This is a genomic window from Phytoactinopolyspora alkaliphila (assembly GCF_010550695.1).
Lineage (GTDB): Bacteria > Actinomycetota > Actinomycetes > Jiangellales > Jiangellaceae > Phytoactinopolyspora > Phytoactinopolyspora alkaliphila.
Map to the genome: position 1 here is coordinate 1 of NZ_JAAGOB010000009.1, position 57,671 is coordinate 57,671.

At 67.9% G+C, this 57,671-nt stretch carries 52 protein-coding genes (1 of these 52 running past the window's edge); 9 read left to right on the forward strand and 43 right to left on the reverse strand.

Annotated elements, in window-relative coordinates:
* Positions 1–218 precede the first annotated feature (218 nt).
* The 3 genes from G1H11_RS16630 to G1H11_RS16640 all read right to left on the reverse strand — a co-directional run bounded on the left by G1H11_RS16630 (position 219) and on the right by G1H11_RS16640 (position 4,148).
* Positions 219–2,438, reverse strand: a complete 2,220-nt coding sequence (locus G1H11_RS16630; RefSeq protein WP_163819728.1) for an MMPL family transporter — start codon at positions 2,436–2,438, stop codon at positions 219–221.
* A gap of 150 nt (positions 2,439–2,588) precedes the next feature.
* Positions 2,589–3,200 carry an acyl-CoA-like ligand-binding transcription factor gene (locus tag G1H11_RS16635; protein WP_163819729.1) on the reverse strand — a complete coding sequence of 204 codons (612 nt, stop codon included), beginning with the start codon at positions 3,198–3,200 and terminating at the stop codon, positions 2,589–2,591.
* A gap of 87 nt (positions 3,201–3,287) precedes the next feature.
* Entirely contained in the window at positions 3,288–4,148 is an 861-nt protein-coding gene (locus G1H11_RS16640; protein ID WP_216843834.1) for an N-acyl homoserine lactonase family protein, read from the reverse strand.
* A gap of 86 nt (positions 4,149–4,234) precedes the next feature.
* Between G1H11_RS16640 and G1H11_RS16645 the strand changes: the two genes are divergently transcribed.
* The 3 genes from G1H11_RS16645 to sppA all read left to right on the forward strand — a co-directional run bounded on the left by G1H11_RS16645 (position 4,235) and on the right by sppA (position 7,719).
* Positions 4,235–5,080, forward strand: a complete 846-nt coding sequence (locus G1H11_RS16645; protein WP_163819730.1) for an alpha/beta fold hydrolase — start codon at positions 4,235–4,237, stop codon at positions 5,078–5,080.
* The gene (locus G1H11_RS16650) at positions 5,052–5,993 is read left to right on the forward strand and encodes an NAD(P)-binding domain-containing protein (protein ID WP_163819731.1); all 942 of its coding nucleotides are present in this window, start codon (positions 5,052–5,054) and stop codon (positions 5,991–5,993) included. The genes G1H11_RS16645 and G1H11_RS16650 overlap by 29 nt, the downstream gene beginning before the upstream one ends.
* Before the next feature lie 67 nt (positions 5,994–6,060).
* A complete protein-coding gene (gene sppA, locus G1H11_RS16655; protein ID WP_163819732.1) occupies positions 6,061–7,719 on the forward strand; it encodes a signal peptide peptidase SppA in 1,659 nt (552 codons plus the stop codon).
* Between the two features lie 229 nt (positions 7,720–7,948).
* Here sppA and G1H11_RS16660 read toward each other — a convergent pair whose 3' ends face one another.
* The 16 genes from G1H11_RS16660 to G1H11_RS16735 form a co-directional block, all read right to left on the reverse strand.
* Complete coding sequence (locus tag G1H11_RS16660) at positions 7,949–8,893, reverse strand: S66 peptidase family protein (protein ID WP_163819733.1); 945 nt, start codon at positions 8,891–8,893, stop codon at positions 7,949–7,951.
* A 148-nt stretch (positions 8,894–9,041) separates the two neighbouring features.
* Positions 9,042–11,144, reverse strand: a complete 2,103-nt coding sequence (locus G1H11_RS16665) for a prolyl oligopeptidase family serine peptidase (protein ID WP_163819734.1) — start codon at positions 11,142–11,144, stop codon at positions 9,042–9,044.
* 115 nt (positions 11,145–11,259) lie between these two features.
* On the reverse strand, positions 11,260–12,603 hold the full coding sequence (locus tag G1H11_RS16670; RefSeq protein ID WP_163819735.1) for a M20/M25/M40 family metallo-hydrolase: 1,344 nt from the start codon (positions 12,601–12,603) through the stop codon (positions 11,260–11,262).
* The gene (locus tag G1H11_RS16675; protein ID WP_163819736.1) at positions 12,596–13,429 is read right to left on the reverse strand and encodes a M55 family metallopeptidase; all 834 of its coding nucleotides are present in this window, start codon (positions 13,427–13,429) and stop codon (positions 12,596–12,598) included. The genes G1H11_RS16670 and G1H11_RS16675 overlap by 8 nt, the downstream gene beginning before the upstream one ends.
* 117 nt (positions 13,430–13,546) lie before the next feature.
* The gene (locus tag G1H11_RS16680) at positions 13,547–14,605 is read right to left on the reverse strand and encodes a DivIVA domain-containing protein (RefSeq protein ID WP_281352424.1); all 1,059 of its coding nucleotides are present in this window, start codon (positions 14,603–14,605) and stop codon (positions 13,547–13,549) included.
* A 189-nt stretch (positions 14,606–14,794) separates the two neighbouring features.
* Positions 14,795–15,916, reverse strand: a complete 1,122-nt coding sequence (gene rlmN / locus G1H11_RS16685) for a dual-specificity RNA methyltransferase RlmN (RefSeq protein WP_163819738.1) — start codon at positions 15,914–15,916, stop codon at positions 14,795–14,797.
* 295 nt (positions 15,917–16,211) lie between these two features.
* Positions 16,212–17,081, reverse strand: coding sequence for a phosphatidate cytidylyltransferase (locus G1H11_RS16690; protein WP_163819739.1), 870 nt, complete (start codon positions 17,079–17,081; stop codon positions 16,212–16,214).
* A gap of 88 nt (positions 17,082–17,169) precedes the next feature.
* A complete protein-coding gene (frr, locus tag G1H11_RS16695; RefSeq protein WP_163819740.1) occupies positions 17,170–17,727 on the reverse strand; it encodes a ribosome recycling factor in 558 nt (185 codons plus the stop codon).
* Between the two features lie 80 nt (positions 17,728–17,807).
* Entirely contained in the window at positions 17,808–18,644 is an 837-nt protein-coding gene (gene pyrH / locus G1H11_RS16700; protein ID WP_163819741.1) for a UMP kinase, read from the reverse strand.
* Between the two features lie 106 nt (positions 18,645–18,750).
* The gene (gene tsf / locus G1H11_RS16705; RefSeq protein WP_163819742.1) at positions 18,751–19,569 is read right to left on the reverse strand and encodes a translation elongation factor Ts; all 819 of its coding nucleotides are present in this window, start codon (positions 19,567–19,569) and stop codon (positions 18,751–18,753) included.
* A gap of 173 nt (positions 19,570–19,742) precedes the next feature.
* On the reverse strand, positions 19,743–20,687 hold the full coding sequence (gene rpsB / locus G1H11_RS16710) for a 30S ribosomal protein S2 (protein ID WP_163819914.1): 945 nt from the start codon (positions 20,685–20,687) through the stop codon (positions 19,743–19,745).
* A 248-nt stretch (positions 20,688–20,935) separates the two neighbouring features.
* On the reverse strand, positions 20,936–22,006 hold the full coding sequence (locus G1H11_RS16715) for an ABC transporter ATP-binding protein (protein WP_163819743.1): 1,071 nt from the start codon (positions 22,004–22,006) through the stop codon (positions 20,936–20,938).
* Positions 22,006–23,058 carry an ABC transporter ATP-binding protein gene (locus tag G1H11_RS16720; RefSeq protein WP_163819744.1) on the reverse strand — a complete coding sequence of 351 codons (1,053 nt, stop codon included), beginning with the start codon at positions 23,056–23,058 and terminating at the stop codon, positions 22,006–22,008. The genes G1H11_RS16715 and G1H11_RS16720 overlap by 1 nt, the downstream gene beginning before the upstream one ends.
* Complete coding sequence (locus G1H11_RS16725; RefSeq protein ID WP_425501245.1) at positions 23,055–23,936, reverse strand: ABC transporter permease; 882 nt, start codon at positions 23,934–23,936, stop codon at positions 23,055–23,057. Before G1H11_RS16725 ends, G1H11_RS16720 begins: the two co-directional genes overlap by 4 nt.
* A 121-nt stretch (positions 23,937–24,057) precedes the next feature.
* Entirely contained in the window at positions 24,058–25,014 is a 957-nt protein-coding gene (locus tag G1H11_RS16730; RefSeq protein WP_163819745.1) for an ABC transporter permease, read from the reverse strand.
* Positions 25,015–25,075: 61 nt separating this feature from the next.
* Complete coding sequence (locus tag G1H11_RS16735; RefSeq protein ID WP_163819916.1) at positions 25,076–26,653, reverse strand: ABC transporter substrate-binding protein; 1,578 nt, start codon at positions 26,651–26,653, stop codon at positions 25,076–25,078.
* A 292-nt stretch (positions 26,654–26,945) separates the two neighbouring features.
* Between G1H11_RS16735 and G1H11_RS16740 the strand changes: the two genes are divergently transcribed.
* The 4 genes from G1H11_RS16740 to G1H11_RS16755 all read left to right on the forward strand — a co-directional run bounded on the left by G1H11_RS16740 (position 26,946) and on the right by G1H11_RS16755 (position 30,501).
* Positions 26,946–28,103: a peptidoglycan DD-metalloendopeptidase family protein gene (locus tag G1H11_RS16740; RefSeq protein ID WP_163819746.1), complete on the forward strand. Its 1,158-nt coding sequence runs from the start codon at positions 26,946–26,948 to the stop codon at positions 28,101–28,103.
* A 61-nt stretch (positions 28,104–28,164) separates the two neighbouring features.
* Positions 28,165–28,863 carry an SDR family oxidoreductase gene (locus tag G1H11_RS16745; protein WP_163819747.1) on the forward strand — a complete coding sequence of 233 codons (699 nt, stop codon included), beginning with the start codon at positions 28,165–28,167 and terminating at the stop codon, positions 28,861–28,863.
* 27 nt (positions 28,864–28,890) lie between these two features.
* Entirely contained in the window at positions 28,891–29,388 is a 498-nt protein-coding gene (locus tag G1H11_RS16750; RefSeq protein ID WP_163819748.1) for a 2,4'-dihydroxyacetophenone dioxygenase family protein, read from the forward strand.
* Between the two features lie 150 nt (positions 29,389–29,538).
* Positions 29,539–30,501 (forward strand): LysR family transcriptional regulator, encoded by a 963-nt coding sequence (locus G1H11_RS16755; protein WP_163819749.1) that lies wholly within the window; start codon positions 29,539–29,541, stop codon positions 30,499–30,501.
* A gap of 60 nt (positions 30,502–30,561) precedes the next feature.
* On the opposite strand, the gene G1H11_RS16760 is transcribed toward G1H11_RS16755, so the two are convergent.
* The 21 genes from G1H11_RS16760 to G1H11_RS16860 all read right to left on the reverse strand — a co-directional run bounded on the left by G1H11_RS16760 (position 30,562) and on the right by G1H11_RS16860 (position 47,881).
* Positions 30,562–31,461 (reverse strand): tyrosine recombinase XerC, encoded by a 900-nt coding sequence (locus G1H11_RS16760; RefSeq protein ID WP_163819917.1) that lies wholly within the window; start codon positions 31,459–31,461, stop codon positions 30,562–30,564.
* A gap of 150 nt (positions 31,462–31,611) precedes the next feature.
* Positions 31,612–32,748 (reverse strand): DNA-processing protein DprA, encoded by a 1,137-nt coding sequence (gene dprA, locus G1H11_RS16765; RefSeq protein ID WP_163819750.1) that lies wholly within the window; start codon positions 32,746–32,748, stop codon positions 31,612–31,614.
* A complete protein-coding gene (locus tag G1H11_RS16770; protein ID WP_163819751.1) occupies positions 32,745–34,274 on the reverse strand; it encodes a YifB family Mg chelatase-like AAA ATPase in 1,530 nt (509 codons plus the stop codon). The genes dprA and G1H11_RS16770 overlap by 4 nt, the downstream gene beginning before the upstream one ends.
* The gene (locus G1H11_RS16775; protein ID WP_163819752.1) at positions 34,274–34,630 is read right to left on the reverse strand and encodes a YraN family protein; all 357 of its coding nucleotides are present in this window, start codon (positions 34,628–34,630) and stop codon (positions 34,274–34,276) included. Before G1H11_RS16775 ends, G1H11_RS16770 begins: the two co-directional genes overlap by 1 nt.
* Before the next feature lie 141 nt (positions 34,631–34,771).
* Positions 34,772–35,083 carry a DUF2469 domain-containing protein gene (locus G1H11_RS16780; protein ID WP_163819753.1) on the reverse strand — a complete coding sequence of 104 codons (312 nt, stop codon included), beginning with the start codon at positions 35,081–35,083 and terminating at the stop codon, positions 34,772–34,774.
* Positions 35,073–35,813, reverse strand: coding sequence for a ribonuclease HII (locus tag G1H11_RS16785; RefSeq protein WP_163819754.1), 741 nt, complete (start codon positions 35,811–35,813; stop codon positions 35,073–35,075). Before G1H11_RS16785 ends, G1H11_RS16780 begins: the two co-directional genes overlap by 11 nt.
* Before the next feature lie 127 nt (positions 35,814–35,940).
* Complete coding sequence (gene lepB, locus G1H11_RS16790; protein WP_163819755.1) at positions 35,941–36,654, reverse strand: signal peptidase I; 714 nt, start codon at positions 36,652–36,654, stop codon at positions 35,941–35,943.
* Between the two features lie 22 nt (positions 36,655–36,676).
* Positions 36,677–37,027: a 50S ribosomal protein L19 gene (gene rplS / locus G1H11_RS16795; RefSeq protein WP_163819756.1), complete on the reverse strand. Its 351-nt coding sequence runs from the start codon at positions 37,025–37,027 to the stop codon at positions 36,677–36,679.
* 177 nt (positions 37,028–37,204) lie between these two features.
* Positions 37,205–37,978 carry a tRNA (guanosine(37)-N1)-methyltransferase TrmD gene (gene trmD, locus G1H11_RS16800; RefSeq protein ID WP_163819757.1) on the reverse strand — a complete coding sequence of 258 codons (774 nt, stop codon included), beginning with the start codon at positions 37,976–37,978 and terminating at the stop codon, positions 37,205–37,207.
* Positions 37,975–38,595, reverse strand: coding sequence for a ribosome maturation factor RimM (rimM, locus tag G1H11_RS16805; protein ID WP_163819918.1), 621 nt, complete (start codon positions 38,593–38,595; stop codon positions 37,975–37,977). The genes trmD and rimM overlap by 4 nt, the downstream gene beginning before the upstream one ends.
* A 165-nt stretch (positions 38,596–38,760) precedes the next feature.
* Positions 38,761–38,997 (reverse strand): RNA-binding protein, encoded by a 237-nt coding sequence (locus G1H11_RS16810; RefSeq protein ID WP_163819758.1) that lies wholly within the window; start codon positions 38,995–38,997, stop codon positions 38,761–38,763.
* Positions 38,998–39,001: 4 nt separating this feature from the next.
* The gene (gene rpsP / locus G1H11_RS16815; protein ID WP_163819759.1) at positions 39,002–39,628 is read right to left on the reverse strand and encodes a 30S ribosomal protein S16; all 627 of its coding nucleotides are present in this window, start codon (positions 39,626–39,628) and stop codon (positions 39,002–39,004) included.
* Positions 39,629–39,853: 225 nt separating this feature from the next.
* Positions 39,854–40,093: a hypothetical protein gene (locus tag G1H11_RS16820; RefSeq protein ID WP_163819760.1), complete on the reverse strand. Its 240-nt coding sequence runs from the start codon at positions 40,091–40,093 to the stop codon at positions 39,854–39,856.
* Between the two features lie 45 nt (positions 40,094–40,138).
* Positions 40,139–41,575 carry an MFS transporter gene (locus G1H11_RS16825; protein ID WP_163819761.1) on the reverse strand — a complete coding sequence of 479 codons (1,437 nt, stop codon included), beginning with the start codon at positions 41,573–41,575 and terminating at the stop codon, positions 40,139–40,141.
* Positions 41,572–42,189, reverse strand: coding sequence for an ArsR/SmtB family transcription factor (locus G1H11_RS16830; RefSeq protein ID WP_163819762.1), 618 nt, complete (start codon positions 42,187–42,189; stop codon positions 41,572–41,574). Before G1H11_RS16830 ends, G1H11_RS16825 begins: the two co-directional genes overlap by 4 nt.
* Positions 42,190–42,387: 198 nt before the next feature.
* Complete coding sequence (locus G1H11_RS16835; RefSeq protein ID WP_343074872.1) at positions 42,388–43,485, reverse strand: amidohydrolase family protein; 1,098 nt, start codon at positions 43,483–43,485, stop codon at positions 42,388–42,390.
* Between the two features lie 184 nt (positions 43,486–43,669).
* Positions 43,670–45,274 (reverse strand): signal recognition particle protein, encoded by a 1,605-nt coding sequence (ffh, locus tag G1H11_RS16840; protein ID WP_163819763.1) that lies wholly within the window; start codon positions 45,272–45,274, stop codon positions 43,670–43,672.
* Positions 45,275–45,450: 176 nt separating this feature from the next.
* Positions 45,451–46,074, reverse strand: a complete 624-nt coding sequence (locus G1H11_RS16845; protein ID WP_163819764.1) for an HhH-GDP family DNA glycosylase — start codon at positions 46,072–46,074, stop codon at positions 45,451–45,453.
* Between the two features lie 6 nt (positions 46,075–46,080).
* Positions 46,081–46,278 (reverse strand): CsbD family protein, encoded by a 198-nt coding sequence (locus tag G1H11_RS16850; RefSeq protein WP_163819765.1) that lies wholly within the window; start codon positions 46,276–46,278, stop codon positions 46,081–46,083.
* 95 nt (positions 46,279–46,373) lie between these two features.
* Positions 46,374–47,564, reverse strand: a complete 1,191-nt coding sequence (gene ftsY, locus G1H11_RS16855) for a signal recognition particle-docking protein FtsY (protein ID WP_163819766.1) — start codon at positions 47,562–47,564, stop codon at positions 46,374–46,376.
* Between the two features lie 35 nt (positions 47,565–47,599).
* Positions 47,600–47,881, reverse strand: coding sequence for a hypothetical protein (locus G1H11_RS16860; protein WP_163819767.1), 282 nt, complete (start codon positions 47,879–47,881; stop codon positions 47,600–47,602).
* A 246-nt stretch (positions 47,882–48,127) separates the two neighbouring features.
* On the opposite strand from G1H11_RS16860, the gene G1H11_RS16865 reads away from it, so the two are divergent.
* Together G1H11_RS16865 and G1H11_RS16870 are read left to right on the forward strand one after the other, a co-directional pair.
* Positions 48,128–49,102 carry an ATP-binding cassette domain-containing protein gene (locus G1H11_RS16865; protein ID WP_163819768.1) on the forward strand — a complete coding sequence of 325 codons (975 nt, stop codon included), beginning with the start codon at positions 48,128–48,130 and terminating at the stop codon, positions 49,100–49,102.
* A 62-nt stretch (positions 49,103–49,164) separates the two neighbouring features.
* Positions 49,165–49,992, forward strand: coding sequence for an ABC transporter permease (locus tag G1H11_RS16870; RefSeq protein WP_163819769.1), 828 nt, complete (start codon positions 49,165–49,167; stop codon positions 49,990–49,992).
* A 6-nt stretch (positions 49,993–49,998) separates the two neighbouring features.
* Here G1H11_RS16870 and G1H11_RS16875 read toward each other — a convergent pair whose 3' ends face one another.
* The 3 genes from G1H11_RS16875 to G1H11_RS16885 form a co-directional block, all read right to left on the reverse strand.
* The gene (locus G1H11_RS16875; RefSeq protein WP_163819770.1) at positions 49,999–53,352 is read right to left on the reverse strand and encodes a BTAD domain-containing putative transcriptional regulator; all 3,354 of its coding nucleotides are present in this window, start codon (positions 53,350–53,352) and stop codon (positions 49,999–50,001) included.
* 151 nt (positions 53,353–53,503) lie between these two features.
* On the reverse strand, positions 53,504–57,079 hold the full coding sequence (locus tag G1H11_RS16880) for a hypothetical protein (RefSeq protein ID WP_163819771.1): 3,576 nt from the start codon (positions 57,077–57,079) through the stop codon (positions 53,504–53,506).
* Positions 57,080–57,118: 39 nt separating this feature from the next.
* Positions 57,119–57,671, reverse strand: the 3' portion of a protein-coding gene (locus G1H11_RS16885; protein ID WP_163819772.1) for an ABC transporter substrate-binding protein. 836 nt of this gene lie beyond the right edge of the window; 553 of the gene's 1,389 nt are visible here — the last part of the coding sequence; the start codon falls outside the window, past its right edge; the stop codon is at positions 57,119–57,121.

Below are 57,671 nucleotides of genomic sequence, written 5' to 3' on the forward strand. Positions count from 1 at the left end.
CCGAACTGAACAACCGACCCCGCAAAACCCTGAGCTGGAAAACCCCAGCCGAAGCACTCAACAAGCTACTCTCAGAACCATTCAATCCACCCGGTGTTGCACTCACCACTTGAATCCGCCCATGGTGAAGCACGAGAAAACATGGTTTACATGATCATTTAGGGGACGGCCGGCGACATCAGTCACCGGCCGTCCCGTGTCGAGCGTGGGAGATCTTCTCAGCTGCCGACGGCCACAGGCTCGCGGTCCTCGGGCTTCTTGTCCAGCGCCGTGCGGAGCTTCTCGCCCTCGACGTCGACGTTGGGCAGGATCCGGTCCAGCCAGCGCGGCAGCCACCAGGCCCGGTGGCCGAGCAGCGTCAGGATCGCGGGCACGATGGTCATCCGGACGACGAACGCGTCGAACGCCACCGCGACGGCGAGCGCGAGCCCAACCTGCATGATGAAGTCCTCGCCACCGAGCACGAAGGCGCCGAAGACGCTGATCATGATGATCGCCGCCGCGGTGACCACCCGGCTACCGTGCTGGAAACCGGTGACCACGGCAGCCGTGGGCGAAGCGCCGTGCACATACTCTTCCCGCATCCGGGTGACCAGGAAGACCTCGTAGTCCATCGCCAAGCCGAACACCACGCCGATCAGGAAGATCGGCAGCATGCTGATGATCGGCCCCGTCTGGTCGATTCCCAGCAGGCTGGCGAACCAGCCCCATTGGAAGATCGCTACGATCAGCCCGAAGGTCGCACCCATGGTGACCAGGAAGCCGAGCGCCGCCTTGAGCGGGACCAGGATCGATCGGAACACCAGCAGCAGGAGGATGAAGGACAGTCCGACCACGACTCCGAGGTACGGGGCCATCGCCTCGGACATCTTCTCGGAGAAGTCGATCACGATGGCCGTGTTGCCGGTCACCACCATGGTCGCCCCGGTACCGGCCTCCAGCCCGCCGCTGGCATCACGGATGGCGTCGACAAGCTCTTCGGTCTCCGCGCTTGACGGTCCGCTCTGCGGGATCACGCTGATGATGGCAGTGTCGCCGGCGGCGTTGGGCATGGGCGGCGACACCATGACGACGTCGTCGAGTGCCTCGATCTCCGCGACCGCTCCGTCGAACGCGCCTTGCGGGTTCTCTGTGCCGGCGGCGTCGACGACGACCATCAGCTGGCTGTTGAACCCTTCGCCGAAGCCTTCGGAGACGAGGTCGTACGCCTTGCGCTGAGTGGTGTCCTCCGACATCGACTCCTCACCCGGCAGGCCGAGTCGCAAGTCCAGCACGGGCGCGGCCAGCCCCAGCATCCCGACCACAGCGACAAGCACCACGGTCTTGGGCCGGCGGGTGACCAAGCCGACCCAGCGCTTGCCGAGGCTCGGCTTGCCATCGGCGTCGTCGGCCTCGGGGTCGCGGGCCTTCAGCCCGGGGATCCGGCCGCCGATGACCCGGTGCTTGGCGAAGCCCAGCAAGGCCGGCAGGAACGTCAGGGCGATCAGCACAGCGATACCCACCGCGAACGCCGCGGCGAGGCCCATCTCGGTGAGCATTGGAATTCCGACGATGCCGAGGCCGGACAGGGCGATCATGACCGTCAGACCGGCGAACACCACCGCCGAGCCCGCGGTGCCGAGTGCCCGGCCCGCCGCCTCGCTTCCTTCGCGGCCGATAGCCAGCTCGTGCCGATAGCGAGAGACGATGAACAGGGCGTAGTCGATGGCCACGGCCAGCCCCAGCATCATCGCCAGCACGGAGGTGTCGCTGCCGATGTCGAGGAAGCCGGTGGCCGCGGTGATGGCCGAGATGGCGATGCCGACCCCGACGATCGCATTGAGCAGCGGCAGCCCGGCGGCCACGAGTGAGCCGAATGTGATGATCAGCACCACGGCCGCCACTCCGAGGCCGATCAGCTCACTGCCGGCCTCGGCATCCCACTCCTCGACCGCCTCGCCGCTCAGTTCGACGGTCAGCCCGGCGTCCCGGCCCTCTTGCGCGGCGTCGAACAACGCGTCCTTGGCCTCTTCGCTCAAGTCGCCCCACTGCACCGAGTAGTCGACATCGGCGAAGGCGATGCGGTTGTCAGGCTCGGACACGGTGCCCGTCTCGAACGGGTCGGTGACCGTGGCCACCTGCGGGGCGCCGCTGAGCGTCGAGATCGCTTCGTCGACGACGGCCCGGTTCTCCGGGTCGGCGAGGGATTCCCCCTCCGGCGCGGCGAACACCATCCGCGCCGCGGTGTTGTCAGCGCTCGGCGCTTCCGGGAACCGCTCCGCCAGCAGATCGAACGCCTGCTGGGACTCGGTACCCGGTATCTCGAAGGAATCGGACGGGTCGTCGGCGAGGGTCGACGCCCCCACGCCGGCCAGCACGAACATGGCGAGCCAGATCAGGGCGACGAATCCACGTCGCCGGTATGAGAACCGGCCTAGCCGATACAGGAAGGTTGCCACAGGGATACTCCACTCAAGTCCATAAAGTCAGTCATAGAAGACCACGGTGTAGCTGTGATCTGCCTGAGAGCAGACGTGGTGCGGGTAACGGCGTCATCTGGCTGGACGGCTTGGAGCGGCGATCATGACGCGCCGGTCCGCCGCAGCGGGTCAATGTGCTGGGTGCTCGGGCTGTGGCAGACCGGCTCGCATCAGTGCGAAGGCCTGCCGGATGTGATCGGCCAGCTGCCCGGCCGACGGGTTGGCGATCCAGGCTTCCTTGGCCGCGGCGATGCACACGGCCACCGCGCTGGCCTGCAGTCGCGGGTACAAGTCCTGTGCGTCAGTCCTCGTGCGTTCCGCGATGATCTCCGCGAGACGTTCGCCCAGGGCCTTCATCGCGCCGAGTTCCTGCATGAGCAGGGCCGCGTTCTCGTGGATGAACGTCGTCTGGGCGACGAACTCGTCGTTCATGTGTCCGTCGTCGTCAGCCATTCCCACGGTGATGTGCAGAAGCGAGTCCCAGATCGGTTCATCCGCTGGTCTCGCACGCAGCGCCTCGACCATCTCCTGCCCCCGGTCGGTGAGGACGCTGACGATGGCCTCCTCCTTGCTTGAGAAGTAATTGTGAAACGTACGAGGCGAGACGTCGGCCAGCGCGCCGATCGATTCCGCCGTGACGTGAGCGACGCCGTGCTCCATTGCCAGCTTGATGGCCGCCTCACCCAGTGCCCTGCGGGTGGCCGCCTTCTTGCGCTCACGCAAGCCCTGCTCAGTGCTCACGAGATGAGACGGTACAGGACGTGACAGCCACTCGCACAATGCACATTCAGCAAACTTTCAGGTTGAGCATGTTGCTAGTGACTGGCATCACATTGCGGCTGCCAGACGCTCCGCCGCACCGGGGTCATGGGACGGGAGGATCACCAGGTCCCGCAAGGCCGCACGCAGCTTGTTGACCTGCTGCATCGTGACGCGGGTCTGCTTCCTGTCGCACATGCCGGAGGGCTGGCCAGACGCCAGCAAAGCCTCGTCGTAGGTGAGATCGCCGACGAGCAGAAGCGATGCCTTGCCCGGGCGCCGGACAAGCATCGACAGGGATCCCGGCGTGTGTCCCAGCGTGGGCAACAGCAGGACGCTGCGATCGCCGAACAGGTCGTAACCGTGCGAGAAGGGCTCCAGCCGCGGCTCGGCGAGTGGCTCGTAGCCGATCCGGTTCCACCTCAGACCCGGCAGGTCGATGTGTTTCCGGTACAGCCCGCGAGCTTCCGGCCGTCGTCGCTCCAGACCCGCCCACTCATCGCGGCTCACCACGATGCTGGCATGGGCGAGAAGTGGAAGCCCGCCGATGTGATCGGGATGGAGGTGGGAGATCACCGCCGTCTCCACGTCACCGAGGCGATAGCCCAGGCGGATGAGCCCGGCGGTGAGAGTCTGGTCCGGCGGGATGTCGAAGCGAGCGATCCGGGAGTTCACCAGCCTGTCGAGCCGGCCCGGGAAGTACCGCGGATCGGTGACCGACGTACGGTCCTGTCCCGTATCGAACAGGACCACACCGTCACGATGCTCGATCACAAACGCGCTGACCGGCCGCGGCGCCGTCCATCGCGTCGACGTGAACAGCCAGAGCGGCATCGGTTTGCGGGTGGGTCCCACGTGTTCCGGGCGCATCCGCACCGACCCGGTGCTGATCACGGCCACCCGGGCGATCGGGTCCGGCGACGAACTCACGGCGGCCTCCTGACCTTGTGATGCGCACTGCAGATGATCGCAGGCGAAGCCTATGATCAACAAGGCGGGCAGAAGGGAGGCCGGTGGTGATCGAGAGAACCGAGGGGTATTTCCGGACGTCCGACGCGGAGTCGATCTGGTTCGAGACCGCTGGCAGCGGCCCGCCACTCGTGCTGGCGCACGGACTCGGGGGCAACGCGGTGGTGTGGTTCCAGCAACTCCCGCATTTCGCCTCGAGATTCCAGGTGGTCACCTGGGATCAGCGAGGCTTCGGCCGTTCGTCGAACGCGTCCGGACGCTCCGGCCCCGAGACGTCGGTCTCCGACCAGCTGGAACTGCTGGACCATCTGGGTATCGAGTCCGCCCACCTGGTAGGACAGTCGCTCGGCGGCTGGGTGGTGCTCGGCGCCGCGCTGGCCGCACCGGGCCGCGTCCGCTCACTCGTCTTGTCCAGCAGCACCGGCGGCATCCCACCGGTACACGGCCCGGACGTCGACACCGGTCCCGTCCGCGCGCCCCACGGTACCCGGCCGCTAGGCGTGCATCCCGCCATCGGCGACCGGTTGCCGGCCGCCGACCCTGCCCGGGCCTACCTCTATCAGAGCCTGAGCACTTTCGGCCGCAGACCGCCCGACGCCGAGTTCGCGACGATGCTGGCGGACTTGGTCCACGAACCCGCGGCATTCACCGACTTCGAGATACCGACCCTGTTCGTCTGTGGCTCTCGCGACCCGGTCATGACGCCGTCACACGTCCGCGACGTCGCCTCCCGGCTGCACAGGGCCACCGTGGTGGAACTCGATCTGAGCCATTCGACGTACTTCGAGGATCCGGTGGCATGGAACACCGTGGTAGACGACTTCCTCTCGCGATCAGCCAGAAACCGCAAGACGGGGGGTCATCGTGAGCAGCACACTGATTCTCGACCATGATCAGACACGCCGAGCGCTGCCGCCGGACGCATTGCTGCCCGCGGTCCGAACCGCATTGATCGCCACCAGCCGGAACGAGGCCTCGACGCCTCCGCGTATCGCCGCGATCGCCCCCGCCGGAATCCTCGGCGCCATGCCCGGATATGTGGCCGGCCTCGGCCTCGCCGGCAAGTTCGTCGCCATCTTCCGCCCCGGCGGACCCACGGGCCCTAGTACTCATCACGGAATCGTCGCGCTGTTCGATGAGAACGACGGTCACGTGCTGGCCCTGATGAGCGGCGAGGCCGTCACCGCGGCCCGGACCGCCGCCAGTGCCACCGTCGCGTTCCAGGAACTCGCACCGTCCACCGTCGGCCGGATCGCCGTCATCGGCGCGGGCGTGCAGGCACACGCTCAGCTTGAACTGCTTCACCACCTCGGTCTCACGGCCGAGATCGTGGTGGCGTCCCGCTCGCAGGACTCCGCGACACACCTGGCGCAGCGGTACGGGACCGCGACCGCACGCACCATCCAGGAGGCGGTGTGCAGCGCGGACGTGGTCTTCTGCTGCACGGACGCCGACCATCCCGTCCTGCGGCACCCATGGCTGCGCTCACCTGCGCACATCAGCTCGGTCGGCGGGTCTAGGGGCCATGAACTCGATCGCTCGACGGTGACGGGAGGGACGCTGTACGTCGAGTGGCCCGGTGCCGTGTCGCACGCTCCACCGGCCGGTGCCCATGAACTGCAAGACGTCTCTCCTGACCGCGCAGCCCTCCTCGGCTCCGTGCTGTCGGGGGATCATCCCGGGCGAACCGGCGACGAGCTCACGGTATTCAAGTCCACGGGTTACGCGGCCCTCGACGTCGCCGCGGCATCCGTGGCGTATCAAAGAGCCACAGAACTCGGTTTCGGCACCCGGATAGACATGTGAGCAGCGGCCCGGGCCCCCGCCGACGCTTCCAGGGCCGGGACCGCGCGGCTCGTCATACCCTGGTCGCATGCCTGCCGTTCCCCTCGTGCTCGAACTCGAGCTCAACACTCCCCTGATCACCAGTCCGCCGCAGGATCCGCTGTCGGCCGTGCGAGCCCGCAACCGCACCCACCTCAGCGACCTGATCGAAGGTCTTCGCCGGGCCGCGAAAGACCCGAAGGTCGCTGGGCTGATAGCGCAGTGCGACGGCGGCACGCAGCCGCCGGCCGTGGTCCAGGAGATCCGGGATGCCGTCGCCGGTTTCCGCCGGTCCGGCAAGCCGGCCGTGGCGTGGGCGCGGAGCTTCGGCGAACTCGGTCCCGGCACCACCGGCTACTACCTCGCCACCGCCTTCGACGAGATCTGGCTACAGCCGTCCGGGGACGTCGGGCTCACCGGCTACAGCGCGCGAGCAGTCTTTCTGCGCGAAGCGCTTGACCGGGCCGGCCTCCAGCCGGACCTGAGCCAGCGGCACGAGTACAAGAACGCTGCCGACATGTTTGTACGCTCTCAGTTCAGCGACGCGCACCGCGAGGCGCTCACTAGGATCGTGGAGTCCACCGGCGAGCAGGTCTTCGATGCCGTCGCCGCGGCCCGCGGCCTGTCGACGGACCGGCTGCGAAACATCGTCGACGGTGGACCGCTGAGCGCCACGGACGCCCGCGACGCCGGCCTGGTGGATCACGTCGGTTACCGCGATGAGGTGTACACCGCGATGGCACGGCGTCTCGGCGGCCGGATGCGCCTGCGCTACGTCGGCAGGTACAACCACGCTGCGGGCAAGGCCCAGATTCTCCGGCTGCCCGTGCACCGCAGCCGCGGAAACGTCGCCGTGATCTACGGCAAAGGCCCCATCGCCGTGGGTCGCAGCTCGGCGAGCCCCTTCAGCGAGGGCTCGATCGGGGCAGACACGCTCAGCGCGAACCTGCGGGCGGCCGCAGCCGACAAGAACGTCAAGGCGATCGTCTTCCGGGTGGACAGCCCCGGCGGGTCCTACGTCGCCTCCGACACCATCCGCCGCGAGATCCTCCTCGCCCGCCGGACGAAGCCGGTGATCGCCTCGATGGGCTCCGTCGCGGGCTCCGGCGGCTATTTCGTCACCATGTGCGCGGACGTCGTGGTGGCATCGCCGGCGACCATCACCGGCTCGATCGGCGTCGTCGGCGGCAAGGTCGTCCCGAAGCGACTGCTGGAGCGCCTCGGCATCCGGGTGGGCAGCGTGAGCACCGGCGCACAGGCAGGTATGTTCGCCGCCGACGAGCCGTTCACTCAGGAGCAGTGGGAGATCCTCAACGGGTGGATGGACCGGGTATACGACGACTTCACCGCCAAGGTCGCCGAGGACCGCGGACTGAGCCGCGAGGCGGTCGACGACGTCGCCAGAGGCCGGATCTGGACCGGGGCCGACGCGCGGGACCGTGGTCTGGTCGATGAACTCGGCGGGCTGAGCACCGCTATCCGGATAGCGCGCGACCGCGGTCGGCTGCCGGACCGGGACGACCTGTCCGACGTGCAGGGGTATCCCAAGGTGCCGTTCCTGGAACGTCTGCGACCGGCCGAATCGAGCCAGTCACCGGCCGCGGCGTCGAGCTCCCTGAACCCGTGGGGCACACTCGCGCATCTCGCCACGGCACTCGGATTACCCGCTGCCGGTCCGCTGAGCATGCCGTTCGTGCCATCCGTGTGACCCGCCAGTGAGTGAACGACATCGCATCTAAGGACTTTCGGCCCTATGGGCGGCAACTGTTTGTCCGATAAAACACTCTTGGACGACCACTAGGCCACCCGGCACCTCGGGTGGCGGACATGGAAGCGGGACCGGCCCCAGGGGGATGGGCCGGTCCCGTTTCTCACCAGCCTAGGCGCAATAGGGTCGTCTCACCACCTGGCTGTTCCCGGCAACGTGGCCGGACCCGTCAGATCAGCGCTGGTTCGTCCAGAGTGAGCGTGGCGGCCTCAACGTCGATGGTGGCGGTGACGCCGAGGGGAATGGTCAGTGTGCTGGGACCGTGCCCGAACTCCATGCCGCTGACGATGGGAACGTCGAAGGCGGCGAATCGGTCGACGACGACGTGGTCCAGGGGATCGGAGTCGGTCCACGTGCCGAGCACCACGCCCGCTACGCCGTCCAGCCACCCGGTCCGCAGCATATGGGTCAGGTAGCGGTCGAACCGGTACGCGTCCTCACCGATCTCCTCCAGCACGAGGATCCCGCCGGTGACGTGGGGCCGCCCGGTGGGCGTGGCCAGTTCCGCCGCGAGAAGGCTCACGCAACCGCCGACCGTCACACCGGTGACCTTCCCGCCCGAGCCCGCGGAGTGTGCGCCCGCGATGGTCCGAGCGCCCGGCGAGGAGATGGTGGTCACCGACTCCGGCTCGAAGAGCGTACGCCGCAGATGCTCCGCGGTCCCCGCGTCCTCGATGAAGGCGTCGACCGCCACCATCGGCGCGTGCAGCGTGGCCACGCCGAGACAGTTCGCGAACGCCTCGTGCAGCGCGGTGATGTCACTGTAACCGGCGAAGACCTTCGGCTCGGCCTGCGCCATCGCCGACCAGTCGACCAGATCCAGCATCCGCTGGGCGCCGTAGCCGCCACGGGCGCACAACACCGCGGAGACCGACGGGTCGCACCACGCCTCCTGCAGGTCTGCGGCGCGCGACTGGTCGTCGCCCGCGAGATAGTCGAACTGCTCGTCGCGGCCGGTGACATGTGGCGCCAGGACCACCTCCAGTCCCCATCCGCGGAGGATCTCGCAGCCGGCGTCGAGCCGGTCCTTGGGGACCGGCCCACTCGGCGCCACCACAGCGACACGGTCGCCGGGGCTAAGTCGGCGTGGCCTAGTCAGCGGTTGCAAGTTCATCGGCTCATCCTGAAGTCTGTCGTGTGGTCCACCGCGGCGCGTCGTCACCACGGTTTAAGCTCGTCAGCGGCAGGCACGCCACCGTACCATCACCGCCACGGAACGGCACCCCACCTACCGGCTCGCCGACCCGCGATTCCGCGCCAGGTCAGCGCGTGAGTTCGAGGGGCGCCACGTCCGGTGCGTCGAAGCCGAACACCTGCGAGTACAAGGAGAGCTCCGCTTCCAGTGCGGCGACGATGGTCTCGTCCCGGCGGAAACCGTGCTGCTCTCCTTCGAACGTCAGGTAAGCGTGCGCGACCCCCCGGCCCCGCATCGCCTGAACGTACCGCTCAGCCTGGACGGGCGGGCAGATCTCGTCCTCAAGCCCCTGGAGCAGCAGGAACGGCACCGAGACCCGATCCGGTGCGTTCATCGGCGATCGGTCCCGGTATCGCTGTTCCGCCTCCGGCCACGGCCCCACAAGGCTCTCGAGATACTGCGACTCGAAATCATGTGTCTCTCCCGTGCGCCAGCCGCTGAGATCCAGGATCGGGTACATGATGACACCACAGCTGAATGTATCCGCGAAGGTCAGCGCAGCAGCCGACGTCCAGCCGCCCGCACTGCCGCCACGGATGGCCAGGCGGGCCGGGTCGGCGAGGCCTTCCCCGGCCATAGCGCGGGCCACGGCCACACAGTCCTCGACGTCGACGACGCCCCAGCTGTGCCGCAGCCGGTTGCGGTACTCCCGGCCGAAGCCGGTGGAGCCGCCGTAGTTGACCTCCACCACGCCGATCCCCCGGCTGGTGAAGTAGGCGACCTCAAGGTCGTGCACCATGGGCACGCGGCTCGTCGGCCCGCCGTGCACGAACACCACGTACGGAGGCAGTTCGCCGGCCGGTCCGGCGAACGCCTCGTTGCGCGGACGGTAGACGTTCGCGTGCACTTCCCGGCCCTGTGCGCCGGTGAAGATGCGAGCCTCCGGTTCCGGCGAGTACTGCTCGCTGACCTTCCACAACGCGACCGCGTCGAGCTGTGACTCGCCCGTGTGCGGCGAAGAGCGGCCGTCGTAGAGCGGATCGGTGAGCGCCAGGGTCTTGCGGCCCACGGTCGCGGCCATCATCACCTGATACGGGTCGGCGGGACCGCCGGCCACGCCCAGGACGGCAGAGCCCTCCGCGGACAGCGTAGGTGCCCACTCGGTGTGATCGTCGTCCAGCGGCAGGAGTTCCCCGGACACCGTGTCGAGGACGCTGAGGCGCGTGGCGGCCCGGCCATGGATGACGGCGACCCGGCCGCGCGCGAGCGGGGCGAACCATTGCATGCCCAGTTGCCACAACGGTCCGCCGAACTCCTCCTCCAGCGGGCACAGGTTGACCGGCTCACCGTTCGGGCCAGATTCCACGTCCACACTCACCCGGTGCAGGTTCCACCATCCGGTCGGATCGGCCACGTACAGAAGCGAGTCCTCGGATTGCCACTCGGCCTGGACCACGGCTACGTCCGGCCCTCCGGCGACCGTCACCGGGGCGTGGACGGTCCCGCCCTCACCGATCCGCGCCACCCGGAGGACGGTCGAGTCCCAGGGCATCGACGGGTGGTCCCAGCCGATCCAGGACAGCCGGCGCCCGTCGGGTGCCACCCGGGGGCAGGCCAGGAAATGAGTATCGACGACGAGTACCTGGACGCCCGCCGGGTCGTCGGCGGCGGAACCGTCGACAGGCACGGCCACGATAGACCGGCTGACATCTGTGGGCGCCGGGCCGGTGTGCTCCTCCCGGATGCACCACACCTCCTGCCCACCGGGAGCCACCACGGGCTCGACGTAGCGCAGGCCGGCGGGGTGCTGCGGCTGTGGGGTCAGTGGCCGCGGCGTCTCGTCCGTTCCCGGCTGGTATCGGTACAGCCGCTGATCAGAGAACTCCGCGAACACGACGACGGGGCCTGGGTCGCCAGGCACCAGCACGTACGCGCGGCCGCCGTACTCGTGGACCCGGCTGCGCACGTTCCACGGCGGTGGGAGCACGACCTCGTCGTGCGCCACCACAGGCTGTGCCGGGCTCGTCGCCTCGCCGCTCTCGGCCGGCGGGGAACCCTCGACCCGGCGAAGAAGCGCGATGCGCCCTCCCTCCGCGGGCATCGGCTCCGCCCACCACGGCTGCGACTTGTGCAGACTGACCCAGGTGGGGCGGCCAGCAGTACGAGCCACCATCCGGGCGTCGATCGGGGATTGCCAGGCTCCGTACGGCGCGGTCTTCTGCTCGTCCATTCTCCGGCTGTTCCTTTCGCTGATCGTTTCGCGCGATGTTGCCACGTCGTGGTGCGTGTCCCCCGCGCCGGTCCTGTCGTGTCCCGTCGAAGCGCGGCCGGACAAGGGCGGGCGTTCAGCCCACTGTGGACAGGAAGCGGTCCAGCACCCGCGCGCCGAACCTCAGGCCTTCGACCGGAACCCGCTCGTCGACACCATGCACCAAGGGGGCGAGATCGAGATCCGGCGGAAGCAGCAACGGGGCGAACCCGTAGCCGGTGATACCCAGCCGGGAGAACTGCTTGGCATCCGTTCCGCCGCCCATGCAGTAGGGCACGACGTCGGCATCCGGATCCTCCGCCCGCAGCGCTTCAGCCATCGCCAGGAACGTCGGCGAATCCACAGGAGCCGACAGCGGAATCTCCGTGTGGTAGTACTCCCAGTCGACGCGAGGCCCGGTCAGCATGTCGATGGTCTTCTCGAACTCCTCCCTGGCACCCGGCACGACCCGCCCGTCGACGCGCGCGGCGGCCAGCTCCGGGATCACGTTGACCTTGTACCCGGCCTCCGGCATCGTCGGATTGGCACTGTTGCGCACGGTGGTCTCGACCAGGTGCCGCGCCGGGCCGAACCGGTCCAGAAGGGCGTCGACATCGAATTCGGGATCATCCAGATCGACCGGGATGTCCAGGGCACGTCCGATACCCGCGAGCGCGGCCCGCACGGTGGGCGACAATCGCACCGGCCACTCGTACGCGTCGATCCGGGCGATCGCTGCCGCGAGAGCTCCGACGGCGTTGTCCCGGTTCACCTTCGAGCCATGCCCCGCGGTGCCGTGTGCGGTCAGCTTCAGCCAGGCCGTGCCGCGCTCGCCCGCACCGACCGGATAGAGCCTGCGGCCGTTCGCGTGAAAGGTGTACCCGCCGGACTCGCTGATCCCCTCGGTGCAGCCCTCGAACAGCTCCGGGCGGTGCTCCGCCAGCCAGCCCGCGCCGTAGGCGGCGGTGTCCTCCTCGTCGGCGGTGAAGGCGAACACGACGTCCCGGCGCGGGCGGCGGCCGGAGAAGCCCCAGCCGCGAGCGACGGTCAGCATCATCGCGACCATGTCCTTCATGTCCACCGCGCCGCGGCCCCACACCATGCCGTCGCGAATCTCGCCGGAGAAGGGGTCGACGCTCCACTCCGTGGGATCGGCCGGGACGACGTCCAGGTGACCGTGGACGAGCAGGCCCGGCAGCCCCGGTTCGGTGCCTGCCACGCGGGTGACCAGGTTGGCCCGCCCAGGCGCCGATTCCACCAGCGTGGACTCGATTCCCGCCTCGGCTAGCCGCTCGGCGACGTACTCCGCAGCCGGCCGCTCCTGGCCGTCCCCGCCGCCGCGGTTGGTGGTGTCGATCCGAATCAGCTCGCTGGCCAGCGTCACAACGTCCGGCCCTTCCGGATGCTGGGTGTGCATGCTCGTCCCGTCGGTGTCAGCCATAGTTCCGTTCGATCGCATTGGAGATGAGTGTGGTGACGGCCTTAAAACAGCGGATCATGTCGTAAGCGGTGCCCGACGTGTACCGGACCCGGCGGGGCCCCACCAGCTCCACGGTGGGGACCATGCAGGCCAGATCGGCGAGCTGGGTGGCGTCGACCTCCACCTCGACGGTGAACGGCCCTTCGTCGGCCGGATCATGCCGGGCCGCCAGCGAGGTGGCGGCCTTCGCAGCTGCGCGGATGTCGGCGAACGTCCGGGCCGGAGGACGGCATCTCGCCGCGTATCGCGACACGTGGTCCTTGACGGCCACCGTACGGGCCTCCGGAGCGTAGGACGCGGCGTCAGCGCAGGCTCGATCGTCGCCTGTGACCAGGACAACCGGCGTTCCGTATTCCGCCACGACCAGAGCATTCAGGCGTCCCTCGCTGGCGGGCGCGTCGTTCACCCACACACCCGTGATGGAATTGGCCAGATAGGTGTGGGCCAGCACGCCCGGCATGCCGGCACCCGCGTGGTAGCCGACGAAGGCCGCCCCGTCGACGTCTCCGGATTGCACGCCCTCCACCATGGTGAGCGATTTGTGCCGCCCGGTGATCATCTCGGCGCGTTCGTCGAGCTGCTCCAGCAGAAGATTGCGCATGGTGGCGTGGGCCTCGTTCACCAGGACCTCCACCGCGCCGCCGTCATAGAACCCCGCGATGGCGGCATTGACGTCGGAGGTGAACATGGCGCGGCACCGCTGCCACTCTTCGGTCCCGGGTTCGACGTCCGCCGGCCAGGTGACGCCGGTAGCGCCTTCCATGTCGGCCGAGATCAAGAACTTCATGGATGGTTACCGTACGCCACGCGATATTGCGGCGCACAGAGGGTAGCGCGAAAAAACTTCCGGCGGGAAGCGCGTCTCGCCATCACGTCAGAACTTAGCGAGCTGCACAAGCCGTGGTCAGGGTGTAGCGACCTCGACCTCGAAACCCTCGTCGTTCTCGAAGTAGGCGGCGTAGTGGTGCGGGCCGCCAGCATAGGGGTGGCGGTCGGCGAACATCAGGCGCCAGCCGTACGTGGGCGCCTCGGAGACGATGCGATCCACCATCCACCGCTCCGGCACAGCCAGAGCCAGGTGATTGAGCCCCGGAGCCTTGCGGTCATACGGCGTCCACGACAGGTCCGGGGACTGTTCGATGACCACGTACGGCCCGCCCCCCGGCGACTGCCAGGAACGCCCGCTGTCCCACACCTGGAACAGCGTCCAGCCGAGCCGCTCGAACAGCCAGCCGAACGAACGAGTGGACGACTCGATGTCACGGGTCCAGATCTCCACATGGTGTAGCCCGGTGGACGGGGTGCGCACATCGGACAGCGACGGCTCGTCGGACGCCGTCTCGTAGCCGTTCACGGCCGGCTGCTGATGGGTCCGCTGCATCGAGGGCTGGGTATACGTGGGATCGAGGGCGCGCAACGCGGGATCGAGCTCGTTCACCGCCGAGTCGGTCAGTGGGTCGCCGGCGGGGTCCGGATACGCCGGGGGGTACGCCGGCGACACGGGAGGCGCCGGTGCCACCGGCGGAGCCGCCGGCGGTACCGCCGCCGCACCGAACCCTGGATGGTCGGTAGTGCCCCAGCCGCCGTGCTCCTGCGTCATCTGGGCAGGATGATGGGGCGCGGGCGAGGAGTACTGATGCTGCTGAAGGTTCTGCTGAGCGGCGGCCTGCTGCCGCTTGCGAAGCTCCGCGGCCGCGGCGTCAAGCCAGTCGTCGACGTCGTCCATGGAGTAGCCCTCGCGCATGCGCACGACCTTGAACTCCTCGGACTCGATCCGGTCGGGGGTGATGCCCTTCCCACCCGGCCGCCCGTCGAGGGCATCGATGACCTGATCCACAAAGTCATCGACCGCGTCGAGGTCATAGCCCTCGCGCATCCGAACCGTGCGAAATTCAGGTTCGCGACTCACAGCCACTGCGTCGTCACACTCCTCAGGAACAAGAACGGCCGCCCACGGGCGCATGACTGCGGCGAGCGCAACCACTCGCCGCCGGACAACCGAATCCCCCGTGACCGGCCACTCCAAGCAGAACGTAGTCTAGAACATCTCCCGACGGCCATCGCCACCCTCGCTGACACCCGTGTCACACCTGTATTGACAGGTGCCGAGGCAGCGACCACCGTACGGACTCGCACCGAACTGGAAGGCATCTTAAGCGTTCGCCGTCGCCAACTGCCCGCAGGCCCCGTCGATGTCACTCCCGCGCGTGTCGCGTACCGTCACCGGAATGCCGTGTGCCTCCAGGGTCGCGACGAACGTGCGCTCTACCTCAGGGTCGGACGCTGTCCACTTCGACCCCGGCGTCGGGTTCAATGGGATCGGGTTCACGTGCACCCATCCCTGGCCGCGATCCGTCAGCAGCCGGCCGAGCAGGTCGGCCCGCCATGCCTGGTCGTTGATGTCACGGATCAGCGCGTACTCGATCGACACCCGGCGCCCGGTCCGGTCGAAGTATCGCCGGGCGGCATCGAGCGCCTCGGCCACCTTCCACCGCGTGTTGATCGGGACCAGCTCGTCGCGCAGCTCGTCGTCGGGAGCGTGCAGAGACAGCGCCAGGGTGACCGACAGATCTTCCTCACTCAGCCGGTCGATCGCGCTGACCAGGCCTACGGTGGAGACGGTAACGCCGCGCTGGCCGATGCCCAGGCCCGCCGGTGCCGGGTCGGTCAGGCGCCGAACCGCCGACACGACGGACTTGTAGTTGGCCATCGGCTCGCCCATGCCCATGAACACCACGTTGGTGATCCGCCCCGGGCCGCCCGCGATCTCACCCGCGGCCAGCATCCTGGCGCCGGCAACGACCTGCTCGACGATCTCCGCAGTGGACATGTTCCGGGTCAGGCCCTGCTGCCCGGTGGCGCAGAACGGGCAGTTCATCCCGCAGCCGGCCTGGCTGGACACGCAGATGGTGACCCGGTCACGCTTCCCGGTGTAGCGCATCAGCACGCTCTCCACGAGCGCGCCGTCATACAGCCGCCACAGCGTCTTGCGCGTGGTTCCGCTGTCGGTCTCCATGTGCCGGACCGAGGCGACGAGAGACGGCAGGACGGCCTGCCCTAGCGCACCGCGGACCGACGCGGGCAGATCGGTCATCTGCTCGGGATCGGAGATGAATCTGGAGAAATAGTGCCGAGACAACTGATCCGCGCGGAACGCCGGCTCACCCAGCTCGGTCACCAATGCCCGGCGTCCGTCGACGTCGAGGTCGGCCAAGTGGCGCGGCGGCTTGCCACGACGCACCGGCGTGAGCTGTAGTTCCCCTGGCTTGGGCATGGATTCCTCTGGTCTGGAACGGGTCCGCAGGTGCAATTGTCCCACGTTGACGCCTGATCGCCATTCGGCCGTCCGGCCCCTGCTTTGCCACCTGATCGTCGATATGTCGTCTGATCATCGGCGGCGCCTCATGGGAGATGATCAGGTGACGAAACTGCGCGTCTGGGCGGTCCTTGACCATCTGATCCACATCGGTTCACATACTGAGACGGGATCAGGTGACGAAGTCGCGGCGCCAGGGCGGCACACGTCATCTGATCGCGACGAAGGAGCTGATCAGATGACACATCGACGATCAGGTGACATAGGTGAGCACCAGCCACACCAGCGGAGCGGTGGGGAGCAGCGAGTCGAGCCGGTCCATGATCCCGCCGTGGCCGGGCAACAGGGAACTCATGTCCTTGATCCCGAGATCGCGCTTGATCATCGACTCGCCGAGGTCACCGGTGGTGGCGCCGATCACGCCGACGACGCCGAGGAGCACCCCCGACCACCATGGTGCGTCCATCGCCAGCACCGCCACCGCGATCCCGGCACCGACACCGAGGAGCAGCGAACCGGAGAAGCCCTCCCAGGTCTTCTTCGGACTCACCGTCCTGGCCATCGGATGCTTGCCGAACAGGACACCGGTGAAGTATCCGCCGGTGTCGGAGGCGACCACCACGGCCAGCAGCGTGAAGACCTGCCAATGCCCGTCGTCCGCTCGGGCCATCAGCATCGCGAAGCCGGCAAGGAAGGGGATGTACACCACGGAGAACACGCCGGCGGTGACGTCGCGTACGTAACCGGCGGAGTGATCACCCAGCCGCCACACCAAGATCGCCGCGACAGTCAGGGCAAGCCCCACCACCAGCGGTGCCGTGCCCGCCACGAACGCACCCACCAGCATGATCACGGACCCCAGCAGGGCGGGAACCAGAGGCACCGCGATGCCCCGAGTGGCGAACGCCTGCGCCAGTTCCCACACCGCGACGACCATGACCACCAGGACAAGAGCCGCGAACGCGGGCGGATACAGGAACAGGGTGCTGACCACGATAGCGCCGAGGCCCACACCCACGGCGGTGGCCGCGCGCAGATCCCGGCCGGCTCGTCGTGCTCCGTGCGCCCCGGCGTCAGGCGACGGTCGCGACCCCTCCTCGGGGTCGGTCGGCTTGTCGGTCACTGCCTAGTGCCCTGCTCCGGTCATCCGTTCCCGGACACCAGCCCGGCGTTCTGCGTCCCACGACGCCCCCGCGCCGAAGGAGGTCGCCTCAGACCTCAAGGAGCTCGGCTTCCTTATGCTTGAGCAGCTCGTCCACCTGGTCGACGTAGGTCTTCGTCATCGTTTCGAGCTGCTTCTCAGCGCGCGCCGCCTCGTCCTCGCCGACATCGCCGTCGTGGACGAACTTCTCGAGGCTCTCCTTCGCGTGCCGGCGCACGCTGCGGATCGACACCCGGACGCCTTCCGCCTTCTCCCTGGCCAGCTTGATGTACTCGCGCCGTCGCTCTTCGGTCAGCTGAGGCAGGACGACGCGGATGATCTGACCGTCGTTGGACGGGTTCACACCGAGGTCGGAGTCCCGGATGGCGCGCTCGATCGCGGCCAGCGACGACTTGTCGTAGGGATGCAGGGTGATCATGCGGGCGTCTGCCACGTGAAACGACGCGAGCTGATTGATCGGCGTCGGCGCACCGTAATAGTCGACGACGATCTTGTTGAACAGAGACGGGTGAGCCCGTCCCGTGCGGATGGTGGCGAAATCGTCCCTACCGACCGAGACGGCTTTCTCCATCTTCTCTTCGGCTTCGAAGAGTGTTTCCTCGATCACCGCTGCTCCTTTGCTGCTTGGTCACGCTCGTATGCGGCCGCGATACGGGATGGTTGCTCGATTGTCCCGTATCGGCGCCCTCAGCTGTCGATGGCCGTCTCGCCGGTCGCCTCGTCCGCGACCACAGTATGCACCCCGGCAGCGACGATGGTACCGATCTTCTCGCCGCGAATGGCGCGGGCGATGCCATCCTTTTCTCCGAGCCCGAAGACGACGATGGGCAGACCGTTGTCCGCGCACAGGCTGAACGCGGCCGGATCTGCCACGTCGAGGCGCAGAGCGTCGCGGTACGTGACCGTGAGGTACTTGCGCGCTGTCGGATCCTTGCGGGGGTCGGATTCGTAGACGCCGTCCACCCCGCTCTTGGCCATCAGGAGGCGGTCGCAGCCGATTTCCAGCGCACGCTGGGCGGCCACGGTGTCGGTCGTGAAGTACGGCATGCCGGCGCCGGCGCCGAAGATGACGACCCGGCCCTTCTCCAGATGCCGCGCCGCGCGCCGCGGAATGTACGGCTCGGCCACCTGCCCCATGGTGATGGCCGTCTGCACTCTGGTGTCCACGCCACGTTGCTCCAGGAAGTCCTGCAGCGCCAGGCAATTCATCACCGTGCCGAGCATGCCCATGTAGTCGCCCCGGGCCCGGTCCATGCCGTTGTTCTGCAACTCCGCGCCGCGGAAGAAGTTGCCGCCACCGACGACGATCGCCACCTGAACACCATCGTCCACCGCATCCGCGATCTGCGCGGCGATGCCCTTGACCACGTCGGGGTCGACGCCGACCTTGCCGCCGCCGAACATCTCACCCGAGAGCTTGAGCAGCACGCGATGGCCGTGTGGCACCCGCGACACCGGATCCTGTGCACTGGGCGCTTCAATCAGGCCGGAACCGGCCGGCACGCTCTGTCTCGTCTCGGTCATGGTGCCAGCCTCTCATTCGTCCCTGCGCCAGATGTGGCGGTGACCACCGGCAAGCCGCCTCTCGTGGGAGAGAACGCCCCGCCGGTGGTCACCGCGATATGCCTGGTTAGGCGCCGACCTCGAACCGGGCGAACCGGGTGACGGTGACGCCCGCCTCCTTGAGAGCCGCACCGACGGTCTTCTTGGACTCCTTCACCGACGGCTGGTCCACCAGGACGGTGTCCTTGAAGAAGCCGTTCACCCGGCCCTCGACGATCTTGGGCAGTGCCTGCTCCGGCTTGCCCTCCTCGCGCGCGGTCGCCTCGGCGATGCGACGCTCGTTGGCGACGACGTCCTCGGGCACCTCGTCGCGGGAGGCGTACTGCGGGCGCATCGCGGCCACCTGCATGGCGGCGTCGCGAGCCGCGTCGGCGTCGTCACCCGTGTACTCCACCAGCACACCTACCTGCGGGGGGAGGTCGGCGGAGCGGCGGTGCAGGTACGTCGCGACCGGCCCGTCGAACGACACGACCTGACGCACCTCCACCTTCTCGCCGATGACGGCGGCAGCCGCCGCCACCGTGTCGGCGACGGTCCGGCCGTCCGGAAGGGTGCTCTGGGACAGCTCGGCCACGTCGGCCGGCTTCGCGGCAGCCGCCGCGGCGGCGATCTCGGCCGCGAGCTTCTGGAAGTCGGCGTTCTTCGCCACGAAGTCGGTCTCACACGCCAGCTCGATCATGACCGAACCTTCAGCGGCGATCAGGCCGTTGGCGGTGGTCCGCTCCGCGCTGCGCTTGGCTGCCTTCGCGGCGCCCTTGATCCGGAGGACCTCAACGGCACCGTCGAAGTCGCCGTCGCTCTCCTCGAGAGCCCTTTTCGCGTCCATCATTCCCGCGCCCGTGGCGTCGCGGAGCTTCTTCACGTCCGCGGCAGTGAAGTTCGGCATCCCTATGCTTCTCTCTCCGTCAATGGTGTGATCGTCAGGTGCGTCAGAGACGACTGGGCCTCCGGCGCGGCCGGCATCACGCCGGCGGTCAATGTCAGTATCCGCTGTTCTGTTCACGTACGACGGCAGCGGGCCCCGGACACCGCCGGGAACACCGCTGCCGTTCGAGTTCTCTACGCCTGTGAACTCGCCTGCGCCAGCTCGGAGTCGGCCGGCGTCTCGTCCGACGCCTGCGCAGCGGGCTCGCCCGCGGCTGCCTCGTCCTCGGGCTTGGCGGCCTCGGCCGCTTCGCCCTCGGCGGTGGGGCTCTCGGCGGTGGGGCTCTCGGCAGCAGGGCTCTCGTCGCCGACGAGAAGCTCCTTCTCCCACTCGGCCAACGGCTCGTCAGCGGCCACGTCGGCCGTGCCTTCGCTGCCGCCGCGCTGACCCTGACGGGTCATCAGGCCGTCGGCCACCGAGTCGGCCAACACCCGAGTCAGCAGACTGACCGCCCGGATGGCGTCGTCGTTGCCCGGAATCGGGTAGTCGACCTCGTCCGGGTCACAGTTGGTGTCCAGGATGGCGATGACCGGGATGCCGAGCTTGCGCGCCTCGTTGACGGCGAGGTGCTCCTTCTTGGTGTCGACGATCCAGACCGCGCTGGGAACCTTGGCCATGTTGCGCACACCGCCGAGGGTGCGCTCCAGCTTGTCCTTCTCACGCTTGCGCATGAGCAGTTCCTTCTTGGTCAGCCCGGACGCGGCGACGTCGTCGAAATCGAGCTCCTCGAGCTCCTTGAGCCGCTGAAGCCGCTTGTTGACCGTCTGGAAGTTGGTCAGCATGCCGCCGAGCCAGCGCTCGGTCACGTACGGCATGTTCACCCGGGTGGCCTGCTCTCGCACGGCTTCCTGGGCCTGCTTCTTGGTGCCGACGAACAGCACGGTCCCGCCGTGCGCCACTGTCTCCTTGACGAAGTCGTAGGCGCGGTCGATGTAGGACAGCGACTGCTGCAGGTCGATGATGTAGATGCCATTGCGCTCGGTGAAGATGAACCGCTTCATCTTCGGGTTCCAGCGCCGGGTCTGATGCCCGAAATGCACGCCGCTCTCGAGCAGCTGCTTCATGGTGACGACGGCCATGGCCGCGCCTACCTCCTTCATGCCCCTGCAAACTCTGCAGGTGCGCTCGTCGTGGTTTGTCCGCGGCCAGCCGGTTGCCGCCGCGCCTGGTGCCCCTGGTGACCACCGCCAAACCCCGGCCGAGACGGACGAGGACCACGACGGGTGCACCGCGTACGGGACACGCGTATTTGATCCAGAGCAAACTGGATCACCGGCCAGTGTACAGGCACATCGCCGCCGTCGACTACCGCGGGTCAGGTGGCTGATCAGCCGGTGACGCCGTGGAGATGACAGGCCGCTTCTTGCTGGTCTCCGACGAGCTGGAGCACCGGATCATGGTCGGGACACGGCTCGAAGACTTTGGGGCAGCGGGTACGGAACCGGCAGCCGGAGGGCGGGTTGGCGGGGCTCGGAATATCGCCGTGGAGCACGATGCGTTCACGTTCGCGTTCGCGTGCCGGCACCGGAACGGGGATCGCCGACACCAGCGCCTCGGTGTACGGGTGCTGCGGGCTGGCGACCACGCTGGTAGCCGGTCCCACCTCGACCACGCGGCCCAGGTACATGACTGCCACGCGATCAGCGATCTGCCGCACTGCCGCGAGATCGTGAGAGACGAACAGGTAGGTCAACCCGAATTCGCTTTGCAGCCGCCTCAGCAGGTTCACGACCTGCGCCTGGACCGAGACGTCCAGCGAAGCGATCGGTTCGTCGCACACCACGAAATCCGGCTCGCCGGCCAGGGCGCGGGCTATGCCCACGCGTTGCCGCTGACCTCCGGAGAACTCATGCGGGTAGCGGTTGTGGTGGTCCGGGTTGAGGCCGACGACCTCCATCAGCTCGCCGACGCGGCCACGACGCCGGTCCCGGCCTCGATGGAGCCCATGGATGGCCAGCGGCTCGCCGATGGTGTCGCCCACGGTGCGCCGCGGGTCGAGCGAGGCGAACGGATCCTGGAAGATCATCGCCATCCGCCGCCGTAGGGCGCGCAGCTGTGAGCGCTTCATGGAGGTGAGGTCGACGCCGTCGAAGACGACGCTCCCGGCCGTCGGCTCGACCAGCCGCAGCAGGGCGTTGCCCAGCGTCGACTTCCCGCACCCGGACTCCCCCACCAGGCCCAGGGTCTCGCCGCGGCGCACCTGGAGGTCCACACCGTCGACGGCGCGCACGTGCCCGGTAGTGCCCCGGAGTGGGGTGCCGGACCGGATCGGAAAGTGCACCTCGAGATTCGACGCCTCGACCAGGACGTCGCCGGCCGGCGACGCCTGCGCCGGTTGCTCGGTAAGGGCCCCTAGGCCGCCGCGCCCTCCGCGTCCTGCCGGTGCGTCGTCGCTCATCATGCCCCCTCAGGTGCGTAGAAGGTGGCGGCCCGGTGCGCGTCACCGCTACCTGCGACGGACACCAGCGGCGGGACTTCATCCGCGCACCGGGTGTCGGCGCGCACCGGGCATCGCGGATAGAACGCGCACCCTGGCGGCAACGCCACCGGATCGGGCGGCAACCCCGGCATGGTGGCCAGCGGATCGCGATCACGCGCCGGCCGGGGATCGTCGACCAGCGGCATCGCACCGAGAAGCCCACGCGTATACGGATGAACCGGACGATCGAACAGCTCGTCCACGTTTCCTTCCTCGACACACCGACCCGCATACATCACCAGGACGTGATCAGCGATCCCCGCCACCACACCGAGATCGTGGGTGATCCACACGACACCGGTGCCGTGCTCCTCCTGAAGCCGCTGGATAAGCTCCAGGATCTGCGCCTGGACGGTGACGTCCAGGGCAGTGGTGGCCTCGTCGGCGATCAGCACCTTCGGCCCACCGGCCAGGGCGATGGCGATCATCACCCGCTGGCGCATGCCACCGGAGAGCTGATGCGGATACGCGTCGAGCCGGGACGCCGGATCGGGGATCCCGACCTCGGCCAGCAGCTCGCCCGCGCGAGCTCGCGCCGCGCCCTTCGACGCCGTGCCCTGGGCGCGGATCGCCTCGACGATCTGGCGGCCCACCGTGAGAACCGGATTGAGCGAAGTCATCGGATCCTGGAACACCATGCCGATGCCTGCGCCGCGGATGGGGCGCAACTGGTCCTCGCTCAGCCCGATCAGCTCGCGTCCCGCGAAAACGGCGCTGCCGTCGACGTTCGCCACGCCGGAGGGGAGCAGACCCAGCAACGCCAGCGTGCCGACACTCTTGCCCGACCCGGACTCCCCGACGATCGCCAGCGTCTTGCCCGGCTCGACGTCATACGAGATGCCGTTCACCACCTGCGCCAGACCGAGTGGCGTCCGGAACGCCACCCGCAGATCACGCACCGCCAGCACTGGCCCGGCCGGCTGCTCCAGCTGGCCGGCCACGCTCGACCTATCGCTCGCGCCGTGGCTCATCGTGCGCCCTTTCCGGACAGGGTGGACCGCTGACGGGGATCCAGCACGTCGCGCAGAGCGTCACCCAGCACATTGAACGCCAGCACCGTGACGAAAATGGCCAGCCCGGGGAACAACGCCATCCACCAGGCATGCTCGATAAATCCGCGTCCTTCCGACAGCATCCGGCCCCACGACGGGTTGGGTGGCTGCGTGCCCAGTCCGACGAAGCTCAGCGCCGCCTCCGACAGGATGGCGAAAGCCAGGCTGATGGTCGTCTGCACGATGATCGGCGGTGCGGCGTTGGGCAGCACGTGCCGGAAGATGATTCGCGCGTCGCCAGCGCCGCTGGATCTGGAGGCCCGAATGAACACGTCTTCACGGACCGTCAGCACACTGGCCCTGGTGACCCGGGCGAAGATCGGCGTGTAGACGATGCCGATCGCGATCATCGCGTTGTTTTCGCCGCGGCCCAGGATCGCGAGGACTGCGATGGCCATCAGGAGCGCCGGGAAGGCGAACAGCATGTCCATGAACCGCATCAGCGCATCGTCGAGCCACCGGCCGTAATATCCGGCCAGCAGACCGATGAGCACCCCCGCCACCAGCGAAATGCCCACCGCGACCGCTCCGACGCGCAGCGACACCTCAGCGCCGAGCAACACCCGGGAGAAGACATCGCGGCCGGCCTCGTCGGTGCCGAACCAGTGTGATCCGGAAGGGGCCTCCAGCTGCCCGCCGACGAACTGCTCGTTGTGTCCGTACGGTGCCAGCCACTGCCCGAACAGACCGACGACGAGCAGGCCGATGAGCACCAGGCCCGACGCGATGGCCATGGGGTTGCGCACGAGGAGAAGCAGCGTCTCGGCCCAGCGGGGCCGGTGCTTCTCCGTCGCCACGGGGACCGACGCCGTGTCCGGCTCGCTTGTCACCTCGCACCACTCCGTCCCCAGGTCACGCTCGGCTCCTCACTCACTCCGCGAAAGCCCTCGTCCCTCCGGCCCTCACTCCGCTCGCTCGTCACCTCGCCGCTCCCTGATAGCTGATGCGGGGGTCGAGTTTGGCGTAGAGCAGGTCGACGACGAGGTTCACGAGCAGGAAGATCACCGCGAACAGCAGCACCGCGCCCTGGAGCAGTGAGTAATCGCGGGCCTCGACAGCCTGCAACGCCATCTGCCCGAGACCGGGCCACGCGAAGACGATCTCGACGATGACGACCCCCGACAGCAGGTAGGCGAGCTGAACGCCACCCACCGTCACGAGCGGGACCAGGGCATTGCGCAAGACGTGCCAGGTGAGGACGTCACGTGCACGCATACCCTTGGCGCGCGCCGTGCGCACGTAGTCCTGCCCCAGGGCCTCGAGCACCGACGAGCGGACGAACCTGGTGAGGATCGACCCACTCGCCACCCCGGCTGTGACGGCCGGCATCACCAGGTGGCGGGCCCACTCCACGGGATCTTCGGTCAGCCCGACGTAGCCGCCTGACGGGAGCCAGCCGAGGGTGCCCGCGAAGATCAGGATGAACATGATGCCCATCCAGAAGTCGGGGATGCTCAGCCCGGCCTGGCTGCTGACGGTGGCGAACCAGTCCACCGGCGAGCGCGGCTTCAATGCCGAGATGGTTCCGAGCGGCACCGCGATGAGCAGCGCCACCACGATCGCGGCCACGGCCAGCGACAGGGTGGCCGGGATCCGCTCCAGGATGAGCGCCGTCACCGGGCGTCCGCTGCGGAAGCTCACCCCGAGATCCCCCGTCAGCGCCGATCCGATCCAGTTGAAGTACTGCACCAGCAGCGGATCGTCCAGGCCGGACCGGGCACGAAGCGCCTGATACGCGGCCTCGGTAGCCCGCGTGCCCAGGGCCTGGCGGATGGGGTCACCCGGGACCAGATGGATGATCGCGAAGACCAGGATGCTGACCCCGATGAGCACGACCAGCGACTGGAGCAGCCGCCGGAGGACATAGCCGCTCAACGACGGCTCCCCGAAGCGGGGAGCCGACTGCGCTCACCGAGGTCCGGCCATGTGGTGACCATCATTCAGCGACGGTCACGTTCTCAAAGTTGATCGCCCGGTCCGGACGGATCTCATAGCCCTCGACGCCCTCGGCCCAGGCCTGCACGACGTCGGGGTTGTAGAGATACAGGTAGCTGACGTCGTCGACGATCATCTCCGCCGCCTGGTCGTACAGCGCCTTGCGAGCGTCCTGGCCGGTCTCCGACGCGGCCTGCTCGAGGAGGTCGTCCACCTCCGGGTTGTTGTATCCCTGCGCGTTGAATCCGCCTTCGCTGTAGTGCTGAGCGTGGTAGAAGCCGAAGGGATCGAGATTGCCCAGCCACGACCACATGAACGCGTCGAACTCCCCCTCGGCCTGGCGGTCCAGCCACGTGCTGCTCGGCTCCTGCTCAATCTGCACGCTGATGCCGATGTCGGCGAGGTTCGCCTCCATCACCTGGGCGGCTTGGACCCCCTCAGTGTCCTGCACGACCATGATCCCGAGTGACTGTCCTTCCTCAACACCCGCCGAGTCGAGAAGATCCCGAGCCTGATCGGGATCATGGTCAAACGGCGCGTAATCGTGGTACCAGAAGTTGTCCTCGGGAATGGCCGTCTGGTTCACGGTGGCGGCGCCGAACTGCGTGACGTCGACGATCTGCTCACGGTTGATCCCGTAGGCGACGGCCTGGCGCGCCTCCAGCTGGTCCCACGGTTCCACGTCCTGGTTCAGCGCCAGGTACCAGTAATCGACGCTCGGCGAAACGCCGACCTCGATACCGTCCTCGCTCTGCAGGGACTCGATGTCCTGCGGCGGGATGTTGTCCGTCCAGTGAACCTCTCCGGTGCGCAGGGAAGTCAACGCCGTGGTGGCCTCACTGATGTAGCGGAACTCGACCTGATCGACCGACGGCGGGCCGCCCCAATGGTCCTCGAAAGCCGTCAGGGAGATTCCGCTGGCACCCGGCGAGCCCATGGCGAACGGGCCGGTGCCGGCACCCTCGGTCGCGAGGTCGTACTCATCGGCGGCACCCTCGGGGATGATGGCCATCCCCTTGAACCCTCCGACGTTGTCCAGCAGCGCGGGGGTGGGCTCGGTCAAGGTGATCTCGACCGTCTGCGCGTCCGGGGCAGTGATCTCGTCCACCGACGCGAACCGGTACGCGTTGGCCAGCTCTTCGTCGATGATCCGGTTGAAGGAGTAGAGGACGTCGTCGGCGTCGAACTCGCTGCCGTCGTGGAAGACGACGTCGTCCCGGAGCGTGAACGTCCAGGTGAGGCCGTCGTCACTGGTGGTCCATTCGGTGGCCAGACTCGGCTGGAACTCACCTTCATCATCGGGCACGACGAGGGTGTCGTAGACGTTCTCCAGGACCTGGAAGCTGGCGTATGCCGAGGTCACGTGTGGGTCGAACTGATCCGGCTCACCGGAGATGGCGGCGACGAACGTACCTTGAACGGGCGCGGCGTCCCCGTCTTCGTCAGTCGCACCGTTCTCCGCGCCGCTGCCGTCCTGGTCGACGTCGACGTCCTCACCCGTGTCACAGGCTGCGAGCACCAGGGCCGTGCCGAGCGCCGCCGCCGCCATTCGCCATAGTCCTTGCCGTCGGATACGCATCATGCCCTCGTCCTCTCACCAAACTTCACACCGGTCTCGTTCACACCGGCCGCTCGCGATCACGCCGCGGCGCGCGCCGGATTCTCTTGGACCACGCTATACCGCTACTCAGACACCCGGGTTTCGAATCCCCGCCCTGCGCGCTCTCGCAGCCTTTGTTACGGATTCGTGCCCGGGCCGTGACGGTCCACCGCCCGTACGATATCCACAGCCGTGTTTTGGCCGCGGTATCTATCCACAACATCGATTTGACTCTGGGAGAAGCCTTTGGCGCATAGACAAGATCGATGACATGACCTCAATTACCACAGTCCGGACACGATCAACTCCGACGCCGACAGCATGCTGGCACCTCCGACGGCCCGCCGGCCGTGCCGTCGTCGCAGTCCTGGCCGTCATCGCTGCGCTCGTTCCACACACATCCGGCATCGCCGCGAATGCCGAGACGGAACGCCCGCCCGGATCCCGCCCCGCCGGCTGGATCGTCCCGGTCGGATCACCGGGAGAACCACCCGACGTCGTGCGGGGCTTCGATCCTCCCGACAAGCGCTGGCTGTCGGGCCACCGTGGAGTGGACGTGCGTGCACCCGCCGGGTCCGAGGTGCGGGCGCCCGCGGCCGGCCGGGTCACGTATGCCGGTCTCCTTGCCGGGCGCGGCGTGGTGGTGGTGAATCATGGCACGGTTCGCACCACCTACGAGCCGGTCGAGGCGTCGGTGACAGTCGGCACAGACGTAGTCGCCGGCCAGCCCCTGGGATTATTGTCGGGCGTGGGCGGTCACTGCGTACCCGCCGCGTGCCTGCACTGGGGCGCTATCGAGGGTGACGTCTATCTCAACCCCTTGTCGTTTCTCGGCGCCGCTCAGGTTCGGCTACTTCCGTTGCGGGAGAGAACCCTGACGGAGGAGCGCCCTCCTGTCGTTCCCGATCCGCCCACCGGACCGCCGCCCGACATTGACGCGACGCTGGCCTGGCCGGTCGCCAACCCCAGAATCACCTCGCCGTACGGCACGCGGGTTCATCCGATCACCGGAGAACGACGACTACACGACGGGACCGATCTCGCTGCCGCTTGCGGCACACCGATCCGAGCGCCCGCGTCCGGTCGCGTGACCGCGGTGGGCATGCGTGGACCGTACGGACTTCAGGTCGCGGTAGATCACGGGACACTCGGCTCGGTCGCGCTGGAGACGTCGGCGAGTCACCTCTCCCGGCCCGCGGTCAGACAAGGCCAGCGCGTCGACGCCGGCACTGTTATCGGCTGGTCCGGCACCACCGGACTGTCCACCGGATGCCACCTGCATTTCATGGTGCACGCGAACGGCCACGTCACCGATCCCGTTCAGTGGCTTCCGCGCACCGGCCGCGGCGATCTCGACGGGAGACACACGCGGATCGCCGGAGGCGTCGTCCCCCGCGCCCGCGACGCCTCCGCGTCGAAAAGCGGATAGGGGACATTCCCGCGGCGAATGACCCTTCCGCAATCGGCGGCCGGGCCGACACAATGCCTCCGTGACACGTCAGGTACTCGTGGTCGGCGGAACGAGCGGCATCGGGGCCGCCATCGCCGAACGATTCACCGCAGCCGGTGCCCACGTCACCGCGGCAGGGCTCGACGCCCACCGGGCGGCGGGGACCCTCGCGGCGGCCGAGTTCGCCGAGCTGGATCTACGCGAGCCCGAACAGGTCACCAGCCTTATGGCCGGTCTCCCTCGCCTCGATGTGCTGGTCAACGCGGCCGGGATACTCCGCCGCGACGACGAGTTCGACCCGGACGTGTTCCGCGACGTCGTGGCTGTGAACCTCGAGGGCACGATGCGAACCTGCGTAGCCGCTCGTGAGGCGCTGGCCGCGGCCCGTGGCTGCATCGTGAACATCGCCTCGATGCTGACCTTCTTCGGCGGCCCTCGCGTTCCGGCGTACTCCGCCAGCAAGGGCGGCATCGCGCAGCTGACGAAGTCCCTCGCGGTGGCATGGGCCGAAGCGGGCATCCGGGTCAACGCCGTCGCCCCAGGGTGGATCCGCACCGACATGACGGCCGGACTGCGCAACGAGCCCACCGTCAACGGTCAGATCATGCAGCGCACACCGATGCGACGCTGGGGTGAGGCCGCTGAGGTCGCCGGCGCCGTTGCGTTCCTGGCCGGTCCCGATGCGGCGTTCATCACCGGTGTCGTCCTGCCCGTCGACGGCGGATACCTCGCAACCTGACAACGTCATCCACCGAGGAGGAAAACCATGGCTGAAGCTCCGAAGATCACGGTATCCACCGAGTATCCGGACGAGATCGCGGTCGCCGCCCAGCCCGACGACCCCAGGGTCTGGGTCCCGCAGGCGCCCAATGTCTGGTTCCGGCCGCTGATGCTCAACACCGTCACCGGGCAATGGTGCAATCTGCTCAAGGTCACCGCCGCGGGCATCGTGTCACGGCACCGCCATCCCGGCGCGGTCTTCGGCTTTGTGATCAAGGGGCGCTGGCACTACTACGAGCACGAGTGGATGGCCGAAGCCGGGCACTTCGTCTATGAACCGCCCGGCGAGATCCACACGCTGGCCGTGCCGGAGGACTGTGACGAGATGATCACGTTCTTCAACATCATCGGAGCCATGGTCTACGTGGACGAAGAAGGCAACCAGGTCGGGTACGAAGACACGTTCACCAAGATCGACCTCTGCCGCGCGCACTACGCCGATGTGGGCCTCGGCGCCGACTACGTTGACCAGTTCATCCGCTGACGCCGCCTACACAGCTCCCGTCCTAACCCCTGGCATGGGTTAGGGTCGTTGATTTCGGACTTTTCGGGCACATTTACGACCACAACCCAGGCCAGGGGTTAGGACGGGGCCCGGAGGTAAGGTTCGGGGGGCGGGGCGACGGAGGCTGTCATGGACGTATCCAGTGCGTACACCTATCGGCTGGACTGGATTGTCAGCTTCGTCGCCGTTGCCCACGAGGGCGGTTTCTCAGCCGCCGCCAAGGCGCAGCACAGGTCACAGCCTCGGGTCAGCGCACATGTCGGTGAACTAGAACGCGTCCTCGGTGTCAGGCTGTTCGACCGGGCGGTTCATCCGCCGTCACTCACGCCGGAGGGCCGGGCTCTCCTCCCCCACGCCGAGGAGGTCATCTCCCGGCTCGCGGTGTTCAGCGACGTAGCCGCAGGCACTGGCAACGCTGTGCGGGGCGAGGTGCGCGTCGGCATGTATCCGAGCGCCGCGGCGTCCTTGTACCCCGACCTTGTCCGCAGCCTCCACCAGGACATGCCGTCGGTCACGACGGTACTCCGCGAGCGCGACACGCTGACCCTGGAACAGCTGCTGGTGAACGGCGACATCGATCTCGCCGTGCGCCCGATTCTGCCCCTCGCCCGCGACGACCGGCTCAGCTACCGGCTGCTGTGGCGCGAGCCCCTGGTCGCGGTGGTCCCGGAGGGCCACCCGTGGGCAGGCCGGCCGGAATTGCCCCTTGCCCAGCTGGCGACCTGCGCGCTAGTCACCATCGGCGAGCCCGACGGCGGCACGCGCCAGTTCGAGACGAATCTGGCCTTCGCCGAAGCCGGTCTGCAACCCACCATCGCCTTTCAGACCAATCAGCCACAGACACTCGCCGCGCTCGTGAGGTCAGGGCTGGGCATCGGCGTCACCAATGCTCTGGCGATGACCGTCGCCAACTGCGAGGGCGTCGAACTCGTGCCGCTCGGCGGCACGAACGTCGAGCGGCGCGTCGCCGTCTGGTGGCACACAGGCCGGACCGGCTCGGCGGCGACGATGCTGGCGCGGGATGTGATCGCCGGCCTTCCGCCTCCCGTGGTTCTCGCGGCTGCGGCGGCGCTCCCCACGGACGACGAGTAACGGGCCCGCGGGACTCTCCTGCCATCGAGCAGGAGCGGCGCACATCGGGCGCGAGGCGGCTCAGGCGCGCGGATGCGCCTGACGGTACGCCTTGCGCAACCGGTCGACGGAGACATGGGTGTAGATCTGGGTGGTGCCGATCGATGCGTGACCGAGCAACTCCTGAACGGAGCGCAGATCCGCCCCGCCCTCCAGGACGTGGGTGGCGGCGCTGTGCCGCAAACCGTGCGGGCCGAGGTCCGGCGCATCGGGTACAGCGCGCAGACGAGCGTGCACCATGGACCGTACTGCTCGCTGGCCGATCCGCCCGCCGCGCACACCCACGAACAACGCCTGCCCAGCCGCAGATCCGGCCAGCTCCGGGCGCCCGGCCGTGGTCCACGCCTCCAGGGCACGTTCAGCCGGCACCCCGTACGGCACACTACGCTCGCGGCGACCTTTGCCCAGCACTCGCACCACTCGGCGGCCGGGATCGACGTGGTTGAGGTCGAGGCCTACCAGTTCGCCGACGCGCACGCCTGTGGCGTACAAGAGCTCCAGGATGGCGTGGTCTCGCATCGCCACCGGATCACCGTGGGCGGCTTCGGCGGCGAGACCCTCGAGCAGGGAGTCCGCGTCTCCGGGGCGCAGTACGTCGGGCAGGTCGCGCTGCGCCTTGGGAGAGGCGAGCCGCGCGCCGGGGTCGGTGGCGAGCAGACCCGTGTGGTGTGCCCAGGCGGTGAACATCCGTACTGCCGATGCCCGCCGGGCCAGCGTGGAACGAGCTCGGCCGCGGGTGTGCAAGGACGCCAGCCAGCTGCGTAGCACACTGATATCGAGCTCGCCAACCTCGGTGTGTCCCATCCGGGCCGCATGCTGCAGCATCGCGGACACATCTCCGACGTAGGCCCGGACCGTGTGCTCGGAACGGTCGCGCTCGGAGACGAGATGCCGGCGGTAGTCCTCCAGCGCCTCGGCCATCGGCTCGGGCAAGGCCGGGGAGGCCGTCGGCGCAGCGCCCTGTCCAGTCACGTACTCACGCTGCACTGCAACCGGCGCCGGGTCAAGCACCGCCACACCACCAGACAGGAACGCACGTCACCGCCGTGGGGAACGCAGTACCCGCAGGCGTCAGACGGCGCCAGGGACCCGGGCCCACCCCTCCTGCAGGTGGGTGACCAGTCCACCGGCCTCGAGGGTGCGCAACGACGTCTCGAGAAAGCCCGCCAGAAACCCGCTCTGCCGGGAGAGCGCGTCCACGGTGACGGCGCCGAACGCCGGCAACCGTTCATAGACGTGGCGGACGTCGGGGTGGTACGAGTCCAGCGGCCGTTGTGCGCCGGTTGTCATCGGCGCGGCATCCACCCCCAGTCTGCCGGCCGCATCGATCACCTCCCGCGCATCGGTGACGAGAACGCCGCCCTTGTCCCGGATCCACTCGTGGCAGCCGGCCGACAGGTCCGAGGTGACCGGGCCGGGCACCATCATCACCTCGCGCCCGAGCTTGGCCGCCCAATGTGCGGTGCTCAGCGCACCGGAACGCAACGCCGCCTCGACCACCACGGTGCCGGCCGTCAGGGCGGCGATGATCCGGTTACGGGCGATGAACCTGGACCGCATCGGTTCCATCCCGGGCGCCACCTCGCTGATCACCAGCCCGGCCTGAGCGATGCGGGCCAGCAGCTCACCATGGCTTCGGGGGTATGCCATGTCCACGCCGCACGCCAGGACCGCCAGCGTGGTACCTCCCATGGCCAGGGCGCCTCGATGCGCCGCCGCGTCGATCCCGTAGGCGGCACCCGACACCACCGCCCACCCTGCCGTCGCCAGATCCGCGGACAGGTCACCTCCCACACGCACACCGTACGCCGATGCCGCACGGGCGCCGACCACGGCGACGGCCTCCGAGCCGCATGCCGCGAGCGAGCCGTTCCCCCGTACCCAGAGGCCGAACGGCGGCGGCACGGCGTCCGCTCCCGCGTCGAGGGTGGCCGGCATCGAGTCGAGCGCCGCGGGCCATTCAGCGTCTCCCGGGCAGACATAGCCAATGCCCAGCTCCGAAGCTCGGGCGAGGATCGCCGCGCCGTCCACGCCCCGCGCCCGGCGAGCCAGCACTCCTTTGGGATCCAGCTTGGCGTCCTCGCCGGTCACAGCCTCCCAGACGGCGACCGGCCCCGACGACTGCACGCGCTTGGCCACCGTGAAAGCACCCGGCTCCACGACCGCGGACAGGGCCGCTCTTGCCTCGCGGTCCAGATCGCGGCTCACGGCGCGTCTCCCAGCCGCAACGTCACCGCGTCCAGGACGTCGTCGCGCGTTGGCCGTGCATGCCCCGCCAGGTCGGCGACCGTCCATGCCAGCCGCAGGATGCGCTCAACGCCGCGGGCCGTGACCGCGCCGCGCCGCAACTGCTCGAATGCCGGTGCCGTCACGTCGGCGGCCACGGGGAACTCCCTGCGGAGATAGCCCACCGGCACCTCACTGTTGACCTTCCACGGGGTCTCATGCAGCCGTTTCGCCTGCCGTTCCCGGGCGACCGCCACCCGCTGCGCCACGGCGGAGCTGGCCTCGGCACGCCCCAGGCCGGCATCGATCTCGGTGACCGATGGCGGCTCGACCTGCTGATAGATGTCGATCCGGTCCCGGACCGGACCCGAGATGCGCTGCTGGTAACGGCGGATCGAGTGGGGCGGACATTCGCAGACCCGGAACCGGCTGCCGTGATTGCCACACCCACACGGATTGCGCGCGAGGGCGAGCAGGAACGACGCCGGAAACACCGCCGTGGAGTTGGCGCGCGACACGACGAGCTTTCCGTTCTCCAGCGGTTCGCGCAACGACTCGATGACCGGCCGGGCGAACTCGGGTGCTTCGTCGAGGAAGAGCACGCCGCGGTGGGCCAGGCTGGCCGCACCCGGGCGGACGATCTGGCCGCCGCCGACAACGGCGGCCGCCGTTGCGGAATGATGAGGGTCGGCGAACGGCGGACGTACCACGAGCGGGCGGTCAGGGGGCAGGACACCGGCGACCGAATGGATCGCGGTCACCTCCAGGGATTCCTCCGTGGAGAGGTCGGGCAGCAATCCCGGCAGCCGCCGGGCCAGCATCGTCTTCCCGGCACCGGGCGGGCCTTCGAGGAGGATGTGATGATGTCCCGCAGCCGCGACCTCGACGGCCCGCTTGGCCATCTCCTGTCCGGCGACGTCGGCCAGGTCAAGGCCGGGATCCACGGGGGCCGGAGCGGGCGGCGCCACGTACTGCTCGGCCGGCTCGTCGGGGATCTCGCTGCCCCGCAGGAAAGCGAGCACCTGCCGCAGCGACCGCGCGCCCACCACCTCCATCTGGGGCACCTGGCGTGCCTCACCCGAGTTCGGCTCGGGCACGACGACCCGGCGCAGACCCGCCTTCCATGCCGCCAGCACGGCTGGCAGTACGCCGGGGACGGACCGGAGGCGACCATCCAGCGCCAGTTCCCCGAAGAACACCACGCCGGCGGTCGCTGTCTCCGGCACCTCGTCGGCGGCACTGAGAATAGCCACGGCTACCCCGAGGTCGAAATGGCTGCCCCGCTTGGGCATCGCGGCCGGAGACAGGCTGACAGTGATTCTCTGTAGGGGCCATTCCTCATTGCTGGATAGCACAGCCGCCCGCACCCGGTCCCGCGCCTCGTAGAGGGACGCGTCCGGCAGGCCGACAAGGCTGAACCCGGGCATGCCGCCGAGGTGCACGTCGATGTCGACCACGGCCCCCTGGACCCCGATGAGGGCCACGCTGCGGCAACGGCCCAACCTCATCAGAACGCACCTCGCACGTGCTCGACTCGAGGTGGCTCGTCCGGGCGCCGGTGCACTGCGATCACGTCGATGCGCATCGGCCTGCCGCGGCGGCCGTTGGCCTCCAGCCACGCCAGAGCAAGCCGGCGCAGTCTCGCGCCCTTCTCCCGGGTAACCGCCTCCAGCCCGGAGCCGAATCCCAGACCGCTGCGGGTCTTGACCTCACAGACCACGACGACGTCGCCTTCTTCGGCGACGATGTCCAGCTCACCGGCGGGGCACCGCCAGTTCCGGGCCAGAATCCTCAGCCCGTCCTCTTCCAACCGGCGTACGGCGATCTCTTCGCCGTAGGCCCCGACGCCATCCTTGACTCGCACCGGTACCACCTCCGGTGACAAGCCTGCCGGTCACGGTCGCGCTTGGGCGCGCTCCGGATCGATTTGTGGACGGCGCAGGGGTCGGAATGCCGCCTGTGGACAACTCCGGCAGCGCGACCACGCGCACGAACGCGAGAGCGGTCACTCCTCCTTGGGGATCTCCAGGTCGCTCTTCGCTAGCTCCTCGACGTTGACGTCCTTGAACGTGACCACCTTGACGTTCTTCACGAATCTGGCCGGACGATACATGTCCCACACCCAGGCGTCGCTCATCGTGACCTCGAAGTAGATCTCCGTGCCCTCGCCGCGGACCTGAAGGTCGACGTTGTTGGTGAGGTAGAAACGCCGCTCGGTCTCCACCACGTAGGAGAACAGGCTCACCACATCGCGGTACTCGCGATACAGCGACAGCTCCATGTCGGACTCGTACTTCTCAAGATCTTCAGCGCTCATGTTCCAGCTCCCCTTCTTGCGCCGTCCCGGCGAACACCGTCGTGGAAACGGTCGCGGGTGCCTGGTTACCGCCAACAGATATCACGCGGGCCACGTTGGCGTACGACCGCCGGTGCGCCGGGCTGGCGCCCAGCGCGCGCAGCGCCCGCTGATGATCGCTCGTCACATACCCCTTGTGCTCGTCGAATCCGTAACCGGGCCACTGCTCGTGCAACTCACACATGATGCGGTCCCGGGTTACCTTCGCGATCACCGATGCGGCGGCGATACACGCCGCCACCTGGTCACCCTTCCACATGGCCAAGCCCGGGACATCCAGGCCCGCCACCGGGAAGCCATCCGTCAGCACGTACCTGGGCGGGCAGTCCAGCCGAGCCAGTGCACGCCGCATCGCCTCGATGTTGCAGCGATGCAGGCCCACTCGGTCTACATCGGCGGGTTCGACCACCACCACCGACCACGCTACAGCGCGATCGACGACTTCCTCGTAGGCCCGCTCCCGGGCTGCGGGCGTCAACAGCTTCGAGTCCGCGAGTCCTGGTATCCGGCCACGCTTGCTGTCGGCGAGAATCGCCGCTCCCACGACGAGCGGGCCGGCGCACGCCCCCCGGCCGGCCTCGTCGGCGCCAGCCACCGGCGCGAAACCGGCCCGGGCGAGCACTCGCTCATAGGCGTACAGCCCGGAGTCCCGGCGCACCGGTAGACGGGGGCGGTCCACGAGTATCGTCATGACGAGCCCAGCTTACGAACTGCCAGAGGCGCCTGGACACCCCGACACACGCCACCGCCCAAACCCGTGACTGCCGTGCAAGTCCGGCGACGAGGGCAGGTACCCACCCCGCCGTGGCCGGGTCAGGTCACTCCGGGGGCGGGACATCGTCGAACGCGTCGCCGGCCGACACACCGGACCATCTGGAGATCGGCCACACGACGGCGAACGCCTTGCCGACTACCAGATCGTCGGAGAACGAGCCGTGGATGCGTGAATCACCCGAGTTCGAACGGTGATCTCCGAGGACGAACAGCTCACCGTCGGGCACCGTGACACTGAAATCGGTCTGGGACGCCGCGTCGGTGGGATAGACATACTCCGCCTCGTCGATCGGGACGCCGTTGACCGTCAGCAGGCCGTCGTCGTCGCAACACTCGACGGTGTCCCCGCCCAGGCCGACGACCCGCTTGATCAGATGGCCCTCGGAGTCGTCCGGCAGCACGCCGACGAACTGGAAGAAGCCCTTGATCGAGCCGCCGATCCCGCCTGTTCGTTCAGGTTGTGGCCCGAGCCAGCCGTTAGGGTCGGCGAAGACGACCACGTCGCCCCGCTCCACCTCTCCGAAGCGAAGGCTGATCTTCGAGACCATGACCCGGTCACCGATATTCAGCGTGTCCTGCATGGACTCCGAAGGAATCAGGAAAGCCTGGACCAGGAAGATCCGCACCACCGTGGCGATGAACAGCGACAGCACCACCACGATGGCCGTCTCCTTGAGGATCGCCCACCCTCGGCGTTCCTTCTGTTTGGGAACTCCGGGTTCCTCCTGGCCTCCAGGAGGAACGCTCTCCTCGATCACGCCTTCTCCCAGCTGGTGGTGGTCAGGCGGTTTCGCGCTTCTCGCGGATCCTCGCGGCCTTGCCTCGCAGATTACGCAGGTAGTACAGCTTGGCTCGCCGCACGTCTCCGCGGGTGACGACCTCGATCTTCTCGATGATGGGGGTGTGGACGGGGAACGTGCGCTCGACCCCCACACCGAAGCTGATCTTGCGAACCGAGAAAGTCTCCCGGATGCCCGCGCCCTGCCTGCGGATCACCACGCCTTGAAAGACCTGGATTCGGGACCGGTTACCTTCGACCACCCGGACGTGAACCTTGAGGGTGTCGCCGGCCCGGAAGGCCGGAACATCGTCGCGCAGCTGAGCTGCATCTACGGCATCGAGCGTGTGCATGTCGTTTCGCTTCCTTGCAGGCGCCACGGGTCACCCACAGTGTGAGGGGGATTTCACAATCCCGGCATCCGCAGCGGCGCTCCCCCCGTGGCAGGGGCAGCCAGCGTGCCGGGCACGGAAGCTCTAGTTTGCCACACCGGTGCGCTCCAGCGTTAACCGGGAGCGTCGCGATCGCGATCACGGCGCGTCGGGCTCGTCGAGCACCTCGCGGTCACGGGCGTCGAGGGCGTCGTCGCCGAGGCGGGCCAGCAGATCTGGCCTGCGCCGCGCTGTCAGCCGCAGCGCCTCGTCCCGCCGCCAGCGCGCGACCTTGGCGTGATGGCCGGAAAGCAGGATCTCGGGCACGTCCTGACCCCGCCAGGACGGTGGCTTGGTGTACACGGGGTACTCGAGCAAACCGTCGGGGCCGTGGGACTCCTCCGCCAGAGACTCCGGGTTGCCGATCACCCCGGGGATCAGCCGCACGATCGCCTCGATCATCACCAGAGCCGCAACCTCGCCGCCGTTGAGCACGTAGTCGCCGATGGACAGCTCGCTCACCCGCATGCGGGTCCGGGCGTCGGCCACGACCCGCGCGTCGATCCCCTCGTACCGGCCGCACGCGAAGATCAGCCACGAATCGGCGGACAGCTCCGCCGCGCGAGCCTGGGTGAACGGCTCACCGGCCGGCGTCGGCACTACCAGGTGCGGGCGGGCATCAGCGGCACCCTTCCCCTCCCCTGGCTTCACGGTGATCGTATCCAGCGCCGCTCCCCAGACATCAGGCTTCATCACCATGCCGGCCCCGCCGCCGTAAGGGGTGTCGTCGACCGTGCGATGCCGGTCCGTCGCCCACTCACGCAGGTCGTGGACCGCGACGTCGATCAGGCCGGCCTCCCTCGCCTTGCCCACCAGGGACAGCTGAAGGGGGGCGAGATAGTCCGGAAAGATGGTGACGACGTCGACTCTCAACGTTCGCTCTCTCCGGAGAGATGAAGATCGAGCAAGCCGGCGGGCGGATCGATCACCACGCGCCCGGCGTCGACGTCGATGTCCGGCACGATCGCGGACACGAACGGCACCAGGGCCTGGCTCCCGTCGGGCAACCGAACCGCCAGCATGTCCTGTGCCGCCCCGTGAATCACCTCGGCCACCTCACCGACGTCATCGCCCTCCGTTGTCACGACCCGTAGACCGGTCAGCTGATGGTCGAAGAATTCTTCCGGGTCGGAGGGCTGTTCAGCGTCGTCCACCTCGACCTGCAGTTCGGCTCCGCGCAAAGACTCGGCCGCGGTGCGGTCGGTGATCCCGTCGAAGACCACCAGCAGCCGGCCCTGGTGCCAGCGGATCCGGTTCACCGTCAACGACGACGGCAGCCGCTGGCCGGCCGGGATATCCCGGCCGGCAGAACGGACCGGCGACGAGCCACTGGACGTCCGGGGCCGGCCGGACGACGCCGTTCGGGCAGATGCGGTCACGTTAAGCACCGAGCCGGGCCCGAACCGCTCGTCAGGAACGTCGGTGCGCACGTGGACGGTCACCTCACCGCGAACGCCGTGCGCCCGTACGATCCGACCGACAGTGAGGATCACTGCCTCTCCTTCCTCGGCGCCGCTGACGGCACCACTGACCCCGGGGATACGAAAAGCCTGCGCCAGGGTCTCCTCATCGCCTGGCACAGGCTTTCACGCATCTCGGGTGCCGACTGTGGTGCACCATGACGCGGCCACGAGTCTCGGCCACGCCGCCGGACACTAGCGTTCGTCGACGTCGACGAAATCGATCCGGACGCTGTCTTCCGCCAGTGCCCCGATGACGGTGCGAAACGCCGTAGCGGTCCGCCCAGCTCTGCCGATGACCTTGCCGAGGTCGTCCGGATGCACGTGCACTTCGAGCAGCCGCCCTCGCCGCTGCTGGCGGGAGCGCACACTCACGTCATCCGGATGCTCGACGATACCGGTCACCAAGTGCTCCAACGCCTGAGCAAGCATCGGCTCAGGCCTCGTCGGCCTTGGCGTCGGCGGTCGGCTCGGCGGCAGCCTCGGCCTTGGCCGGCTCCTCGACGGAGGCAGCGGCCTCGGCTACCGCGTCGGTGGCGGCCTCTTCGGTCGGCTCCGCAGGCGCCTCGGTGGACTCGGCCTTGGCCTGGTCCTTCTTGGCGTCGTCCTTGGGGGCGGCGTCGTCCTTCTTGGCGTCGTCCTTGGGGGCGTCGTCCTTCTTGGCAGCGCTCTTCTTCGCCGGCTTCTTCTTGGCCGTCGTCGCCTCACCCTTGGGCTCGCCGTGTACCTCGGCCAGGGCGGCATCGAAAGCCGCTCGCCGGTCTGCCTTGGGCTCGGCGACCTTCAGCGTCCCCTCGGCTCCCGGCAGGCCCTTGAACTTCTGCCAGTCTCCAGTGACCTTGAGGATGGAGAGGACAGGCTCCGTCGGCTGCGCGCCGACGCCGAGCCAGTACTGGGCCCGCTCCGAATCGACCTGGATCAGGCTCGGCTCGAGCTTCGGGTTGTACAGGCCGATCTCCTCGATGGCCCGGCCGTCACGCTTGTTCCGGGCGTCGGCGACGATGATGCGGTAATGCGGGGCGCGGATCTTTCCCATCCGCTTGAGCTTGATCTTGACAGCCACGGGTGTGGAGTCTCCTTGTGGTTTCGCGCGCGGGTGGGCCAGTCATCGCCTGAGTGGGGCGCCGGCGATGAAGTCCCGGATGGATCCGGCACGCCACGGGTGAGAGGGCCGCGCGAGGCGCCGGTTCAGCAGGTCATTCTGCCAGATTCCAGAGCAGAATCCCAACTCGCCGCGCAGGCATGTCGGCGCCCGACGTCTCCCATACGGAATCGCTGACATGGCACGTCATCCGCCGTTCGGCTGGATTCTCGCCGCGGTGCCGCGAGCACGGAGGCCGGCGGCGGCGCGCGACAACGCCACCGACACACCGCCGATCCGGCGCGACCAGCGGTCCAGGCGGCGCGAGCGCCGGAGAATCCGCGACTGGCGCTCCACGGCGGCGCGCGCGATGTCTTCCGCGTGCTGGTCGTGCACGCCCAGGGATCCTGGCAAGACGATGCTGTGCGGGTTCGGTGTGATCGACATGGTCTGTCCTTTCCACGGAGTGATGACGGACGAATGCATGAAGTGTCAGCGGGTCTCGTTCTCGGATTCGGCTTCGCGGTCCGAGAACCCGGCCTCGGCTCGGTGAGCTACGCCCTGGTCGGCCTCGGTTTCCTGCGCCGTCAGCTCAGCCTCGGCTTCCTCCGCCGCCAGCTCAGCGCTTCGCAGGGCCCTGGCTGAGACGTGCCGCGCGACGACGACCGCTGCTACGAGGCAGAGCCCGACACCGGTGTAGAACACGGCCGGCAAGCCGGCGAACGTCCCGAGGACCCCGCCCCCGAGAGCCCCCACGGGGATCCCACCCATGCCGATCAGCCGATACGACGCGTTGACTCGACCCAGGAGTTCGCTCGGCACCAGCCGCTGGCGCATCGACACCACGATGACGTTGACGCCCGCGCCACACGCTCCCAGGACGACAGCGGCCGCGAAGACCGCCACCGGCGTCGGGAAAAGGATGGGCAATACCATGAAGGCACACATGATCAACAGGCCGCCCAACAGGACCTGCGCATGGCCGTACCGGCGGGTGACCCGTTCCACCACGAGCGAACCGGCAACGGCGCCCACCCCGAGAGCCGCGGCCATCAGGCCGTACTCGGCGGCGGTGAGGCCCACCTCCGATTCCGGGCCGACCAGCCACAGCACGAAGACCGCGAAATAGGCATTGTTACCCAGGTTGATCAGACCGGCCGACATCGCCAGATTGCGCAGCAAGCGGTGGCCCCACAGGTAGCTCAATCCGGCCACGATGTCGGCTCGGAGTGTCTTCTCGGAGACCTTCTGCGGCCGGTGCCGGCCACTGATGCGCAGAAGCAACAGGCCAGCCAGGGCGTAGCAGAGGCCGGCTGCCCCGAAGATCGCGCCAGCCGCAAGGCTGACCAGGACACCGGCGAAGGGCGCGCCGAGGAAGTGATTGGCCACGGTCTGCACCGCCATCAACCGGCCGTTCGCGTCCCCGAGCCTTCGCTTGTCGACGAGCATGGGGAGCATCGACTGCGCCGATGTGTCGGAGAACACTTCCGCCGTGCCCACCACCAGCACAGTGACGTACAGCAGCGGAAGGCTCAGCTCCCCCACGGCCGTCCACGTGAGCGCCATACCCAGGGCAGCAGCGCGGCTCCAGCTAGCCACCATCATGATGCGACGGCGGTCGTAGCGGTCGGCGATGGCTCCGGCGTGCAGGGCGAACAGCAGCCATGGCAACCACACGGCGGCGGTGACGATCGAGACCAGGAACGGCTCCCGGGTCAGCGACACGGCGAGCAGGGGTGCGCCGATGAGAAGGAGGCCGTCGCCGAGGTTCGACGCACCGGACGCGCCCCAGAGATAGATGAAGGGACGTCCGAGCGGAGGCAGCTCAGCCGCCTTCTTCCCGGCCTCCGCCGCCTCCACCGCCCCCGCAGCCGCGCGGCGAGCGGCGTCGCCGGACTTCCGGCGCCCCACTATCGGCAAGCGGCTCATGAGTCAGCTCCGTCGGTGCGGGCGTCGGACGAGCGGTCCGGGTCAACGGTGGTGACCCCCAGCAAGCGAACGATCCTGGCGCCCTCGGGACGCTTGGCGGGATCGTCGAAGCGGTCGGTGAAGCGGTCGGTCAGCTCCCCCAACGTCCGGCTGATCTCGCTCATCTCCTCGGCGGTCGCCCAGAACGTGGACGTGGCGATGGTCGACGCCTCTACCCATTCCCGGGGCTCTTCGTCAGTGCGCGCGATCCAGTCCCGCAAGCGCTGCATCTCACGTTCGACCACCAACGAGGACACTTCACGGAGCGCGAACTTCGACGCCGGGTCCTCGAAGTCGGCGGTGGCCGTGAACGATCGGACCGCCAGCCGCCAGGGCTTCTCCCTGCCCTTCGGTTCACCCGGCTCCACGAAGCCGTACTTGGCAAGCATCCGCAGATGGAACGAACAGCTGGCAACGCTCTCTCCGGTGCGTTCCGCGCACTGGGTGGCGGTGGCCTCGCCCTCGATGCGCAGTACGTCCAGCAATTCATTGCGTAGCGGGTGGGCCAAGGCGCGCAACCGTTGGGGATCGGTGATCCGGGGTCCGGAGCTGTGGGGCGTCGCGTCGTTGCTCATGATGCTAAAGCTACCTTTATAAAGCTATCTTTAGCAAGTGTCCTTGAGGATCTCCGCCAAAACTTCCTCATTCGGCCCACTCGCGGAGAAGCTCGGGTGCCGGCCACGCGTGCCTGCGGAGTTGGTGACGTGGCGACGTCCGTGCCGCTCAGCGCTCGTCACGCCCTGGCGATGACAGCGGTTAGCAGGAGGAACGTCTCAGCGCACGACGTGGCCGCGCAGGATGATGCGCGCGGGCTCGAGGAGGGTGGCGGGCTCCACCCGAGGATCAGCCGCATAGACACAGAGGTCGGCTACGACGCCCTCGTCGAGCCTCCCTGAACCGCCGAGCAGGTATGCCCGCGCCTTCCACGAAGCGGCAGCTACGGCATCCGGCGCCGGGATGCCGGCCGCCGTCAATTCCAAGACCTCACGCGCGATCAGCCCGTGCGGCAGGTATCCACCCGCGTCGGTACCGGCGAAGACCGGAACCCCGGCCTCGTAAGCGGAGCGCACCGTTTCATATCGCCGCTCGTGCAGCGCCCGCATGTGGGCCGCGTACGCCGGGAACTTGGCCGCGCCCTGTTCGGCGAACGATGGAAAGTTCGCGATGTTGACCAGCGTGGGGACCATCGACACGCCACGCTCGGCCATCAACGCGATCAAATCGTCGGACAGCCCCGTGCCGTGTTCGATCCCGTCGATACCGGCACCGATGAGGTCAGGCAGCGCTTCCTCGCCGAAAACGTGAGCCGTGACCCGCGCTCCGAGCTCGTGAGCGCGGGCGATGGCCGCCTCGAGCGCCTCACGTGGCCAGCAGGGGCCGAGATCGCCCTTCTCCCGGTCGATCCAGTCGCCCACGAGCTTGACCCAGCCGTCACCACGACGAGCTTCCTGCTCGACGTACGCGACGAGTTCCTCGGGTTCGATCTCCCAGCCGTAGTTGCGCAGATAGCGCCTGGTTCTGGCGATGTGCCGGCCGGCCCGGATGATTCGCGGGAGGTCATCCCGGCCATCCACCCACCGGGTGTCGGCGGGCGAGCCGGCGTCGCGGATCAGCAGGGTTCCGGCTTCCCGGTCCGCGATCGCCTGCTCCTCGGCGACGTCGTCGGGTACAGCCCCGCCGGAATCCAGTCCGACGTGGCAGTGCAGGTCGACCAGTCCAGGCAGAATCCAGCCGGAGCCGACCGTCTCTGCATTCATGACCGGCTCGTACGTCACGGCACCGTTGCGGATCCACAGGTCGCGATGCTCCCCTTCCGGCAGCACCACACCTCGCACGTGCAGCGTCCGGGGCGTCGTCGTACTCGTGGTCACCGGACCCTCCGGAGAAGATCAGACGACAAAGACGGCTGCCGGCGAGCCTCATGGTCACCTGATCGTTCTGCGTCCACGGAGTGAGACGCGATCGGATGACAAACAGGCCCGACGACGACGTCGATGGTCACCTGATCGTCATACGCCACGAGTCCAGCCGACATTTCGACGATCAGGTGACACATCAGCGCCGGTTGAGGAAGTCGGCGATGTCGTCCGGCAGCTCGAAGTCGGTGTTCTGGCCGTCGGCCTTCCCGTCGCCACCGAAGGCCGACGGGAGCTCTCCCGAAACGCCACCCTGGGCGCGCCGCTCTTCGGCTGCCGCGATCTGCGCCGCCCGCTTGGCCGGATTCCCGGACCGGGCCTTCTTGCCCTTCTTCGACTGCTTGGCCTGGCGGCCCTTGCTCTTCTTGCTCCCCGGCATGCCGGGCAGGCCGGGCATCCCCGGCATGCCGCCCATGCCTGGAAGGCCGCCCATCTTGCCCTGAGCCGCCTGGCTCATCATGTCCCGGGCCATGAAGAACCGCTCGACCAGCTGGCTCACCTCGCTGACCTGCGTACCGGACCCCTTCGCGATCCGGGCGCGGCGCGAGCCGTTGATGATCTTGGGATTCTCCCGCTCAACGGGCGTCATCGAGTAGATGATCGCCTGAACCCGGTCCAGTTCCTTGTCGTCGAAGCTGTCGAGCGCCTCGCGCATCTGCCCGGCGCCGGGGAGCATGCCGATCAGGCTCTTCAGCGAGCCCATCTTCTTGACGGCCTGCATCTGGTCGAGGAAGTCGTCGAAGGTGAAGCCCTTACCGCCCTTGTCGGACAGTTTGCGGGCGATCTTCTCCGCCTCATCGGCGTCGAACGCTTTCTCCGCCTGCTCGATCAGGGTAAGCATGTCACCGAGGTCGAGGATGCGCGACGCCATCCGCTCCGGATGGAAGACATCGAAGTCGGTGAGCTTTTCCCCCGCCGATGCGAACATCACCGGACGGCCGGTCACCGAGGCGACCGACAGCGCAGCACCGCCGCGGGCGTCGCCATCGAGCTTGGTCAGCACGACGCCGTCGAATCCCACACCTTCGAGGAAGGCATTGGCGGTGGTGACCGCGTCCTGACCGATCATCGCGTCGACGACGAAGAGGGTCTCGTCGGGCTTGACCGCGTCCCGGATGTCCGCTGCCTGCTGCATCATCTCCGCGTCGACGCCGAGCCGGCCGGCGGTGTCGACCACGACCACGTCATACAGCTTGGAGCGCGCGTGGTCGATGCTGTCCCGGGCCACAGCGATCGGGTCGCCGACGCCGTTGCCGGGCTCCGGCGCGAACACGGCCACGCCTGCTCGCTCACCCACTACTTGCAGCTGGTTCACCGCATTGGGGCGCTGAAGGTCCGCGGCGACGAGGAGCGGCTGCTTGCCCTGCTCCCGCAACCACAGCGCGAGCTTCCCGGCCAGCGTCGTCTTACCCGCACCCTGGAGGCCGGCGAGCATGATCACCGACGGCGGCTGCTTGGCAAAGCGGATACGGCGCGTTTCGCCCCCGAGGATCTGGACGAGCTCCTCGTTGACGATCTTGATGACCTGCTGCGCCGGATTCAGCGCCTGGGAGACCTCGGCGCCCCTGGCGCGTTCCTTGACGGCGGCGATGAATTCCTTCACCACCGGCAGGGCGACGTCGGCCTCTAGCAGGGCGATACGGATCTCTCGCGCGGTCGCGTCGATATCCGCCTCGGACAGGCGGCCTTTTCCACGGAGCGTCTTGAACGTCGCTGTCAGGCGATCAGAAAGAGTGGCGAACACGTCGGCTTCGAATCCTCAGGGTCCGGGGTGATACATCGGCTTCCCGCAAGCCTACCTGGCGGCGTCCACCACGTTGGCCTGCCCGGCATTCGACCCGGCAGGGCCAGCCGTCGCCTGCCGGCCCGGCTTCCGGTACGGCAGGTGACCGGACGAGACCGAGCGACGAGGCCCTGGTGTCAGGACTCGCCCTGCGCGGCGCGCACACATGCGGCCATCAACCTGGGCAGTTGCCCGGCGGGCACAAGTTCACCCAGTCTCGCTGCCGACGCCGGCAGGCCGAGCTTCTCCGCGCCGTCAAGGACCCGCTGATCCGCGTACGGTGCCAGCTCACGCCATTCGCCCTGTACCTCGCGGCAGAAGATGGCCGCGCCAGTAGGCCCGATGCCGGGGAACTCCTGCAGCCGCCGCTCCAGCTCATCCACGCCGGCCGCTTCTCCGTACAGCCGCCGCAGGTCTCCGCCGTAGCGGTCGAGCAGCAGGCCAGCTCCCTCGCCGAGCATCGTGGCCGTCCGCTCGTCGTAGCGCCGGTAATGACCACGGCCGAGTGCGTCGACACGCTCCTGCCACGTCGCCTCGGCCATCCGGCGAGGCGTGCGGTAACCGGCCCTCGACAGTTCGCGGGCTGCGTCGACCGCGATCTGCGAGCTGATTCTGGCCGATAACAGCATCGCCAGAACCAGAAGACGATAAAGCGGCGACGGCTTGTCGGCCAGCCGGATCCCCGCCTGCGCGGCGAAGGTCCGGCCGTGCCGATCAAGTGCCGCCGCCGCTATCGACTTGGCAGTCTTGCTCGGTGCCATGACGAGTCAGTCGCGCTTGAAGGTGTCCTTCAGGTCGCGACCGGCGTCCTTGACTTTGTCGCCGACCTTCTTCAGCTTGGCCTCGTCCTGATCGGCCTGGCCCTCGGCCTGCTTCTGCTCGTCGTCGGTGACGTCGCCGTAGGCCTCTTTGGCCTTGCCCTTGAACTCTTCACCTTCGTGCTTGATGCGGTCGCTGTCAGCCATGGCAATCCTCCCGTGTCACGGATATGCATCCTTGTACGCGAAGGGGTACCCAAAAGCTCATCCAGCACGCGTCCGGCGGGCCGCGAAACGCCGCCTCAGCCGAGCAGGCCGTCCACGAACTCCGCGGGCTCGAAGGGCGCGAGGTCGTCGGCGCCTTCACCGAGACCGACGAGTTTGACCGGCACGCCAAGCTCACGCTGCACCGCGACGACGATGCCACCCTTGGCGGTGCCGTCGAGCTTGGTCAGCACGATGCCCGTCACGTCCACCACCTCGCCGAAGACCTTCGCCTGGATCATGCCGTTCTGGCCGGTGGTGGCATCGAGCACCAGGAGGACCTCATCGACCGGGCCGTGCCGTTCCACCACGCGTTTGATCTTGCCCAGCTCGTCCATGAGCCCCACCTTGGTCTGCAGGCGTCCGGCGGTGTCGATCAGGACGACATCGGCTTCGGCCTCGCTGCCCGTCTTGACGGCGTCGAAGGCCACGCTGGCGGGATCGGCGCCTTCCGGACCGCGCACAGTGGGGACGCCCACCCGGTCACCCCACGTGGTCAGCTGGTCCGCCGCCGCAGCCCGGAAGGTGTCGGCAGCCGCCAGGACGACGTCGCGGTCCTCGGCGACCAAGACCCGTGCCAGCTTTCCCACCGTCGTGGTCTTTCCAGTGCCGTTGACGCCCACGACGAGGACCACCGCCGGGCGGTTCTCCGTGACATGGCGGTCCGTCCTGAGGCTGCGATCCATGTCCGGGCCGACGAGCGCGATCAACTCCTCACGCAGGATGGTGCGCGCCTGCTCCGGACCGGCGAGTCCCTCGACCCGAGCCCGGGTCCGCAGCCGCTCCACCAGCTCCTGGGTGGGTGCCACTCCGAGGTCTGCTGTCAGCAGGGTGTCTTCGATCTCTTCCCAGGTGTCCTCGTCCAGTCGTTCGCGAGACAGCAGGCCGAGCAGTCCCCGCCCGAGCGTCGACTGCGACCGTGCCAGCCTGGCTCGCAGCCTGACAAGCCGCCCTGCAGCCGGCTCGGGACGCTCCACCGGGGCGGCGATGATCTCCTCGATCGCCGAGGTGTCGACGTCGGGCTCGGGGAGGGTGACGTCGGCGACGGATCGCCGCTCTTCCTGGAGCTGCGGTGCCGCGTCGTCGCCCACGCCGGGCGGGTAATCCACTCCGGGGCGCGGCGGCGCCTCGCGCTCCCGGATACGGGCGCGACGACGCGGCACGATGAACGCCGCGATCCCGGCTGCCAGAACGACGGCGATGACCAGAGCTATGAGCAGATACTCCACGGGGGCCTATCCTCGCACGGATCCCCGCTGACGCTTCAACGCGAGGCCAGCTGCTGTTTCACCGCGATCACGGGCCGGCGCGCCGGCGCCGGCACCGGACGGCTGAGCTGCTGGGCGACGAGCCGGCGCCCGGCTCGCAGGCCCAGCACGGCCAGATCGGCGAACGCGTCCGCACGGACTCTCATCGCGTATCGCCGGCGCCGCACCCAGCGCCGCCCCCTGGGTGAGCGGGTCAGCTCGTGCGCCACGCCGACGAGCGCCAGGACGGCGGCGGCGAGCAGGACGATACCCAGCATGGCGGTGGCGATCGCGATCATGTGAATCCCCCTTAGCAACTTTCGTCACATCAGTAACAGCAGCCACATCAGACTACCCGCCGAGCCGGAATTTCACGAGAGCCGCCCCGAGCCGCGTGTCGGATGCCGGTCGACCGCGGAGCGGACTCGGGGCGGCGGGTCTCGGCTCGCTTCTCAGCGAGGTCGGTGACCGCTGTCAGCGATCTGTGCGAACCCTGTCAGTGAGCAGTGCCATCGTGATCACAACGACACGAGGAGGAATCAGCTATGCACGCCCCACAAGCCGCTTACGCGGTCCAGGCCGATGGCTTGGTCAAGCGCTTCGGCGAGACCGTCGCACTGGACGGCATCGACCTGGGCGTCCGGACCGGAACCGTGCTCGGCCTGCTCGGCCCGAACGGCGCCGGCAAAACCACCGCTGTCCGGGTTCTCAGCACACTGCTGACGCCGGACTCGGGCCACGCTACGGTGGGCGGCTACGACATCTCCACCGAAGCGCACCAGATCCGGCAGCTGATCGGGCTCACCGGGCAGTATGCCGCCGTGGACGAAAGCCTGACCGGCTTCGAAAACCTGCTGCTCATCGGCAGGCTCCTCGGTATGGAGCGCAGCGAAGCGAAAGCGCGCGCGAGGGAACTCCTCGCCGAGTTCGACCTCAGCGACGCCGGTGGCCGGGCCGCCAAGACGTACTCCGGCGGTATGCGCCGCCGGCTCGACCTGTCTGCAAGTCTGGTGGGCCGTCCCAGAATCCTGTACCTGGACGAGCCCACTACGGGCCTGGACCCACGGGTCCGCCTCGAGCTCTGGGCGCTCATCCGCCGCCTGGTGGCCGACGGCGTGACCGTCCTGCTCACCACGCAGTACCTGGAAGAGGCCGACGAACTCGCCGACGACATCATCGTCATCGACCACGGCAAGGTCATCGCCTCCGGCACACCGGCTCAGCTCAAGGCCGCCACCGGAACTCAGACTCTCGCGGTGCGCCCGAGCGATCCGTCCCACGTGGCCACCGTGCGGGCTGTTGTGGCGGAGTTGTCGTCGACGCAGCCGGAGGTCAACGGGTCCCTCGTCACGGCACCGGTCTCCGATCCGGCCGTGCTGCCCGCCGCGGTCCGGCGGCTCGACGACGCCGGAGTGGTCGTCACCGAGCTCACTCTGCGAAGCGCCAGTCTCGACGAGGTGTTCCTGTCCCTCACCGGCCATCCCACCGAACGCAACGAAGCGCACAGCGGAGCGGCCTGAGCACAGCCCAGTTCGAACCGCACAGCACGCACCGCATGTCTTTGAGGAGAGGATCGTCTCGCATGACCGCCACATCCGCTACAGCACCGCAGACCCGCGGCCAGGCGCCGCCGTTGAGCTCGCGCGTCGGAATCGGCGAAGGAATCGCCCAGAGCTTCACCCTGGCCTGGCGCACCGTTGTCCAGGTCCGCCACAACCCGTGGGAACTCGGTGACTTCAGCATCCAGCCGATCATGTTCGTGCTGCTGTTCACGTTCATGTTCGGCGGAGCCATCGCCGGAGACTGGCAGAGCTACCTGACGTTCATGCTCCCCGGCATGATCGTCATGAACATGCTCTTCGTCACGCTCTATGTCGGCCAGGGGCTCAACACCGACCTCACCAAGGGCGTGTTCGACCGGCTCCGCTCCCTCCCCATCGCACGGTGGGCGCCGTTGGCCGGTCGCATCCTTGCCGACCAGGTCAAGCAGATCTGGTCGATCATCCTAGTGCTCGGCGTGGGCATGGTTCTGGGATTCCGGCTCGGCAACGGGATAACCGGGATGCTCGGCGCCACCGCGTTGCTTCTCGCCTTCGCGCTGGCATTCTCCTGGGTAGGCGTCGTCGTCGGGATCATGGCCAAAGACCCGGAGCGAGTACAGATCTACGGCTTCACCGCTCTGTTCCCCATCACCATGGTGAGCAATGTCTTCGTTCCGGTCGAGACGCTGCCCGGCTGGCTGGAGACAGTGGTGGACGCGAATCCGGTCTCGACCATCGCGGACGCCGTCCGAGGCTTGATGCTCACCGGTGCCGAGGCCGGGCCTATTATCGAGACTTTGCTCTGGGCCGGCGGCATAGCCGTGGTGTTCGCGCCACTGTCGGTGTGGATGTTCAAGCGCCGGACATGAACAGTGTCAGCGCGGTTCCAGTACGGGAAGACCAGCCCGAGGCGGAGCGGCGGGCAGGTGCCCGTGCTCACGGAGAAGTCTGAACGCCTTCTCTCGCGTGAGCGCTGCGCCACAGGCGTACTCATGGTCGAAGACCACGTCACCAAGAGCATGCCGGGCGTGGCGCTCAGTGGCCGCACGCTCGGCACTTCCCATATCGGGGATGCCACGTAGAAATGTGCTCACACCGAGCAGCTGAGCGGCCGCGCGGTACTCACCAAGCGCTCCGGCCAGGGCGGCGTAGGCCTGCGCCACCTGGCCCGCGCTGGTGCGGTCAGGTAGCCCGGGGTGGTCATGCGCTACACCCTTAAACAGGAGTTCTACCGCGTCCGAGAGGACCATGCCCGCGGAGGCGAGGTCACCGGCGGCGATCTCGGTGTACACGTGATCGGTGATGAGCACGCACTCTTCGACTTGCGGGATCGGCATCGCCGCGCGCACCTGCCGGAAATGTTCCCGAGCGCGGCCGAGGTCGCCGTCCCGGTAGGCGAGCCAACCCAAGCCGTTGTGCGTGAGCACCAGCGCCTCAGTGACACCTCCGCGCTGGGCGCCGGCCATGGCCTCATCGAACGTTCGCCGGGCGGCGGCATGGTCGCCGAGGTCCACCATCATCCGGCCCAATTCCGCCTGCATCGTCGGGATGTCCTCGACCGATTCGATCTCACGCGCCATCTGCAGCGCGTCGTCAAGCGCGCGCACCGCCGCGCCGTGATCGCCCCGCTGGCTGAGAAACGCCGCCTTCATCCGCAACGCCAATCCCGTGCCCAACCGATCACCGATGCTTCCGAACTCATCCATCGCGACGGCGAGGTCGTGGTCCCGGGTCTCGACGTCTCCTTCGGCACCCGCCATGAACATGCCCATCATGAAGCCCATACCGCGAACCCACGGATCCGTGCTCTCCCGCGCCATGTCAAGCCCGGCACGAGCCTGTGGACGGCCGTCCACCAGCGCCGACCACGCGCCTTCGATCACCGCACGGACCGGGAAGGACGGATCGGGCGCCGCCCGTCGAGCGGTGATCCGTGCCCTCGCCAAGGCTCGAATCATGGCCGGCATTCCCTCGGCGCCGACGCAGCTGGCGGCCGCATAAAGATGAACCAAAGCTCGCCGTGACGACGGCGCTTGCGTACGCAGGGCGCCAACCTCGCGCAGCCACGAACCGGATTCCCTGACACCGCCGCGGAGCAGCCAGAAATACCCGAGCACGGCAGCCATGCGCAGCGCCAGCTCTACCTCTGCCCGATCAATAGCCCACCGCAGCCCAGCGAGGAGATTGTCGTAGTCCTGCGTTAGGCGTCGCAGCCATTCGACCTGCTCGGAACGGCGTAGATGCGGTTCGGCCCGCTCCAGCAGGTCTCGGAAGTACCTCGCGTGCGCCTTGGCGATCTCGTCCACCTCGCCGGCGTTGGCCAGCCGGTCGGCTGCGTAAGCCTTCACGGTCTCGAGTAATCGATACCGAACCTCGCCGTCGGACGCGTCGCTCGGTGATGCCTCGACAAGTGATTTGTCCACCAGCGAGGCGATCACATCCAGAATCTCCTCGCGAGGGACCTCACCTCCCGAGCAGATGTGTTCCACAGCATCGAGTGAGGCGCCACCGGAGAACACAGCGAGCCGGCCGAGCAACGTTCGTTCCGGCTTGTCAAGCAGCTCCCAGCTCCACTCCACGACGGCATGAAGTGTCTGGTGGCGTGGCAACACGGCCCTCCCGCCGTTGGAGAGCAGCCGGAATCGATCGTTCAGGCGCGCGGCGATCTGGACCGCCGACAGCGCGCGGCTGCGGGATGCGGCCAGCTCGATGGCCAACGGCATGCCGTCCAGGCGGCGGCAGACCTCCACGACCGGACCGACCGTGCTCCGGTCCAGCGTGAAGACTGGGTTGACCGCTGCGGCGCGCTCGGCGAACAACCGCACGGCCGCATACTCCCCGGCCCGGGCAGGATCGTGCGCCTCGTCCCCGTCCGGAAGCGGAAGCGGTCCTACCGGGTACAGGCGCTCGCCTTGCACGCCGAGTGCTTCCCGGCTGGTCGCTATCACGCGCAGGTCGGCGCAGTGTGTCAGCAATGCGTTGGTCAGCTCAGCCACAGCACCGATCACGTGCTCACAATTGTCCAGCACGATGACGGCCTTCTTATCGCCCAAAGCCTCGATCAGCCGGTCGCTGGCCAGCCGGGCTTCGAGCGGTCGCAGCCGCTCCGGTTTGGTGCGCACAACCTCGCGCAAGCCCAGTGCGGACAGTACGGCCGGCGCCACATCCGAAGGCTCGCCGACCGGGGCCAGCTCGACGAACCACATGCCGTCCTCAGCGAGCTCGCTCCGGCCCTGAGCAAGCCGTCCGGCTGCCTCGGTGGCCAGCCTCGTCTTACCCGCACCGCCAGGCCCGTGCAGCGTGATCAACCGGGTCTTCGTCTCCAACGCGCTGGTCAGCGCAGTGATGTCCTCGGTGCGTCCGATGAAGCTGGTGGCCCGCGTGGGCAACGGACGCCTACCGGTGGCTTCAAAGCCCTCTGGACGCCCGGCAGCGTCAGCCGGCGGATCGGTTCGGGACCTGTCCAACTCTCCACGCAACACCGACAGGTGGAGTTCTTGCAATTCTCTCGACGGGTCGAGCCCGAGCTCGTCGGCCAGCCGAGCCCGGATCCGTTCGTAGACGGCCAGGGCCTCGGCTTGCCGTCCAGTCCGCGCCAAAGCGCGCATGAGAAGGCTCGAGATTCGTTCCCGCAGCGGATAGCCGGCAGTCAGCGCTTCGAGCTCCGGGATCACGTCATGGGCACGGTCGAGTTGTAACGACGCCTCGACTCGATCTTCCACGACGGACAGCCGTAGCTCCTCCAGACGCGCAGACACGGGAGCGACGAAACCTACGGCACCGAGGTCCGAGAGGACCGGGCCGCGCCACATCGCCAGCGCGTCGGACAGAACCGCGTGGGCGGCCGCGGCCTCTCCGGACGTCAGCAGCCTCTTCCCGTCACGAGTCTTGCGCTCGAACCGGTGGACGTCGACATCGGAAGGAGAGACAGCGAGCTTGTAACCGGAGTGGGTGGCTTCGACCCACCCACGCCCGGCATCCAGCGGATCATCGCCGAGACTGTCGTGCAGCGCGCGCCGCAGACGGGACACCACTGACTGCAGGGCGTTCGCCAACCCGGCCGGCGGCGAGTCTCCCCACAGGGCGTCCACCAGCTCGTCGACCGCCACGGGTTTGCCCGGGTCCAGTGCAAGCCGGGCAAGCAGAGTGCGCGGCTGCCCGCCGCCGACCTGCACCGGCCGGCCGTCAGGTGTCCAGACCTGCAGCGGACCCAGAATTCCGACGCGCACGCCTCCAGCTTCCCACGGCACACCGACAATGTGCCCATCACACCCGCCGCCCGGTCATCGACGGCTCGCTGTGCACCCACCCGAGATGATCGTCGGCACGGTAGTCACACTGCCAAGGGTGACTACCGGCCAACGATCACCGGGAGGCGTGTCAGGTGATGGTCACCGCGATGGTGGCCGCCGCCTCAGGCTCGATCTGACTCTCCACCCGGATGACGGCCGTGCCGCGCTTCTCGCCTGTGATCACGCCGTTCTGGTCGACCCCGACCACGTTCTCGGCGCTCTCCTCCACCACGGTCCACAGCAGGTACGTGCGATCGGCGTAGACACCGGCCATGTTGACGAACCCGACGTCCAGCGTCGCCGTGTCACCGACTCGCACCTGGATCGTCTCGGGCACGTCGAGGGACGGCTCCGGCGTGAGGGTGATGTAGTCGTTGGCGAGGTTGTAACCGCCCGCCCCCGGCGCGCGACCCACGACCTCGTACCGCAGCACCACGGGTCCGGGTTTGCGAATCTCGACGACTCCATGATCGAACTCGTCGTACAGATACGCGCCGTCGCTGGTCGGCAGATACTGGTCGAACACCTCTCCGACCGGCTGACCGTCAATCACCAGCTGAGCCTGGCCGCGATTGGCATGCCTCTTCGCCACCGTGGTGACCCGGTACCGCCCAGCTTGTGGGACCTCCACCTCGTACTCCGCCCAGGCGCCGGGCGCGGGCGCCGCCAGCTCGTGCCAGGCCCCGCCTTGGGCAGGGCTGGCCGGCGGTTCCGCCACGCGGCGTACGGAACCACTAGCCCCGACATGCGTCTCCTCCGCTTCGAACTTCAGGCGGGGCAGACGGGCGCTCGGGGTGAGCTTGATGAAGTCCACCCCGATGGCATGACTGCTTCCCGACGTGCCCGTGCTCACGAACCGGAATGTGTGCTCTCCGGCGTCGAGGTCGGCCAGGCCCACGTATCGCTCCCGGAACTCGATGCCCCGGTACATGTTGATCATGTAGTAGTGGTTGAACTCCTCGCCGAGCTTGTCGCCGTCCACATACAGCTGGCTCCGCCCGCGGGACTGATTCTCCTTGTACCGGTTCTCGACGAGATACCGTCCGGCCGTTGGCACCTCGACGGTGAACTCGATGTGCTGGCCGGTGTTGGTGAACTCGGCGAGGATCCAGCTGCTGTTGCTGGCGTTTCCCTCGTTGACCTGTCGCCAGCTGGCATTCGCGGGCTCAAGTTCGAAGGGGAGGAACTCCGCCTCGAAATACGTCGGCTCCGGGAACACCGAGCTGACCGGCTTCGGCGGGCGCAGTTGAGATGCCAGTACCACGGCCACGCCCCGGCCGCGGTTGTTGAGGGCGACCGTCTCCACGCGGCCCCTGTCCGTCGAGGGGTCCGCCACGATGATCGTCGCGTCGGCCCCGGGCTCGCCGGTGAGGCGCACCCGGATCTGCCTGTCGTTCGTGGAGACGTCGACCTCGTCGAGATGCTCGTCGGCGTAGACGACGTGCATCTCCCGCCGGCTCGTCGCCCGCTGGATCCAGAACGCCTTGCCTCGCGAGGCGTTCTCTCGCAGGTCGATCGGAAGCCCTGGATCCTTCAGCTCGGACCCGGTGAACGTGCCGCGATAGGCGTATGTGTGACTGCCGTCGTCGTCGATGGTCACGTCAGCCACCATGTACCGGCCGCCGTCGTCGAGCCACCGCAGATTGGCGACGACGGTGGACGCGTACCCCTGATGACCGGTAGCGATCACCAGAGCCCGATCACGGTCGTCGTCGGTGTGCATCCACACGAACGGACCCGAGCTGGTGTTCCACGCGCGGCCGTCCCAGCCGGTGCCGAGAAAGACCGGCCGCCACATGTGCTCGGTGAGCTCCGCGACGCGAGGGCTCCTGCGCCACTTGTTGAACACCGCCATCAGCTCGATAGCGGACTCAGGCCAGCGCTCCGAGTTGCCCGGGTTCTCCCCAAACTTCACGTTGCGCACCGCCGTATAGGCGTAGTAGTCCTCCATCTTGCCGGTCAGCCGACCGAGGTTCATGTACTGCGCACCCATGGGCATGTGCCCGAAGTGCACAACGGCCGTGCGCAGCGAGAGGTTCTCTCCCGTCACCCCGCCGTTGAGGGTGTTCCAGCCGTTGTACGGCACATGCAGCAGACCGTTGTTGCGGTCACCCTGAGTGGGATAGATGTCGAGCTCGGTGGTGAGCTTGGGCAGGTAGTGCGGGTATCGCTCGACGATCTCGTTGAGCATCCGCCGGACCAGGACGTTCTTGCGGTACACGTTGTCCGACGGGTGTGAGTACGGCGTTTCTCGCTCGTTCTGCCAGTACTGCGTCAGATCGATCATGTGATGCGACATATGGAAGTCGTTGATCAGCGTCTCGATCTGCTCGCGTTTGAAGGCCAGCTGATCGGGGTCGGCAAGGTCACGGCCCTGACCGTGCCCACCGCCACTGAGGCTGAACCACAGCCCGAACATCAGCCCGCGGTCCACCAGTGTCTGCGTGAACTCCTCCAGACTGTGAATGCTCTTCAGCATCTCCTCGTTCGGCTCGATGGTGTCGCGGGTGGTGTTCCACAGGTCGTCGAGCATCACCATGTCGAAGCCAGCTTGTTCGGCCTTGGGGATGATCACGTCGTAGTAGTAGTTGTCCGGCAGCACGTTGCCGGGCCCACCGCGGTAATCCCAGTCATTGGTGTTGAACAGTGTGGTGAGCTGGTTGTACCGGAACCGCTTGTGGAAGTGCTCCTGCTCGGCCATCTTGCCCTCGACCACACCGCCGTTGAACACGGTCACGTTCACGGAGAGGTACTCGAACTCCTCGTCCGGGAAGAGCACCAGCTGCAACGACTCGGGATTCGTCGTCACACGTAGATGGTCGATCTCGTGCCAGGCGTTGATGCTGGCGAACGGCGGCAGCATGTAATCGCTGGAATGGTTGCCGCTGCCGCGCATCGTCTTCCAGTTCAGCTCCGGGCTCACACTCCACCCGTCGGCCGAATCGTAGACGTTGATGACCTTCTTCGGCAGCTCCGCCCGTTTGCCAGCCGACGACGTGTCCTCCGGCGTGGGCGCCAATGAGCCGCGCGTACTGCGCCAGATCGCGTTCGGCGGATAGAAGAGCGTGTGCGACTGGTCCTCCACCGCCAGCGCGAACACCGTCGAATTAGTGATGGTCGTCTTCGTGGTGGCGTCGTCGTTCTTGACCAGCGTGTAGAAGCGGATGCCCGCGCGGCCCGTGTAGATCTCGAAGATCACCGTGACCGTGATCGGCCTCGGCTGTGTCCGGGTGAGCGGCACGGCCACCTGCCGGCCGATACCGGACTCTCCGTTCGGTGTATGCATCACCAGGTCGGTGACCCGGTGAGCACCGGCCGTCCACCCACCGTCGTCGGCGACGATCTGGTGAGTTCCGTCGAGCTCATAGGCGAACAGCCGGTGCCCACCGGAAGCCCGCTGGTATTCCCGGCCGGCCTCCTTGTTGTAGAGGCTGGCGATCCGGATCGATCCGCCGGCGGTGGATAGGCCCAGGCGGATCACGTCATTCTCGAGCGTCCAGCCGTCCGCGGTCTGGGTGACCAGACCACGCACGGACGGGTCGCTGACCGGGACAGGTGCGGCGTGCGCCTGCTCACGGCCGACGCCGAGGGCTCCGGCGAACGTGGCGCCGGCCAGCATCGAACCCGCGGAGCTGAGGAAAAGCCGGCGGCTGAGGTGTTTCATCAGATGTACCTCCTGGCGACAAGGGGGTGCTCGGGCGGGCTACCTGCTGACTGCGGAACTGATCTCGGAGCTCAGCGAGCTCGCGGCGTCCTCGGGGCTCATCCGGTCGAAGAGCACCTCGGCACAGTGGCGCTGGAAGATCTCCTGCACCGACGCGCCACCCACCGGCGGCGGAGCCGGAGCCTCGGCGATCTCGTCGCCGATGTCCTGGATGAAGGTCGCCGCAGCCGCCTCTGCGGGATTGAACTGATCCGCCACCTCCGTCCTGACCTCCGTGTTCGGCGGCACGCCCCGCTCAGCGAGAAGGATGTCACCGGCGTGGTTGGCGAGGAAGTCGACGAAGAGGCCAGCCTCCTCCGGGTGTTCCGTGCGGGAAGAGACGGACCAGAACATCGACGACTTGTAATAGGCGCCGTTGTCGCTCGCCTGGCCGGTCTGACTCGGCATCCGAAGGAGGACCAGCTCATGACCGGAGGCCTCCGAGGCGGCGAAGAGCTGATTGCTCCACATGAACCCCATCGCGACCCGGTTGGTCGCCGTCACGCCCTGGTCCAGGCCGGCTGAGTTCTCCTCCGCTGTGACCGATGCGGGC

Excerpts from the sequence above, each read along its gene's own strand:
- G1H11_RS16880 (WP_163819771.1), bottom strand. The coding sequence starts at position 57,079 with ATGAAACACCTCAGCCGCCGGCTTTTCCTCAGCTCCGCGGGTTCGATG.
- G1H11_RS16755 (WP_163819749.1), top strand. The coding sequence starts at position 29,539 with ATGGACGTATCCAGTGCGTACACCTATCGGCTGGACTGGATTGTCAGC.
- G1H11_RS16825 (WP_163819761.1), bottom strand. The coding sequence starts at position 41,575 with ATGAGCCGCTTGCCGATAGTGGGGCGCCGGAAGTCCGGCGACGCCGCT.
- G1H11_RS16680 (WP_281352424.1), bottom strand. The coding sequence starts at position 14,605 with ATGCGCCCGTGGGCGGCCGTTCTTGTTCCTGAGGAGTGTGACGACGCA.
- G1H11_RS16865 (WP_163819768.1), top strand. The coding sequence starts at position 48,128 with ATGCACGCCCCACAAGCCGCTTACGCGGTCCAGGCCGATGGCTTGGTC.
- G1H11_RS16735 (WP_163819916.1), bottom strand. The coding sequence starts at position 26,653 with ATGCGTATCCGACGGCAAGGACTATGGCGAATGGCGGCGGCGGCGCTC.
- rplS (WP_163819756.1), bottom strand. The coding sequence starts at position 37,027 with ATGCACACGCTCGATGCCGTAGATGCAGCTCAGCTGCGCGACGATGTT.
- G1H11_RS16760 (WP_163819917.1), bottom strand. The coding sequence starts at position 31,461 with ATGGCCGAGGCGCTGGAGGACTACCGCCGGCATCTCGTCTCCGAGCGC.
- rlmN (WP_163819738.1), bottom strand. The coding sequence starts at position 15,916 with ATGCCCAAGCCAGGGGAACTACAGCTCACGCCGGTGCGTCGTGGCAAG.
- G1H11_RS16670 (WP_163819735.1), bottom strand. The coding sequence starts at position 12,603 with ATGGCTGACACCGACGGGACGAGCATGCACACCCAGCATCCGGAAGGG.
- G1H11_RS16665 (WP_163819734.1), bottom strand. The coding sequence starts at position 11,144 with ATGGACGAGCAGAAGACCGCGCCGTACGGAGCCTGGCAATCCCCGATC.
- G1H11_RS16850 (WP_163819765.1), bottom strand. The coding sequence starts at position 46,278 with ATGGCTGACAGCGACCGCATCAAGCACGAAGGTGAAGAGTTCAAGGGC.
- G1H11_RS16780 (WP_163819753.1), bottom strand. The coding sequence starts at position 35,083 with ATGAGCGCTGAAGATCTTGAGAAGTACGAGTCCGACATGGAGCTGTCG.
- G1H11_RS16870 (WP_163819769.1), top strand. The coding sequence starts at position 49,165 with ATGACCGCCACATCCGCTACAGCACCGCAGACCCGCGGCCAGGCGCCG.
- G1H11_RS16740 (WP_163819746.1), top strand. The coding sequence starts at position 26,946 with ATGACCTCAATTACCACAGTCCGGACACGATCAACTCCGACGCCGACA.
- G1H11_RS16675 (WP_163819736.1), bottom strand. The coding sequence starts at position 13,429 with ATGAAGTTCTTGATCTCGGCCGACATGGAAGGCGCTACCGGCGTCACC.
- G1H11_RS16820 (WP_163819760.1), bottom strand. The coding sequence starts at position 40,093 with ATGTCGATCACACCGAACCCGCACAGCATCGTCTTGCCAGGATCCCTG.
- G1H11_RS16720 (WP_163819744.1), bottom strand. The coding sequence starts at position 23,058 with ATGAGCCACGGCGCGAGCGATAGGTCGAGCGTGGCCGGCCAGCTGGAG.
- G1H11_RS16810 (WP_163819758.1), bottom strand. The coding sequence starts at position 38,997 with ATGCTTGCTCAGGCGTTGGAGCACTTGGTGACCGGTATCGTCGAGCAT.
- tsf (WP_163819742.1), bottom strand. The coding sequence starts at position 19,569 with ATGCCGAACTTCACTGCCGCGGACGTGAAGAAGCTCCGCGACGCCACG.
- pyrH (WP_163819741.1), bottom strand. The coding sequence starts at position 18,644 with ATGACCGAGACGAGACAGAGCGTGCCGGCCGGTTCCGGCCTGATTGAA.
- G1H11_RS16715 (WP_163819743.1), bottom strand. The coding sequence starts at position 22,006 with ATGAGCGACGACGCACCGGCAGGACGCGGAGGGCGCGGCGGCCTAGGG.
- G1H11_RS16750 (WP_163819748.1), top strand. The coding sequence starts at position 28,891 with ATGGCTGAAGCTCCGAAGATCACGGTATCCACCGAGTATCCGGACGAG.
- G1H11_RS16830 (WP_163819762.1), bottom strand. The coding sequence starts at position 42,189 with ATGAGCAACGACGCGACGCCCCACAGCTCCGGACCCCGGATCACCGAT.
- rpsB (WP_163819914.1), bottom strand. The coding sequence starts at position 20,687 with ATGGCCGTCGTCACCATGAAGCAGCTGCTCGAGAGCGGCGTGCATTTC.
- G1H11_RS16770 (WP_163819751.1), bottom strand. The coding sequence starts at position 34,274 with ATGAGGTTGGGCCGTTGCCGCAGCGTGGCCCTCATCGGGGTCCAGGGG.
- G1H11_RS16785 (WP_163819754.1), bottom strand. The coding sequence starts at position 35,813 with ATGACGATACTCGTGGACCGCCCCCGTCTACCGGTGCGCCGGGACTCC.
- G1H11_RS16860 (WP_163819767.1), bottom strand. The coding sequence starts at position 47,881 with ATGATCGCGATCGCCACCGCCATGCTGGGTATCGTCCTGCTCGCCGCC.
- G1H11_RS16845 (WP_163819764.1), bottom strand. The coding sequence starts at position 46,074 with ATGGCACCGAGCAAGACTGCCAAGTCGATAGCGGCGGCGGCACTTGAT.
- sppA (WP_163819732.1), top strand. The coding sequence starts at position 6,061 with ATGCCTGCCGTTCCCCTCGTGCTCGAACTCGAGCTCAACACTCCCCTG.
- G1H11_RS16660 (WP_163819733.1), bottom strand. The coding sequence starts at position 8,893 with ATGAACTTGCAACCGCTGACTAGGCCACGCCGACTTAGCCCCGGCGAC.